The following is a 55,803-nucleotide window of genomic DNA, read 5'->3' as shown; positions in this document are numbered from 1 at the left end:
GTGGCCGTCCACCTGCTGAGCGCCGCGGCGGTCAACCTGGGCCTGGACAAGCCGGACTCCGAGCACAAGGACCTCGACGAGGCCCGCAAGCTGATCACCGCCCTGGCCGGCCTGGTCACCGCCAGCGCCACCGAGGTCAGCTCCTTCCACGCGGCCCCGCTGCGCGACGGCCTGAAGTCGCTCCAGCTGGCCTTCCGCGAGGCCTCCCTCGTCCCGGACGAGCCGGGCCAGGGCCCGGGCGAGAAGTTCACGGGCCCCGTCTACGCCTGATCCCGTCCCCCCGGATTCCGTTTCGTACGCCGAAGGGCCGCCCGCGAGCTGTCGCGGGCGGCCCTTCGGCGTGCGTACGGGCTCCTCAGCGGGAGAAGAGCGGCTCGCCCGGCGGGACCGGGGCGTCGGCCGGCAGGAGCGCCAGGTCCAGGCCGCGCACGAGGCGCCCGCGCAGGGTCTCGTCCGCCGCGAGGGCCTCGGCCACCCGGCGGGCGGCGGGGCCGACGGGCGCCCCGTCGGACAGCACGATGGCGAGGGTGCCGTCGGCGGCGGCCCCGCCCGGCCCCAGGTGGGCGCGGAGCACGGCCGGCTCGGCGGCCACCGCGGCCCGCACCGCCCCGCGCACGGCGGGGTCGGCCAGCGGGTCGGCGTCCGTGCGCCCCTCGGCCAGTGCGAGCAGCGCGGGGCCGGTCAGCTGGTACGGGACGGGGCCGGCCAGGTCGAGGACGATCGTGTCGGCCTTCTCGTGCGCGGCGGCGGCCAGGGCCTGGTGCAGCGGGACCGCCACCGGGCGGGCCGCCGGGTCCCACAGCGCCAGCGAGGCGATGGAGGTGAAGGCGGGCAGCGCCCGGCGGTTCCCCGCGGTCAGGGTGGGGACGGCCATGTCGCTGGTCTTCTCGCGCTTCAGGCCGGTCTCGGGGTCCGTCTCGACCTCGCCGAGCACCGCCACGACGGGCACCAGCAGGCGGGCGTCCTTCAGGGCCGCCAGCAGCTGCGGCTCGTTGGCCCGGTCCTCGGCCCAAGCGGCCAGGGCCGCGCTCAGCCGGGGGTCGGCGGTGCCGTCGTCGTCGGAGAATCCGGGGTCTGGAATGTTCTTGGTCGCCACAATGGACCGACCCTATCCCGCCGGGGGGAAGGACGGTTCCCCGGCGTCCCGCCGTGCGGCACGCGGCCGCCGGGCCAGTACGGCGGCCAGCACCAGCAGCGCCGCTCCCCCGGCGGCGGCGGCCGGGGCGGTCGCCCGGGAGGGCCTGCCAGCCGCGTGGACCGGGTCGGGGCCGGGACCGAAGAAGCGCCGGCCGGCCGGGACGGCGGCGGGGGCCGGGGCCTCGGGGCGCAGCGCGCCGGCGGCCTGGAGGGCTGCGACGGGGTCCACGGTGCCGTGGCCCCGGGCGTCGTCGCGGCCGCCGGCCGGGCGGGCGTCGGCGGTGTCCTCCAGCAGCTTCTTGACCTGCGCCGGGGACAGGCCGGGGTGGGCGGCCTCGACCAGGGCCACGACCCCGGAGACGAAGGCGGCGGCGGCGCTGGTGCCCCAGCCCTCGTAGTAGGCGCGGTCCGGGTCGGCGATGACCACGTCGACGCCGGGGGCGCTGACGGTGGCGTACCAGTGGCGGGTGGAGAAGGGGGCCTTGCGGCCCTGGCGGTCGACGGCGGCGACCGCGATGACCCCGGGGTAGGCGGCGGGGTAGGAGGTGTGGTCGCCGCGCTCCCCGCCGTTGCCCGCGGAGGCGACGACGACCACGCCCTTGCCGAGGGCGTACTGGACGGCCTCGTCCTCGGCGGGTTCGTGGTGGGCGGAGTCGCTGTCGTCGCCGAGCGACAGGTTGATCACGTCGGCGCCGTGGTCGGCGGCCCAGCGGATGCCTTCGGCGAGGGCCCCGGACTTGCTGTCGCGGGCTTTGGCGCGCCCCGGGTCGCCCTCTTCGAGGATCACCCGGACCGGGAGGATCCGGGCGCGCGGGGCGATGCCGAGGACGCCCTGGCCGCGGTCGGGGCCGTGTCCGTGGCCCGCGATGATGCTCGCCATCGCCGTGCCGTGGCGGGCCCAGGCGCGGTCGCCGCGGCCGGCGCCCATGCCGACGAGGTCGGTGCCCTCCAGGACCTGGCCGTCGAGGTCGGGGTGGGTGGGGTCGACGCCGGTGTCGAGGACGGCGACGGTGATCCCGTCGCCCTGGGTGATGCCCCAGGCCTCCTCGGCGCGCAGGGCCAGCAGGCCCCACTGCCGGTCGCGGATGGTGTCGGCGGCGGCGGGCGGCACGGCGGCGGCCACGAACAGCGCGGCCAGCGCCGCGACGGCCCCGGCGGCCCGGAGGGGCCTGCGCGGGGCGGACGCCGGCTCCGGTGCGGCGGGCGGGGCCGGGCGGGGGGTGGGGTTCATCCGAGGGGCTCCTGGCGCGGCTGCCGTGCGGCGGCCCGTGCGGTGGGGTCGGTGCCGGAGGGTGCGGCGAGGGCGCCGAGGGCGCGTTCGACGCGGACCGCGAGGGCCTTGGCCTCGTGGCCCAGGCCCGCTTCGGCGACGGTGCCGGTGGCTCCGGGGCGGGCCGCTTCCTCCGCCGGGACGGGGGCGTCCATGGCGCGGCCGTCGGCGAAGGCGGAGACGGCGTAGACGACGGCGGGGGCCTCGGCGACGACGCCGGCCGTCCAGGCGGCGCGCCGGGAGTCGGCGTACTCGTAGGCGGGCGGGGCGGGGAGGCGGCCGCGCAGGCCGTCCATGGCCCGGGCGTCGGCCGGGGTGAAGACCAGGCCGACGGTGATCAGGGTGCTGCGGGTGGAGTCCGTGTAGGTGGCGCGCAGCACGCGGGTGCAGCCGGTGGCGGTGAGCGCGGCGCGCCAGTCGGCGGGGAGGGCGGCGGCGCAGTCGGCGTCGGGGGCGAGGGCGATCCGGGTCCAGGTGCGGCTCGCGCCGCCGGGGCCGGCCTCGCGGTCCTCGACCACCGGCGGCAGGAGGCCGTCCACGGGGGCGGTGTGCCAGAGGGACGCGGCCTGGCGGTAGGCGGCGTCGGGCGGCAGCGGGCGGTGGTCGGCGCGGTACCGGCTCCAGGTGGTGGCGGTGCCCCCGGCGAGGAGGGCGGAGCCGAGCAGGGCGCAGGTGACGGCGGCGACGACCCGGCCGGGGTGGCGGCGCGGGGGCGGGGGCTGCCCGGGGTCGCCCAGGACCTCGGTCCGTGGTGTGGTCGTGGTCATCCGGCGGCTCCGCCCCCCGTTCCGTACGGCTGCCTGCCCGTACTCTACGGGGCCGTCGCCGTCGCCCCGGCCGCGCGGTGGCCGGGCCCGGGGCCCCGCGGCCCCGCCGTCGTCCGGGCCGCGGGGTCCGGGAGGCACCCCGGGGGTGCCGCCCGGCGGCGGAGGGCCGGGTGGGGGGCGGAGCCCCCCGGGGTTGCCCCCGGCGCCGGCCGGAGGGCCGGGTCCGGGGCGGAGCCCCCGGCGTGCCACCGGCGCCGGCCCGAGGGCGGCGCCGGGCGGAGCCCCCGGGGGTGCCCCCGGCCCCAGCCGGAGGCGCCGGGGCGCGGCGGCGCCCCCGGGGCCGGCCGGAGGGCGGGGCGGGGAGAGGGCCCCGCGCGGCGGCGCGGGGCGGCCGGCGGCCGGAGTGGGGCTGCGCGCGGCGGGGCGGTCCGGGGTCGGCAGCCCCGGCTGTGCGGGGGCTACCCGGCGGTACGCCGGTCTGGCAAGCTGCCGCCCATGACTTCGGACCGGGCCCGGTACGACCGGGCGACCGCGCACCTCGACGCGCCCCTGGCCATCGTGGATCTGGACGCCTTCGACGCGAACGCCGCCGATCTGGTGCGGAGGGCCGGCGGGAAGCCGGTCCGGGTCGCCAGCAAGTCCGTGCGGTGCCGGGCGCTCCTCGAACGGGTGTTGGCCCGGCCGGGGTTCGCGGGGATCATGTCGTACACGCTGGCCGAGTCGCTGTGGCTCGCGCGGTCCGGTTTCGAGGACGTGCTGCTGGCCTATCCGTCCGCGGACCGGGCGGGGTTCGGGGAGCTGGCGGGTGACGCGAAGCTCGCCGCGGCCGTGACCGTGATGGTCGACGATCCCGCGCAGTTGGACGTCATCGAGCGCTCGCGGGCCGGCGGGGCCGAGGAGATCCGGGTCTGTCTGGAACTCGACACCTCCCTGCGGCTGTTGGGCGGCCGGGTCCGGATCGGGGCGCGGCGCTCGCCCCTGCGGGAGCCGGGGCAGCTGGCGGAGCTGGCGCGGGCGGTGGCCTCGCGGCCGGGGTTCCGGGTGGTGGGGCTGATGGCGTACGAGGGGCACGTGGCCGGGGTCGGGGACGCGGTGGCCGGGCGGCCGGTGCGCTCGCGGATGATCCGGCTGATGCAGGGCGCGGCCCGCAGGGAGCTGGCGGCGCGGCGGGCCGAGGTGGTGCGGGCCGTGCGGTCGGTGGTGCCGGACCTGGAGTTCGTCAACGGCGGCGGTACGGGGAGCGTGGCGGAGACGGCCGCCGAGGAGGCGGTGACGGAGATCGCGGCCGGCTCGGGGCTGTACGTGCCGCGGCTGTTCGACAACTACACCTCGTTCCGGGGGCGTCCGGCCGCGCTGTTCGCGCAGCCGGTGGTGCGTCGGCCCGGGGTGGGGGTGGTGACCGTGCTGGGCGGCGGCTATCCGGCCTCGGGGGCGGCGGGGGCGGACCGGCTCCCGGTGCCCTACCTGCCCGCGGGCCTGCGCTACGACCCGCAGGAGGGGGCGGGGGAGGTGCAGACCCCGCTGCTGGGCGGCCCGGCCGACGACCTGCTGATCGGCGACCGGGTCTGGTTCCGGCACGCGAAGGCCGGGGAGCTGTGCGAGCGGTTCGAGACCCTCCACCTGGTGGAGGGCGACCGGGTCACGGCGTCCGTCCCGACCTATCGGGGCGAGGGGCGGGCCTTCCTCTAGAACACGGTGTCCGTCTGGTCGGGGATGACGCTCGTGTCGCCCCGGCGGACGGGGGCCGGCGTGCCGTCGTGGTCGGTGTACGCGGTGGTGGAGCAGGGGTACGGGCCGGTCTTCTGCTTCTTGGGCTCGATGAACATGGGGTTCACGATCCACTTGCCGTCGCTGTTGTCGTAGGCGCGGCACATGAGTTCGTTCTTGTTGCGGTTGACCACCAGGCGCAGGGCGGTGGCGTCGCGCAGGAAGGTGACGTCGGTGTCGGAGTCGCCGGCCGCGAAGACCTGGCGCCGGGCGGCGGGCTGGACCTTCTCGGCGGCCGCGCCGCGGACGCCGAAGACCTCCTTGTTGATCCAGCAGCGCTTGCCGTCCACGTAGGTGATCATCGAGTCGGCGCCGTCGGCGACGGACCCGCAGCCCTGGAGGTGGGGGGTGAGCTTCCCGTCCCGGGTGGTGTTGCGGATGCCGATGACGTGGTCGGCCCCGATGCCGGTGCCCTGGGCCCAGACCTCGACGACGGGCTGCGGGGAGGCGGAGCTGATCCAGACGTCGAAGCCGGCGCGCTGGAGGCTCTTGACGAGGTCGCGCTGCTGGTCGTAGTAGCGGACCCAGCCGGTGGCGGTGCCGGTGCCGACCTGCTGCTTGGTGCCGACGGGCGCGGCGAGGTTCTCGGTGCGGGCGGCGGCGGCGAAGCCGCGGACCTGGTGGGCGGTCCAGCCCTGGAGGAGCTGGGGCAGCCAGGCGTAGGCGGGTTCGATGGTGCGGTGGTCCCAGCCGGCGAAGGCGGCGGCGCCGGTGCGGGTGGCGGAGGTGCCGTAGACGGCGTTGATCTCGTCGGCGCAGGCCGCGCCCGCGGGGGTGCCGGTGGGCAGGGGGGCTCCGGGGCGGGCGAGGGGGCCGCAGGCGGTGGTGAGGGCCTGGGCGGCGGCGGGGGTGAGGTAGCGGCTGGTGCCCTTCCAGTCGGCGGGCTGGCGGACCTTCCCGTTGCGCAGGAGCCAGAACATGGTGGCGTCGCCGACGTCGTTCTTGACGACGGTGTTGTCCCAGTCGAAGACGGCGACGGGCTTGGTGCGGCCGGGGCGGTACGGGTTGCAGCTGCCGTACTGGTCGATGAGCTGCTGGAGCCGGGCCTGGTTGTCCCCGTACCAGCCCGCGGCGAGCTTCGGGGTGGTGCAGGCGGCGGGTGCGGCCTGGGCGGGGGCGGCCGCGGTGAGGGCTGCGGCGGCCATCGCGAGGGCGGCGCCGGCCGCCTGGATCCGGCGGCGGGTGCGGGGTCGGGTCACGGGGGTGGGCGCTCCTGGTTCTCGTACGAGATCGTCGGGGACGGTAGGGCACGACAGCCGGGCGTCGTGTGACACCCGGCTGTCGTGGGGGTGGTGCCGAGGTGAACGTTGGGTGTTCACCGGGCCCATGGGCGGAGTCGGCCTACAGGGGGGTGACGTACGCGCCGGAGATGCCGCCGTCGACCAGGAAGTCGGTGGCGTTGATGAAGGAGGAGTCGTCGCTGGCGAGGAAGGCGACGGCGGCGGCGATCTCGGTGGGCTCGGCGAAGCGGCCGAGGGGGATGTGCACGAGGCGGCGGGCGGCCCGCTCGGGGTCCTTGGCGAACAGCTCCTGGAGCAGAGGGGTGTTGACGGGTCCCGGGCACAGGGCGTTGACGCGGATGCCCTCGCGGGCGAACTGGACGCCGAGTTCGCGGGACATGGCGAGGACGCCGCCCTTGGAGGCGGTGTAGGAGATCTGGGAGGTGGCGGCGCCCATGATGGCGACGAAGGAGGCGGTGTTGATGATGGAGCCGCGGCCCTGGCGCTGCATGTAGGGGAGGGCGGCCTTGCAGCAGAGGTAGACGGAGGTGAGGTTGACGTCCTGGACGCGGCGCCAGGCGTCGAGCTCGGTGGTGAGGATGGAGTCGTCGTCCGGGGGCGAGATGCCGGCGTTGTTGAAGGCGATGTCGACGGAGCCGTAGGTGTCGAAGGCCGTCTTGAAGAGGGCGTCGACCTGCTCCTTGTCGGTGACGTCGACCTGGACGAAGGTGCCGCCGACCTCCTCGGCGGCGGCCTTGCCGGCGAGGGGGTCGATGTCGGCGCAGACGACGTTGGCGCCCTCGGAGGCCAGGCGGCGGGCGGTGGCGAGGCCGATGCCGCTGCCGGCTCCGGTGATGACGGCGGTGCGGCCGACCAGGCGGCGGCAGACGATCTCTTCGTTGGTCTGGCTGGACATGGGTGCTCAGGCCTCCGTGCTGATGAAGACGTTCTTGGTCTCGGTGAATGCGGTGAGGGCGTCGGGTCCGAGCTCGCGGCCGAGCCCGGACTGCTTGTATCCGCCGAAGGGGGTCCAGTAGCGGACGCTGCTGTGGGAGTTGACGGAGAGGTTGCCGGCCTGGACGGCGCGGGAGACGCGCAGGGCGCGGCCGACGTCGCGGGTCCAGAGGGAGCCGGAGAGGCCGTACTCGGTGGCGTTGGCGAGGCGTACGGCGTCCTCCTCGTCCTCGAAGGGGAGGACGACGGCGACGGGTCCGAAGACCTCCTCGGCGGCCACGGGCGCGGCGGGGTCGACGTCGGTGATCAGGGTCGGCGGGTACCAGAACCCGGGGCCCTCGGGGGCGGTGCCCCGGACGGCCTTGAGGTCGTCGGTGACGTAGGCGCGGACGCGCTCCAGCTGGGCGGCCGAGATCAGCGGGCCCATCTGGGTCTTCTCGTCGAGCGGGTCGCCCACGACCACCGAGGTGAGGGCCGGGGTGACGAGGTCGAGGAAGCGGTCGTGGACGGAGCGCTGGACGAGGATCCGGGTGCGGGCGCAGCAGTCCTGGCCGGTGTTGTCGAGGTAGGCCATGGGGGCGGCGGCCGCCGCCGTTTCGAGGTCGGCGTCGGCGAAGACGATGTTGGGGCTCTTGCCGCCGAGTTCGAGGGTGACCCGCTTCACCCGGTCGGCGCACTTGGACATGATCTGCTTGCCGACCCGGGTGGAGCCGGTGAAGACGATCTTCGCGACTCCGGGGTGTTCTACGAGCGCGTCGCCGGTGACCGCCCCGTGGCCGGGGAGCACCTGGAAGAGGTGTTCGGGGATCCCGGCGTCGAGGGCGAGTTCGGCGAGGCGCAGCGCGGTGAGGGGGGTGGTCTCGGCGGGCTTGAGGATGACGGCGTTGCCCGCGGCGAGGGCGGGCGCCAGACCCCAGGCGGCGATCGGCATGGGGAAGTTCCAGGGCGCGATCACGCCGATGACGCCGAGGGGTTCGAGGAAGGTGACGTCGATGCCCCCCGCGACGGGGATCTGGCGTCCGGAGAGCCGTTCCACTCCCCCGGCGGCGAAGTCCAGCAGGTCGCGGACGTTGCCCGCTTCCCAGCGGGCGTTGCCGAGGGTGTGGCCGGCTTCCCGGACCTCCAGCCGGGCCAGTTCCTCGAGGTGTCCGTCGACGACCGCGGCGAAGCGGCGCAGGACGCGCGCCCGGTCGGCGGGGGCGGCCGCGGCCCAGCCGCGCTGGGCGGCCGTGGCGCGTGCGACGGCTCTGTCGACGTCGTCCCGTGTGGCGGCCGGGACGGTGGCGACGAGTTCCTCGGTGGCCGGGTTGAGCACCCTCAGGTGGGAGGGGTCCAGCGCTTCGGACACGTGGTGCCTTTCTGGGGTCGGTGCGGGGCGGGCCGGTGCGGGGCGGGCCGGTGCGGGCGCGGGGTTACAGGCGTTCGAAGGAGCGGCGCCGCTCCCAGTCGGTGACCGCGGAGTCGTAGGCGTCCAGTTCGACGCGGGCCATGTTGCGGTAGTGGGCGACGACCTCGGGGCCGAAGGCGGCCTTGGCGATCTCGCTGTTCTCCCAGAGTTCCGCCGCCTCGCGCAGGGTGGTGGGGACGTGGGCGAAGTCCGCGGTGTAGGCGTTGCCGGCGCAGGCCTCGGGGAGTTCGAGGCGGTTCTCCACGCCGTAGATGCCGGCCGCGACCAGGCCCGCGACGGCGAGGTAGGGGTTGACGTCGCCGCCGGGGAGGCGGTTCTCGAAGCGCATGGAGCGGCCGTGGCCGACCACTCGGAGGGCGCAGGTCCGGTTGTCGACGCCCCAGGCGACGGCGGTGGGGGCGAAGGAACCCGGGCGGAAACGCTTGTACGAGTTGATGTTGGGGGCGTAGAGAAGGGAGAAGTCGCGCAGCGCCGCCAGCTGGCCGGCCAGGAAGTGCCGCATCAGCGGTGACATGCCCCCTGGTCCGTCCCCGGCCATGGCGTTGCGTCCGTCGGCGTCGGTGAGCGAGAGGTGGATGTGACAGGAGTTGCCCTCGCGCTCGTCGAACTTGGCCATGAAGGTGAGCGAGACGCCTTCCTGGGAGGCGATCTCCTTGGCCCCGGTCTTGTAGACGGAGTGCTGGTCGCAGGTGGTGAGCGCCTCGTCGTAGCGGAAGGCGATCTCGTGCTGGCCGAGGTTGCACTCGCCCTTGGCGGACTCGACGACCAGGCCGGCGGCCTGCATCTCGTTGCGGATCCGGCGCAGCAGGGGTTCGATGCGGCCGGTGCCGAGGACGGAGTAGTCGATGTTGTACTGGTTGGCGGGGGTCAGGCCGCGGTAGTCGGCGTTCCAGGCCTTCTCGTAGGTGTCCTGGAAGACCATGAACTCCAGCTCGGTGCCGACCATGGCGGTGTAGCCGTGTCCGGCGAGGCGTTCGAGCTGGCGGCGCAGGATCTGGCGGGGCGCGGCGACGACGGGGGTGCCGTCGTGCCAGGCGAGGTCCGCGAGGACGAAGGCGCTGCCGGGGTTCCAGGGGATGCGGCGGAGGGTGGCGAGGTCGGGGTGCATGGCGAAGTCGCCGTAGCCCCGGTCCCAGGAGGACATCTCGTAGCCGTCGACGGTGTTCATGTCGGTGTCGACGGCGAGGAGGTAGTTGCAGCCCTCGGTGCCGTGGTCGAGGACCTCGTCCAGGAAGAACTGTGCGGCGAACCGCTTGCCCTGAAGACGTCCCTGCATGTCGGGGAAGGCCAGGACGACTGTGTCGATCTCACCGCTGGCGACGAGGGCACGGAGCTCCTCGGGCGCGAGCGGCGGCTTGCGGTCTACCACGGGGATCTCTCCTTCGGTGAGCCGAGGAGGCCTAAGGTATTGAACAGAACCATTGCTTGGGAAGAGGAGGAGCCGAGATGACCGGGACGGCGGGTGACGGGGGCGCGGTCGCGCGGCTCAATCCCGTGCTGCGGCAGGTGCGGGCGGGCAACGGTTTCGAGGAGGCGCTCGAACAGATCCTCCAGGTGGTCCGGCTGGGACTGGTGCCGGGCGGGGAACGACTGCCGCCGGAGCGGGAGTTGGCGGAGCGGATGGGGATCAGCCGGGTCACCCTGCGCGAGGTGCTGAAGGTCCTCCAGGACCAGGGCCTGGTGGAGGCCCGGCGCGGCCGGTACGGGGGCACCTTCGTGCTGGCCCGCCCCGACACCCCCGCCGGCGGCGCGGAGGAGGAGCTGCGGCGGCGCGTGGCGGGGGTGGACATCGAGGACGTGCTGCGCTTCCGCGAGGTCCTGGAGGTGGGCGCGGCGGGGCTGTGCGCCTCGCAGGGCCTCTCCGAGGAGGGCTCCGAGCGGCTGCTGGCCTCCCTCGCCGCCACCCACGACGCGCCGCTCGCCGAGTACCGCCGCCAGGACACGCTCTTCCACCTGGCGCTGTGCGAACTGGCCGGCTCGGCCAGCCTGACGGCCCAGTACGCGGCCGTCCGGGCCCGGGTCAACGACCTGCTGGACTGCATCCCGCTGCTGGTGCGCAACCTGGAGCACTCCCAGCAGCAGCACACCGCGCTGGTGGAGGCGGTGCTGGAGCGCGACGCGGAGGGGGCGCGGGCGGTGATGCGCGAGCACTGCTGCGGCACGGCGGCCCTGCTGCGCGGGTTCCTGGCCTGAGACGGACGGGATGGGACGGGATGGGACGGGAGAGGTTTTCGTAACCCCTGTTTAACGCAAGGGTCTTGCGCGCTCCACTCCCTTGACGCAAAGGTACGCCTCACAACCATTGCATGCCTCACCCCGTTCCCCCCGAGGCCCTAGGCAGGAGCGCACATGGCCGAAGAAACCGCACCCGCGCCGCCCCACTCCGCACCGGACGCCGCAGCCGGCGCGGACGCCGCCTACCTGGAGCGCCGGACCCTGCGCCGCGGCAGCGCGGGCTGGCTGCTGCTGACGGGACTGGGCGTCGCCTACGTCGTCTCCGGGGACTACTCCGGTTGGAACGTGGGCCTGTCCAAGGGCGGCTTCGGCGGCCTCGCCATCGCCACCGTGCTCATGGGCGCCATGTACGCCTGCCTGGTCTTCTCCCTCGCCGAGCTGTCCACGATCCTGCCGACGGCGGGCGGCGGCTACGGCTTCGCCCGCCGCGCGCTGGGCCCCTGGGGCGGCTTCCTCACCGGCACCGCCATCCTCATCGAGTACGTCCTGGCCCCGGCGGCGATCGTCATCTTCATCGGCGACTACGTGGAATCCCTGGGCCTGTTCGGGCTGACCTCCGGCTGGCCGGTCTACCTCGGGTGCTTCGTCGTCTTCATCGGCGTCCACCTGTGGGGCGTGGGCGAGGCCCTGCGGTTCAGCCTGATCGTCACCGCCGTCGCCGTCGCCGCCCTGCTGGTCTTCGCCTTCGGGGCGCTCACGGACTTCGACGCGGGCTCCCTCGACGACATCCCCGTCGACCCCGGCGCCTTCGGGTCCGGCTCCTGGCTGCCCTTCGGCGTCCTCGGCATCTGGGCCGCGTTCCCCTTCGGCATGTGGTTCTTCCTCGGCGTCGAGGGCGTGCCGCTCGCCGCCGAGGAGGCCAAGGACCCGGTCCGCTCCATGCCGAAGGCGCTGGCCATCTCCATGGGCGTCCTCGCCCTCCTGGCCCTGGTCACCTTCTTCGCGGCCACCGGCGCCCACGGCGCCGACGCCGTCAAGTCCGCCGGGAACCCCCTGGTCGTGGCCCTGGAAGGGGACGGCGGCCCGACCGCCCTGAGCCGCTTCGTCAACTACGCGGGCCTGGCGGGCCTCGTCGCCTCCTTCTTCTCCCTCATCTACGCCGGCTCCCGCCAGCTGTTCGCCCTCTCCCGCGCCGGCTACCTGCCGCGCTTCCTGTCCCTCACCTCGCGGCGCAAGGCCCCCTACCTCGGACTGGTGATCCCCGGCGCCCTCGGCTTCGCCCTCGCGGCGGCCACCGGCAACGGGGCGCGGATGCTGAACATCGCGGTGTTCGGGGCGACCATCTCCTACGCCCTGATGGCCCTCTCCCACATCGTGCTGCGCCGCCGCGAGCCCGGCCTGGAGCGTCCGTACCGCACCCCAGGAGGGGTGCTGACCTCGTCCGCCGCCTTCGTCCTCGCCCTGTCGGCGCTGGTGGCCACCTTCCTGGTGGACGTCGAGGCGGCGCTCATCGCCCTCGCCGTGTACGCCGTCGCCCTCGCCTACTTCGCCTTCTACAGCCGCCACCGCCTCGTCGCCTCGGCCCCCGAGGAGGAGTTCGCCGCGCTTGCGGAAGCCGAGGCGGAGTTGACCCGCGACTGAAATCCTGGCCCCGCACCCCCCGCTCCGCTGTCCGGCACCACCCTGGAGGTAACACCGTGCCCAGGCCGCTCATCGGCATCACCACCTACGTGGAGGCGTCCACCCGCTACGGGGTGTGGGACCTCCCCACCTCCCTCGTCCCGTCCGGCTACTACGAACTGGTCCAGGCGGCGGGCGGCGCGGCCGTCCTGCTGCCGCCGGACGAGCCGGAGCGGGCGGCGGAGGTGCTGGGACGGCTGGACGGCCTCGTCGTCTCCGGCGGCCCGGACGTCGACCCCGTCCGGTACGGGGCCCCGCGCGACCCCCGTACGGGCGCACCCGCGACCGTCCGCGACGAGTGGGAACTGGCCCTGCTCCGCGCCGCCCTGGCCGACGGGGTCCCGGTGCTGGGCATCTGCCGGGGCATGCAGGCCCTGAACGTGGCGCTGGGCGGCACGCTGGTCCAGCACATCGACGGCCACGTCCACACCCCGGGCGTCACGTCCTGGCACCCCGTCACCCCCGTGCCGGGCACCCGGTACGCGGAGCTGGTCCCCGAGGTCGCGGACGTCCCCACGTACCACCACCAGGCGGTGGAGCGGCTCGGCCAGGGGCTGGTCGTCTCGGCGTACGCCGAGGACGGCACGGTCGAGGCCATCGAACTCCCCGACCGGGAGCAGTGGGTGGTGGGCGTGCAGTGGCACCCCGAACGGGACAAGGACACCCGGGTGATGGACTCCCTCGTCGAGGCGGCCGGCGCCCGCCGGGCGGTGCCGGTGTCCTGACGGCGTCCGCGGGCCGCGCGGCGGGGTGGCCGTCCGCGCGGCCCGCGGCCACGAATGGCCTTCCGGGCGGAGGGCGTGCACGCTGGAGGGATGCGGACGCAAGCCCACGGCAAGGCGGCCGGCCGGGTCTCGGACATCCTGGAGAACCCGGTCGTCGGCATGTCCCCCTGGATCGTCTTCTCCCTGCTGGTCGGCCCCGGACGGTTCGAGATCGCGGTCGGGATCGCCCTGGGGATCTCCCTCGTCCTGGTCGTGGTGGGCCGGGTGGTGCACCGGGGCAGCTCGTGGAAGCTGCTGGAGCTGGCGGACGTGGTGTTCTTCGCCGCGCTGGCCGTCGTCGGCGCCCTGGCGGGCGACGGCACGCTGCGCTGGCTGGAGACGTACGCGGGCGAGGTCGCGAGCCTCACCCTGACGGCGATCGCCTTCGGCTCGATGGCGGTGGGCATGCCGTTCACCCTCCAGTACGCCCGGGAGCAGACCGACCCCTCCCAGTGGAACTCGCCCGTCTTCCTCCGCACCAACTACATGATCACCGGGGCGTGGGGGCTGGCCTTCCTGGTCTCGGCCCTGGCGGGCGGGTTCGGGGACCTGGTGCTGCACGACCCCGACAACATCTGGACGGCCTGGATCGTCCCGATCCTGGCCATCGTCGCCGCCCTGCGGTTCACCGTCTGGTACCCGGAGGTCGTCCGCGCCCGCGCCCGGGGCGAGGCCGGCCCGGGTCGGGCGTCCCTGCTGCTGCCGTTGGCGGGGCTGCTGGTGCCGATCGGCATCGCGGTGCTGGTCTTCGACGGCGGGGTGTGGTGGCTGGGCGCGGCCCTGATCGTGGCGGGCGTCCTCCTGACGAAGACGCTCCGGCGGTCGGACGACGCGGGCGCCGCCGGGGGCCCGCAGGGGTCCTGACCGGCTGCCGCCGGACCCGGCCGGGTCCGGCGGGCACTCCCCTCGCGGGTCAGTTGCTGAAGACGACCGACCGGAACTTCAGCCGCTCCGAGCCGCGGCCCGTCAGCGGGCGCAGCGAGAAGTAGTCGCCCTCGCAGTCCGGTTCGGTGAACACCGTGGCTGTCGCGGTGGTGCGGTTGCGCGGCGAGAACGCCGGCTCGCTGGCCGCGGGGTCGGCCACCTCGGGGAGCGTGTGGCACTCCGCGCCCGCCGGGTCCAGCAGGAACGTGATGTGCGGCTTGCCGTCCAGGCCGACGTACGTGTACTGGAATTCGCCCACGGCCGCCGAGGCGGACGTCGGGATGGTCAGGAGGAGGGTCAGCGCGCCGAAGGCGGCGCCGGCGGCATGGCGAAGACGCATGGGGCGATTCCCTTTCAGGGGGTGGGCAACGCGCATCACCTTCCCGTCGCGGCCGCCCCGGGTCACCGTCCGCCCCTCGGCGAAACGATCCGCCCTCGCCCGTCCGGCCTACGCGTGCCGCCGGGTCAGCGACAGCAGGTCGCGCGCCGGACCCGCCGGACGGGAGCCCGTCGGCCAGACGGCGCGCAGGGCGCGGGCCAGGGCCGCGCCCGGGACGGGCACCTCCACCAGCCGGCGGGCCGACAGCTCGTCGTCCAGCGCCAGCTCCGACAGGACGCACGGCCCGGCCCCGCTGAGCGCCGCCGCCTTGACGGCGGTGGTCGAGGCCAGCTCCAGCAGCGGCCGGGCCAGCCCGCCGGACGGGGCCAGCGCGGCGTCGAGCACCTGCCGGGTCCCCGAGCCCCGCTCGCGCAGGATCAGCGGCGCCCCGGCCAGCTCGACCGGGTCCACCCCCTTCGAGCGCCGCGCCCAGGGGTGGTGCGGGGCCACCGCCACCACCAGGCGGTCCTGCGCGATGACGGCCGAGTCCAGCCCGTCGGGAACGCTCAGGCCCTCCACGAAGCCGAGGTCCGCCTCGTGCGCGAGCACCCGCTGGGCCACGTCCGCCGAGTTCCCGGCGTGCAGGGAGACCGCCGTGTCGGGCCGCTCCCCGCGCAGGGCGATCAGCCAGCCGGGCAGCAGGTACTCGGCGATGGTCATGCTGGCCGCGACCCGCAGCCGCGAGTCCCGCCGCCCGCGCAGCGCCTGCGCGCCCGCGTCGAAGGCCTCGGCCGCCTCCACCACCCGCCGGGCCCAGTCGGTGACCAGCGCGCCCTCCGCCGTCAGCGTCGAGCCGCGCGGGGAGCGGTCCACCAGGGCGACGCCGAGGCGGGTCTCCATGGCACGGATCCGGCTGCTCGCCGCCGGCTGCGTGATGCCGAGCCGGCGGGCCGCGCCGCTCAGGCTGCCGACCCGCGCCACGGTGAGCAGCAGCTCCAGCGCGCCCAGGTCCGGCACGCGGTGTGCGAGCGGAACCGTCTCCTCGTTACCCATAACGTCAGTTTATGGCCTTATAGACAGGCGGCCTCTGCCGTACGGCCGCGGCCGACGGGACGCTGGACCCATGGCCACCACCGCCGTGCGACCCCGCACCGTCATAGAACTCGCGCCCCGGACCCACAAGGTCCCCGCGCTGCGCCACCTCGGCCCCAACTGGTACGCCTCCGTCATGGGTACGGCGATCATCGCGAACGCCGGGGCCACCCTGCCCTACCAGCTCCCGGGCCAGCGCGTGGCCTGCCAGCTCGTCTGGGCGCTGTCCGCCGTGGCCCTCGCCGTCCTGCTGGCCGCCCGCGCCGGGCACTGGCGCCACCACCGCGACCAGGCCCGCGCCCACCTCCTCGACCCGGCCGTGGCCCCCTTCTACGGGTGCCTGGCGATGGCCCTGCTGGCCGTCGGCGCCGGCACGCTCCTCGTCGGCAAGGACCTGATCGGGACCGGCGCCGCCGTCGCCGCGGACACCGTGCTGTTCACCGCCGGCACCCTGGTCGGCCTGGTCATGGCCGTCGCGGTGCCCTACCTGATGGTGGTCCGGCACAAGGTCGAGGCCTCGCAGGCCAGCCCCGTCTGGCTGCTGCCCGTGGTCTCCCCCATGGTCTCCGCCGCCGTCGGCCCCCTGCTGGTCCCCCACGTGCCCGCCGGGCAGCCCCGCGAGGCCCTGCTGCTGGCCTGCTACGCGATGTTCGGCGTCAGCCTGCTGGCCGTCCTGCTGCTGCTCCCCCTGGTCTTCGGCCGGCTGATCACCCACGGCCCCCTGCCCCTGGCACTGACCCCGGCGCTGTTCCTGGTCCTGGGCCCCCTCGGCCAGTCCACCACCGCCGTCAACCAGCTCGCCGACGTGGCGCCCGGCGCCATCGACGCCCCCTACGCCGGAGCGCTCGGCGCCTTCGCGGTCGTCTACGGGGTCCCCGTCATGGGCTTCGCCCTGCTGTGGCTGGCCCTCGCCGCCGCGATGCTGGTGCGGGCCGCCCGGGACGGCATGGGCTTCGCGATGACCTGGTGGGCGCTGACCTTCCCCGTCGGCACCTGTGTGACCGGCGCCGCGGGGCTGGCCCGCCACACCGGGCTGGACGCCTTCGCCTGGCTGGCCGCGGCCCTGTTCCTGGGCCTGGTCACGGCCTGGGTACTGGCAGCCGTCCACACCCTGCGCGGCCTGTTCGCCGGACGGCTGCTCCCCGCCGCCGGATAGTCCCCCACCCCACGGGTCACCCCCAGCGCGCCGCCCGCACGGCCGCCGCCAGCACCCGCGGGGCTTCCACCAGGGAAGGCCCGTACCAGGTCAGGTGGCGGCCGCTGACGAGCGCCGCGGGCAGCCCGGGGAAGGCCTCCGGGCCGTCGTCCGCCGTGAAGCGGTACGGCTCGTCGGGGAGCACCACCAGGTCGCAGCCGCTCCCGGCGAGCTCCTCCACCGGCACCCTCGGGTACCGCTCCGCATGGCCCGCGTAGGCGTTGCGCACGCCCAGGCGGGCGAGGAGGTCGCCCGCGAAGGTCTCCCGGCCCAGCACCATCCAGGGCCTGCGCCAGATCGGCACGAAGGCGGTGAGGTCTCCGACGGGCTCCGCCTGCGCCCAGGCCTCCTCGGCCCGGTCCAGCCACTCGGGCCGCGCCAGCCCCAGCGCCCCCACCAGAACCCGGTCCAGCTCGGAGAACGCCTGGGGCAGGTCCCGGATCTCGGTGACCAGCACCTCCAGCCCGGCCGCGCGCAGCGCGGCCAGGTCGGGGGCGCGGTTCTCCTCCTCGTTGGCGATCACCAGGTCCGGGCGCAGCCGCACGATCGCCGCTGCGTCGGGGTTCTTCGTACCCCCGACGCGCACCGCGCCGCCCAGGCCCGCCGGGTGCGTGCACCAGTCCGTGACCCCGACGAGCCGCCCGGGCGCCGACACCGCCACCGCCTCGGTCAGCGAGGGGACGAGCGAGACGAGGCGCACCGGCTCAGTGCTCCGGGGAGGGCGGCTCGGAGGTGGCGTGGATGTGGTCGCCGACGGCCACGACGAGGAGCCTGGTGTCCTCGCTCGTGGCCCGCCAGCGGTGGCGGACCCCGCCGGAGAGGAACAGCGCGTCCCCTTCCTCCAGCCGGTACGCCCGCCCCTCCGCCTCCACCTGGCAGGCTCCGGCGACCACGTACATCAGCTCGTCGTTGCGGTGCTGGTACTCGCGGCCGGCGTCCTGGTCCCCGTTGAACTCCAGGGCGTGCAGCTGGTGGTGGCCCCGCACCAGGGGGCGCACTCCGTTGACGGGCGCGAGCCCGGAGTCGTCCCCGGCCCGTACCAGGTCCACCGTGCGGGCCGTGTCGGACGCGGCGAGCAGGTCGACCGCCGTGGTCTCCAGGGCGTCGGCCACCCGCTCCAGCGAGCGCATGCTGGGGCGGGCGCGCTCGTTCTCTATCTGGCTGAGGAAGGGCACGGAGAGGCCGCTGCGCGCCGACACGGCGGCCAGCGTCAGGTGGAGCGCCCGGCGCCGTTTGCGTACGGCCACGCCCACCCGCAGCGGCTCCTTGGAGTCCTTCTCCTTGTCCTTGAAAGGGTCGGCCGCGTCCGGCGCGCCCGCCCGGGCGAAGCCGTATTCCGTGCCGTCCGTGGCGTCCTCGATGTTTCCGTCTTCCTTGCCGTTCATGTCGGGGCTGCCCTCCCCTACCCGTCATCGCACATCGGTGTGCTGTATGAACCTTACGCAGCAACCGACCCCGGATTCGCGCGCAAGGGCCCACCCGGCCCCTTCCCGGACCGATTCCCGTAGGTCGCCGGTCACCCTGCGTGGCCGTGGCCGGCCCGCCACAGCACGCGGTCGCCGTCGAGGATCACCGCGTCACCGGACGGGCGGACCAGCAGCCGGGCGCCGGGGTGGCCGGCGGTGCCGCTGCTCCAGGCCGTCGCGCCGTCGGCGGTGCGCACGGTGAGTTCGCCGTCGCGGGAGAAGACGGCCTCGCCGCCCCTGCCGGCGGTGCCGGCGCTCCAGCGGTGGGCGCCGGCGGGGGCGAGGAGGACGAGGTCCCCGTCGGCGCCGAGGGTCAGCCGGGCGGCGCCGGCGTCGAGGACGTCCCCCACGCGCAGGACCGTGCCGGGGTGGACCTCCACGGAGACGTCGAGCCTGCCTTCGGCCAGCTCCCGCAGGGCGGGGATCGAGGGGGTGAAGGCGTAGAGGGCTCCCTCGGTGCGGATGAACCGGCCGAAGCGCAGGGTGGTGGCGCGGCTGCCGCTCCCGGACTCGCTCTCGAAGGCGACGGGTGAACCGGGGCCGAGGACGGGGTCGGCGCCGGTGCGCGGGTTGCGGCCGGCCGGGAAGTCGGGCTCGTTGATCCACTGCTTGGCCACGAACTCGAACTGCTGGACCAGGTCGGCCTGGTAGCCGATGAACACCAGGCCGCGCGAGGCCCCGTTCGCCCCCCGGCCGGGCTCCTGGTCCGGGTCGTACGCGGGCCCGTACGGGATGCCGCGCCGGATGATGCGGTGGCCGTCGGTCACGGCGGGGTCCAGCGGGGGGCGGCCGGGGGCGGGGACGAGGCCGTCGCGGGGGTTGCCCTTGCGGATGTGCGCGAACAGCGGGGTGTGCCAGCCCTGCGGGTCCTCGCGGTACGAGAGGGCGGCCGGGCCGGTGCCGGCGGGGCAGGGCTGTTCGGCGAGCGGGCAGCCGGCGACGGCCGTGCCGCCGGGCCAGCGGCCCACCAGCCGGGCCGCGAGCCAGGTGTCGGTCGCGTCGGCTGGCGCGGCCCCGGCCCGCTTGAGGTCGGCCAGCCGCTCGCGGGCCTGCGCCCACCAGCCGGGGACGTCCTGGGCGAGCCGGCGGACCACCTGGAAGGAGCCCCCGGTGGCCCAGGCGGGCAGCCCGGCGGGCCGCTTGCCGGCCTTCTCCTGTCCCACGATGAACTCCCCGGCCGGGACCAGCCGGGCTCCGGGCTTGCCCTGGACGGTGGTGCCGGTGGCCGGGTCGGGGGCGTGGAAGCCGCGGACGCCGGGCTGGCTGATGCCGTCGGTGAAGCCGAAGTGCTCGTGTCCGCGCAGGGCGCCGGACAGGGTGGCGCCGTCCTGCCGGAAGACGAGCACGCCCTGGGCGGGCCCCAGGGCGGCCTGGTGGCGGTCGACGGCGGCGGCGAGCTTCTCGGGGTCGTCCGCCGACAGGTTGAGGACCGCGTGCACGGCGCGGTGCGGCCCCTCCCCGCCGAACAGCCAGGACTCCGGGGAGCTGTCGCCGGTGTCCCCGAGCGCCTCGGCCCGCAGGGCGGGGCCCTGGGCGAAGGCCTCGGCGGTGCTGCCGGGCGGCAGGGCGGGGAAGGGGTCGCGCCCGGCGAGGAAGCGCAGGCCGGCGTGGGTGAGGGAGAGCCCGGTCCACTGGGCCGACAGGGAGGCCGGGTCGAGGCCGCCCGCCTTGACCCGGGCGGCGCTGAACGCGGCGTTGAACCGGGCCATCTCCTCGGTGGTGGAGATCTCGGGCAGCAGCCGGCGCAGCCAGCGGCGGGCCAGGACCGGGTCGCGGAAGCGCAGCAGGAGCAGGCAGGCGTGGTCCTTGCGGGAGCCGGCCAGGATGTCGCCCTGGCTGCTGCGGTCGGAGCGCAGGGGCAGGTCGGCGGTGTCGGCCGCGGCGGGCGCGGCCGGCAGCGGTGCGGCCGCCGGCGGGACCGTCGCCGCCTCGGCCGCAGTGCGGGGGCACACGGCCAGCGCGGCGGCGGCCACCGCCCCGGCCCTGATCACGGTCCTGCGGGCGGGTGCGGCGGACTGGGCGGCATCCATCGGGGCCTCCTGGTGGGGGCTGGGGCGGGGCCGCGCCGCACCGGCGCCACCGCGCCGACGGCGCGTGCGGGCAGGGGCGTACGGAGCTCCTCGCACGGGGACCGGGCGCGGCCGAGCGGCCCGCCTGTGATCCACACCCTCGTGGAGGGAGCGCGGGCGCGCGCGCCGGAGGAACTGTTCGAGTGATCGTTCGCCCACCAGGGGTGACGGCCTTCGGCCGGGCGGGGTTGCGGCATCATCGCCTCCATGACCACGACACGACGGCTGATGCTCCTGGACACCGCGTCCCTCTACTACCGCGCCTACTTCGGCGTCCCGGACTCCGTGAAGGCACCGGACGGCACCCCGGTCAACGCGGTGCGCGGGCTCCTCGACTTCATCGGGCGGCTGGTGCAGGACCACCGCCCGGACGACCTGGTGGCCTGCATGGACGCCGACTGGCGGCCGCACTGGCGGGTGGAGCTGATCCCCTCGTACAAGGCGCACCGGGTCGCGGAGGCGTCGGAGTCCGGGCCGGACCTGGAGGAGACCCCGGACACCCTCGCCCCGCAGGTCCCGATCATCGAGGCGGCGCTGGACGCGTTCGGCATCGCCCGGGTGGGGGTCGCCGGCTACGAGGCGGACGACGTGATCGGCACCCTGACCGCCCGCGCCACGGGCCCGGTGGACATCGTCACCGGCGACCGGGACCTCTACCAGCTGGTGGACGACGCCCGGGCGCGCCGGGTCCTGTACCCGCTCAAGGGCGTGGGCACCCTCCAGGTCACGGACGAGGCCTGGCTGCGCGGGAAGTACGGGGTGGACGGCCCCGGCTACGCGGACCTGGCCCTGCTGCGCGGCGATCCGAGCGACGGCCTGCCGGGCGTTCCCGGCATCGGCGAGAAGACCGCCGCCAAGCTGCTGGACGCCTACGGGGACCTGGCCGGAATCATCGCGGCGGTCGGCGACCCCGCGTCGAAGCTGACCCCCGCCCAGCGCAGGCGCCTGGACGAATCCCGCCCCTATCTGGCGGTGGCCCCGAAGGTCGTCCAGGTGGCCTCGGACGTCCCCCTTCCCCCCTTCGACCCGGCCCTCCCACGGGTCCCCGCCCGGCCCGAGGCGGTCGACGCCCTCGCCCATCGGTGGGGTCTGGGAGGAGCAATGTCACGCCTGAGCAGCGCACTGCGGCCATGAGGTGCTAACTTAGGTAATCCTAAGCTTCGTAAGTACCAGGGGAGACACCGTGGCAGAAGGACGCGCCCGTACCGTCGGCACCGCAGTCGTCGTACGCACCGAACGGCTGACGCCGCACATGGTCCGCCTCGTGCTGGGCGGAGACGGGCTGGCCGGATTCGGCGCGGGCGCGTACACCGACCACTACGTCAAGCTCCTGTTCGAGCCGGAGGGCGTGCGGTACCCGGAGCCCTGGGACCTGGACGTGATCCGCGCCACGCACCGCCGGGAGGCCTGGCCCCGCCAGCGCGCGTACACGGTCCGCGCCTGGGACCCGGAGCGGCTGGAGCTGACCCTGGACTTCGTGGTCCACGGCGACGAGGGCCTCGCGGGCCCGTGGGCGGCCCGCGTCCAGCCCGGCGAGCCGGTCCACTTCCTCGGCCCGGGCGGCGGCTACGCCCCGGACCCGGTGGCCGACTGGCACCTCCTCGCGGGTGACGAGAGCGCGCTGCCGGCGATCGCGGCGTCGATGGAGCGCATGCCGCGGGGCGCGCGGGTGCACGCCTTCGTGGAGATCGACGGCCCGGCCGACGAGCAGGACATCGCCACCCCGGACGGCATCACCCCGGTCTGGCTCCACCGCGGCGACCGCCCGGTGGGCGCGGCCCTGCTGGAGGCCGTCACCGCCCTGGACTTCCCGTCGGCCGACGTCCACGCCTTCATCCACGGCGAAGCGGGCTTCGTGAAGGAGCTCCGCCGCCACCTGCGCCTGGAGCGGGGGGTCCCGCGCGAGCGGCTGTCCATCTCCGGCTACTGGCGCCACGGCGAGACGGACGAGGGCTGGCGCGCGATCAAGCGCGACTGGAACGCCACGGTGGAAGCCGAACAGGACGTCCCGGCCCGCGCCGCCGCCTAGGCCGTGCCGGGCGGCGGCCGGTCCCGCCGCGCGGAGCCCCTCCCCTCCCCTCCCCGCCCCGCCCTTCCACCGTTCCCAGGGGCTCCGCCCCCGACCCCGCTCCGTGCGCCGCGCGCCCGGTGCGCCCCATCGCCGTGCGGGCTGGAACCTCGCTGCGCGAAATCCAGCCGCGGGCGATGCCGCCGGCGACGGACCGGCCACGCCGAAATCCGGCCCCGTCGGCGGTCGAGGCGCGGGGTACGGGGGCGGAGCCCCCTGGGGCCACCTCCCAGCGGTGGCTGCGGGAGGGAGCGGCGGCGGGTAGGGCACGCCCTCCCGCGCCGCGCGCCGCGCAGCGGAGGCGCACAATGGCGACATGCGCCCACACCGCGCCGCCGCCCTCGCCGGGGCGGCGATCCTGCTGACGGCCGGGACGGTCGCGGCGGAGCCCGAACCGCCCCCGCCCCCCGAGCCCCGGATCAGCGACGCCGCCGTCGCCACGGCGGTGGCCCGTCTCGACGCCACCGTCGAGGACGTCATGCGCCGCACCGGCATCCCCGGAGTCTCCGTGGCCGTCGTCCACCGCGACAAGGTGCTCTACCTCAAGGGCTTCGGCCTCCGCCGCACCGGCGAGTCCGCGAAGGTGGACCCGGACACCGTCTTCCAGCTGGCCTCCGTCTCGAAGCCGGTCTCCTCCACCGTCGTCGCCGGCGCCCTCCCCGACCCCGGTGCCTGGGACGAGCCCCTCGGCTCCTCCCTGCCCGGGTTCGCCCTCAAGGACCCCTGGGTGACCTCGCACGTCACCCCCGCCGACCTGTTCTCCCACCGCACCGGCCTCCCCGACCACGCCGGCGACCTCCTCGAAGACCTCGGCTACGACCAGGCGTACATCCTCGGCCACCTGCGCGAGGAACCCCTCACCCCCTTCCGCGCGAGCTACGCCTACACCAACTTCGGCCTCACCGCCGCCGCCGAGGCCGTCGCCCGCGACCACGGCACCACCTGGCAGAAGCTCAGCGCCGACACCCTCTTCAAGCCCGCCGGGATGACGCGCACCAGCACCGAGTTCTCCGCCTACGCACACGCCCCCGACCGCGCCTACGGCCACGTGAAGACGGGCACCGCGCAGAACGGCACCGCCACCTGGAGCTCCCGCCACGTCCGCGACGCCGACGCCCAGGCCCCGGCCGGCGGCGTCAGCTCCACCGCCCGCGACATGGCCCGCTGGCTGCGGCTCCAGCTCGGCGACGGCGTCCTCGACGGGAAGCGGATCATCCCCGCCGCCGCCCTGGACCGCACCCGCCTGCCGGAGATCGTCTCGCAGGCCGCCACCCCGCGCGGGGTCCCCCAGTTCTACGGGCTCGGCTGGAACGTCAGCTACGACGAGGCCGGCCGGCTGCGCCTGGGCCACTCCGGCGGCTTCGAACTCGGCGCCAACACCAACGTCACCCTGCTCCCGCTCGAACAGCTCGGCATCGTCGTCCTGACCAACGCCGCCCCGGTCGGCCAGGCGGACGCGATCGCCCTGGACTTCTTCGACACCGCCGAGCACGGCCGGCCGACCGCCGACTGGCTGGGCCTGACCGCCCGGCTGTACGCGCAGCAGCTGAACGAAGGCCACCGCTCCGCCACCGACTACGCGCACCCGCCGGCCGGTGCCGCCCCGGCCCGCGCGGACAGCGCCTACACCGGTACGTACGACAACCCCTACTACGGCCCGCTCACGGTCACCTCCGACGGCGGGGGCGCCCTGACCCTCTCCCTCGGCCCCAAGCCCCTGCGCTACCCCCTCACCCACTACGCCGGCGACACCTTCAGCTTCGAGACCAGCGGCGAGAACGCCGTCGGCCGCACCGGGGTGACCTTCTCGAACGGCACGGTCCGCATCGAGTACCTGGACGCCGAGCACCTGGGCACCTTCACCCGGAGGTAGCCGCCTACCCTGGTCCCGATGAGCCGCAGATCCCACATCCCGCCCGCGCCCCTCCCCCAGCAGGACGGCATCGACCCGGTCCGGATGCGCCTGCCCCCCGACCCCGAGGGGCGCTGGCCGCAGCTGGGCGACTACCTGACCGAGCGCTACGCGGGCACGCGCGGCGCCGCCTCCATGGCCCGGCTGCTCGCGGACGGCCGGGTCCTCGGCGAGGGCGGGCGGGTGCTGCGGCCGCAGGACCCGTACGAGCCCGGCGGCTGGCTCTGGTTCCACCGGGACATGCCGGCCGAGCCGCCCGTGCCCTTCCCGATCCGCGTCGTCCACCGCGACCGGCACCTCCTCGTCGTGGACAAGCCGCACTTCCTGGCGACCACCCCGCGCGGCAGCCACGTCACGCAGACCGCCCTGGCCCGGCTGCGCCGGGAGCTGGACCTGCCCGCGCTCAGCCCGGCGCACCGCCTCGACCGGATGACGGCCGGACTGGTGATGTTCAGCATCCGCCCCGAGGACCGCGGCGCCTACCAGCTCCTCTTCCAGCAGCGGCGGGTCCGCAAGGAGTACGAGGCCCTCGCGCCCCACGACCCGTCCGTCGGCCTGCCCCGGACGGTGCGCAGCCACATCGAGAAGCTCCGCGGGGTGATGGCGGCGGTCGAGCTCCCCGGCGCCGAGCCCAACGCCGAGAGCCTGGTCGAACTCGTCGAGGTGCGGGGCGCCCTGGGCCGCTACCGGCTGACCCCGCACACCGGCCGCACCCACCAGCTGCGGGTGCACATGAACAGCCTGGGCCTGCCCATCCTGGGCGACCCGGTGTACCCGGTGGTCGCCGAACCGGCCGATCCGGCGGACTACCGGCGCCCGCTCCAGCTGCTGGCCAGGAGCCTGTCCTTCACCGACCCGGTCACGGGCCTCGCCCACCGCCTGGAGACGGGCCTGAGCCTCCAGGCCTGGGACGACCCGCGGGGCTGGGAAGCCGGCCCCGGGAGCGGGCCGGGGGAAACCGCCTAGCGGGCCGCAGGAGGGGACCTAGCGGGCCGGGGCCACGCCCGCGATCCGCAGCGCCGCGTCCGCGGCGGCCTCCGCGAAGGCCGCCACCGGGCGGGCGGGATCGGAGCGGCGGATCAGCATGACCCCTTCGACCAGGCCGAAGACCAGGTCGCCCCGCAGGGCCAGCCCGGCCTTGTCCCCGGCCAGTTCGGCTCCGACCGGAGTGGCGTCGAGCAACGCCCGGTAGTTCTCGCGCAGTTCGTCGCGCATCCCCCGGAACCGCCCCAGCTTCGGCCGGTGCAGTTCGGGCAGCAGGTAGAGGGCGCCCAGGTTGAACGGCCCCCCGCACAACAGCAGTACGTCCGAGCGGCACAGCTCCCACAGCCGGCGCGCGGCGGGCCGGCCGGTCTCGGCCAGCAGCCGGCGGGAGAGCGCGAGCGAGGGGGCCACCGTGGACTCCAGGAGTTCGGCGAGGAGTTCCTCCTTGCCGCCGAAGTAGTGGTACATCGTGGCCTGGCGCATTCCGGCCCGTTCGGCCACCGCCCGCGTGGTGGTGGCCGCGTACCCCCGTACCGTGAACAGCTCGGCCGCCGCGCGGAGGAGTTCCTCGCGCGGCGGCCGGCCGCTCGGCTGCCTCAGCCGGTCGGCACGCGGCCGGCCGACGCGTCTCGGCCCGTCATCCGTTCCCCCGCTCATGCTCCGATCGTCGCACAGGACACGGAGAAGCGATCATGGCAAGAGATGAGATCCGGCCGTCCGCCACTTCGGAGGAAGCGACGAAAGGCGCTACCCGACCGAGCTGTAGGCCACGACACCCCGCAGCAGGGCGTCGACGGCCTTCCGCGCGTTCTTCGCCACCGTGCTCCCGCCCGCCGAGGACGGCGGGGCGGTGGAGGCCGGCGCCGCCGCCGCGATCTGGCCGAGGACGTCGATGACCTGCTTGCACCAGCGCACGAAGTCGCCGGCCGGCATCTCCGCCTCGCGCAGCACCTCGTCCAGGCTCTTGTCGGAGGCCCACTGGTAGGCCGCCCACGCGAAGCCGAGGTCCGGCTCGCGCTGGCCCACGCCCTCCGCCTGGTTGATGCGGTGCTCCTCCTCCAGGGCGTCGAGCCGGCCCCAGATGCGGACCATCTCGCCGAGCGCCGCCTTCGCCGGGCCGCCCGGCACCTTCGGCGGGGCCGCGTCGTCGGACTGGCGGGCCTCGAAGACCAGCGCCGAGACGCAGGCGGCCAGTTCGGCCGGGTTCAGCCCCTCCCAGACCCCCTCGCGCAGGCACTCGGAGGCCAGCAGGTCCAGCTCGCCGTAGAGCCGGGCCAGCCGCTTGCCGTGCACGGTGACCTCGTCCTCGCGCAGGTAGTCCAGCTCGGTGAGCAGGGCGTGGATCCGGTCGAAGGTCCGGGCGATGGTGTTCGTCCGGCCCTCGATGCGGCGCTCCAGCTGCTGGGTGTCCCGCTTGAGCCGGTGGTAGCGCTCCGCCCAACGGGCGTGGTCCTCGCGCTCGTCGCAGCCGTGGCAGGGGTGCGCCCGCAGCTCGGCGCGCAGCCGGGCGATCTCGCGGTCGTCGGCGGCCGCGGCCCGGCCGGGCCGGTGCCGCTCGGGCCGGACGTTGCCGGCCTTGTTGCGCAGGGCGGTCGCCAGGTCCCGGCGGGACTGCGGTGAGCGCGGGTTGAAGGTCTTCGGGATCCGCATCCGGTCGATGGCCTCGACCGGCACCGGGAAGTCGATCGCGGCGAGCCGCTTGACCTGCCGCTCGGCGGTGAGCACCAGCGGGCGGGGGCCCTCGGCGTACTCGTAGCCGCGGTGCCCGTGGACCCGCCCGGCCGGCACGCCCGGGTCGAGGACCAGGGCGAGCCCGGCGAACTTGCCCGTGGGGACGTGGATGATGTCGCCGGGCTTGAGCCGCTCCAGCGAGCCGGCCGCCTGGGCGCGGCGCTGCGCCGCCCCCTGCTTGGCCAGTTCGGTCTCGCGGTCCTTGAGGTCGCGGCGCAGCCGCGCGTACTCCTCGAAGTCGCCGAGGTGGCAGGTCATGCCCTCGCGGTAGCCCTCCAGGCCCTCCTCGTTGCGCTGGACCTGGCGGGAGATCCCGACGACCGAGCGGTCGGCCTGGAACTGCGCGAAGGAGGTCTCCAGGAGCTCGCGGGAGCGGTGCCGCCCGAACTGGGAGACCAGGTTGACGGCCATGTTGTACGAGGGCTTGAAGCTGGAGCGCAGCGGATAGGTGCGGGTGCCCGCGAGGCCGGCGAGCTGGACCGGGTCCATGCCGCGCTGCCACAGCACGACGGCGTGGCCCTCGACGTCGATGCCGCGGCGGCCGGCCCGGCCGGTGAGCTGGGTGTACTCGCCGGGGGTGATGTCGGCGTGCTGCTCGCCGTTCCACTTGACGAGCTTCTCCAGGATGACCGTGCGCGCGGGCATGTTGATGCCCAGGGCGAGGGTCTCCGTGGCGAAGACGGCCTTGACCAGGCCGCGGACGAACAGCTCCTCCACGACCTCCTTGAAGGTGGGGAGCATGCCCGCGTGGTGGGCGGCGATGCCGCGCTCCAGGCCTTCGAGCCACTCGTAGTAGCCCAGGACGTGGAGGTCCTCGGCGGGGATGGAGGCGGTGCGCTCCTCGACGATCTCACGGACCCTCAGCCGCGCGCTGTCGTCGTTGAGCCGCAGGCCCGCGTAGAGGCACTGCTGGACGGCGGCCTCGCAGCCGGCGCGGCTGAAGATGAAGTTGATGGCCGGGAGCAGGTCGTCGTTGTCCAGGCGGGCGATGACCTCGGGGCGGCCGGGGGTCCAGATCCGGCTGCGGGAGCGGCGTTCGCGCTCGCGGTCCGCCTCGCGGACCATCTTGCCGCGCCGCCGGTCCTTGGGGCTGTAGCTGCGGGTGTTCTCCTCGCGGGCCATGCGCAGCAGGTCGGGGTTGACCTCGCGGCGGGCGGAGCCGCGGCCCCCGTGGTCGGACTCCTCCTCGAAGAGGTCGTAGATCCGCCGTCCGGCCATGACGTGCTGCCACAGCGGTACGGGCCGCTCCTCGGAGACGATCACCTCGGTGTCGCCGCGCACGGTGTCGAGCCAGTCGCCGAACTCCTCGGCGTTGGAGACGGTGGCGGAGAGCGAGACGAGGGTCACCGAGTCGGGGAGGTGGATGATCACCTCCTCCCAGACGGCGCCGCGGAAGCGGTCGGAGAGGTAGTGCACCTCGTCCATCACGACGTAGCCGAGGCCGCCGAGCGCCTGGGAGCCGGCGTACAGCATGTTGCGGAGCACCTCGGTGGTCATCACGACCACGGGGGCGTCGCCGTTGACGCTGTTGTCGCCGGTCAGCAGGCCGACCTTGTCGGCGCCGTAGCGCTTGACGAGGTCGGCGAACTTCTGGTTCGACAGGGCTTTGATGGGCGTCGTGTAGAAGCACTTGCGGCCCTGCTGGAGGGCGAGGTGCACGGCGAACTCGCCCACGATGGTCTTGCCCGAGCCGGTCGGGGCGGCCACCAGCACGCCCTTGCCGGCCTCCAGGGCCTTGCAGGCCTCCACCTGGTAGGGGTCCAGGTCGAATGCGTACATCTCGCGGAAGGGGGCCAGGGCGGAGGCCTCTTCGGCGGCGCGGATCCGGGCAGCGGCGTACCGCTCGGCGGGTGAGAGTTCTTCGGTCATCTTGCTGTCGAGCCTACCCGTCGCCTCTGACAACAGTCTCGACCATTTATGTGATCAGCCGGAGGGCGCCGGGAACGCACTCCGCGGCCAGCGGGAGCGGGCCGAGCGGCTCGCCGTCCGCGTAGGCGGTCAGGTCCGGGGCCTCCAGGGCGACCTTCGCGGCCCGGTGCACGGTGACCGCGGGGTGCGACAGGTGCGTCCCCTTGTAGACCTGCGGGAACACCTTCAGCAGGGTGGCGCGGCTGCAGTCGCCGACGACGGTGACGTCGAAGAGCCCGTCGTCGGGCTCGGCGTCCGCGCAGATGCGCATCCCGCCGCCGTACGAGGAGCCGTTGCCGACGGCCACCAGCGTGGCCTCGGTCTCGATGACGGGCCCGTCGTCGAGGGTGATCCGGTAGGGCAGGGGCCGGAAGGCGGCGAGCTCGGCGAGGACGGCCAGGTCGTACTTGAAGCGGCCCAGCGGCAGCCGCATCCGGTTGCCGCGGTCGTTGACGCGCGAGTCGAAGCCGGAGCACAGCACGGTCCCGTACCAGGTGTCGCCGACCCGGCCGAGGTCGATCTCCCGGATCCGGCCCTCTTTGAGGCCCTCCGCGGCCAGCCGGCCCGCGCGGGCCGGCTCCCGCACGGGCAGCCCGAGGGAGCGCGCGAAGTCGTTGCCGGTGCCGGCCGCGACCACGCCGAGCGGTACGAGGCTCCCGGCCAGGGCCTGGAGGGCCAGGGAGACCAGCCCGTCGCCGCCGACCGCGATCACCGCTCCGGTGCCCTCGCGGACGGCGGCGCGCAGCCGGGCCAGGGCGTCGGCGCCGTCGGTGCCGACGACGGTCCGGACCGAGAAGCCGGCGTCCCGGAGCGCGGAAGCGGCCGGCTGCGCGGCGTGCGCGCCCCGGCCGCGTCCTGCGGTGGGATTGACGAAGAGGGTGATCTCTGCGCTCATCCGCGGAAATCTACCGGTCAGGTGGCGTCGTCGTAACCGTTGATCTGGCGGCGTCCGCCGTCGGCCTGCTCGGGCAGTACGGAGGGGGTCGGGGCCGTGTCCGCCGCGCCGATGGACGACGGGGACAGGTCCAGGTCCGAGGCCTCGTCGTCGTCGAGGTCGGCGTCCGGGTTGGCGCGCCGGCGGCGGCGGTCGTTGAGGAGGCAGATCCCGAGGGCGAGGAAGTACAGGGCCACGATCGGGGAGGCGAGGGTCAGCATGGTGACCGGGTCGCCGGTGGGCGTGGCGAAGGCCGCGAAGATCGTGATGCCCAGGACCATGCCCCGCCACCAGCTGCCGAGGCGCTTGGCGCTGAGGATCCCGGTGAAGTTCAGGAGCACCAGGATCAGCGGGAGCTCGAAGGCCAGGCCGAAGACCACGACCATGCGCGTGACCAGGTCGAGGTAGTCGTCGACCGGGAGCAGGTTCTTGACGTGGTCGGGGGTGAAGCCGAGGAGGATCTCCGCGGTCTGCGGGAGGATCTTGTACGCGAGGATCGCACCGGCCAGGAAGAGCGGGGCTCCGACGGCCACGAAGCTGAGCGTGTAGCGCTTCTCGTTCTTGTGCAGGCCGGGGGCGGCGAACGCCCACAGCTGGTAGAGCCAGACCGGGGCGGACAGCACCATGCCGGCGGAGAGGCCGACCTTCAACGCGATGGAGAAGGGCCCGGTCAGACCGTTGGCCGTCATCTCGGCGCAGGGGGCGCCGTTGCGCTGGTGGGTGGCTCCGTTGACACAGCCGACGGAGGAGAGCATCGGCTCCAGCAGGAAGTCGATGATCGGCCGGAAGAAGTAGGCGCAGACGGCCGTGATCACGGCGATCGCCAAGACCGACTTCAGCAGGCGGTTTCGCAGCTCACGCAGGTGCTCGACGAGTGGCATGCGCCCTTCGGCGTCCTTCGGAAGCCGATCTCGTTTCTCCTGCTTGCGGGCAGACTTGAGCAACCCACGTCCCTTGTCTCGTTGCAAATGACCGGCGTGCTGGGGGTGACCCCCGGGCGTCAGCCCTGGGTGGTACGGCCCGGCTCGCCGACCGGACGGGAGCTGGTGACGTCACCGGGCGCGGCCTGGATGGTGCGCGGGGCGACGGGCTGCTGGGTGTCGGCGGCCGGGGCGGCGGCGGGCGCGTCGTCGGCCTCGCCGTCCTTCTTCATGGCCTTGGCCTCGCTCTTGAGGATCCGGGCCGACTTGCCGAGCGAGCGGGCCATCTCGGGGAGCTTCTTGGCACCGAACAGCAGCACGATGACAGCGATGATCAGAAGGATCTCGAGGGGCTTCAGATTGCCGATCATGTGTGTCTTCCTTACTCACCGAAACGGCTGGTTGGTGGTGGCCTCGCGATACCGGACAGACGACCTCCGGCACCTCTCTGACATGGATCGTAACCCCCGGGGGTTAACGCCCGGCAATCCCCCGGGGGGTGTCCGGGGCCGCCCGCGGCTCCGACGGTACGGGTCGGGCCGCGCGGTTTCCATAAGGAGGACGCGCCGACCTGCCCCGGCCCGCTAGGTCCGCAGCGCGCCCTCGCGCCGGGCGGCACCGGCCAGGTCGGTCGCGGCGCGCTCCAGGTCCCCGGAGGCCTCGGTGATCCGGCGGCTGGCCACGGCGACCTGCCGCGACAGCCGCCGGACCTCCAGGAAGACCCGCAGGGCCAGCACGGACAGGACGGCGATCCCGAGGAACCCCAGGGCAATCGCGAGCATCGGCCACAGCATGGGACGAGCCTAGCGCGCCGCCCGGCGCGCCCGTCTCAGAGGCTGCGCAGGGTGCTCACTCCCCCGCCGGTCAGCAGCTCCACGATGCGCTCCCCGGCGGGTTTGCGGACCTGGGCGGCGCACTCGGGGCAGGTGAAGGAGTAGAACGTCGTCCGCCGGCTCCCGCCGATCGCCAGCCGCAGGGCGTCCGCGGCGAGCTCGAAGCGCGCCCGGCACTCGGGGCAGGCGGCCTTGAAGGTGACCGGTTCCGCACCGGAAGATGGCGACATCTCTCCGTTCTCCCTCTAGACCTGTTCCCCGTACCCCGCGAGTGCTTCTGTGGCGGCCTTGCGGGCGCTGTGCGCCAGCTCCGGCGGCGAGACGATCCGGCCGTCGCGGCCCAGGCGCAGCGCGAGCCGGCGCAGGGAGGCCGGGTCGGGGCTGCGCAGGGCGATCCGCAGGCCCCCGCCGGGCAGCTCCTCGGCGCTGTCGTGCGGGTAGTACTCGGCGACCCAGCGCCCGCCCGGGCCCACCTCGACGACCACCTCCGGATCCTCCGCGGCCGGCTGGACCAGGCCCTCGGAGAGGTCGCGGGGCTCGATGGCCGGCGGTTCGGCGCGCTCGTCGAGGAGGCGGATCTCCGCGACCCGGTCGAGGCGGAAGGTGCGCCGGGCCTCGGAGAGGTGGCACCACCCCTCCAGGTAGGTGTGCCCCACCGCGAAGAGCCGGATCGGGTCGACGGTGCGCTCGGTGAGCTCGTCGCGGGCGGGCGAGTAGTAGCGCAGCCACAGCCGGCGCCGCTCGGAGATGGCCCGGTCGACGTCGGCGAAGACCCCGCCCTCGGACTCGAAGGTCACCGACAGCCGGGAGCTGGCCCCGGCCGCCTCGCCGGCGGCCGCCTCCAGCTTGGCGGTGGCCCGCAGCAGCGCGTCCCGGTCGCTCTCGCGCAGCCCCGGCAGGGTCGCGACCGCGCGGGCGGCGACCAGCAGGGAGGTGGCCTCGTCCGCGGCCAGGCGCAGCGGCTCGGCGGTGGACTCCCCCGAGGCGTCGGCGTTGTGCCACCAGATGCGGTCGCCGTCGGTGTCGATGTCGAGCAGGTCCCCGCCGCGGAAGCTGGTGCCGCACATGGGCAGCACGTCGAGGTCCGAGATCAGCTCGTCCTCGGTGATCCCGAAGGCGCGGGCGACGTCCGCGACGTGCGCTCCGGGGCGCTCGCGCAGGTAGGTCACCAGGGACAGCATCCGGCGGGTCTGGTCGATGGCGTTCGCGGCCATGCTGGTACGTCTCCCCCTCAGGGCGTTGCTAGTGAAGTTGCCGTCAGCCCTGGGCGACGGCGCGCAGCCGGTCGACCACGTCGGACCGCAGGTCCGCGGGCTCGACCACCACGACGTCGGGGCCGAACTCCACGAGCCAGGCGTCGAGCCCGTGCCCGTAGGGGATCTCCAGCTCGTCCCAGCCGTCGGCGCCCTCGCGCACCGCGGTGGCCTTGGCCCGCAGCGGGTAGCCGGAGCCGGCGCGCAGCCGGATCAGCGCCGAGCGCTGGGCGCCCTCGCCGGCCCAGGCGGCCACGGTCTCCCGCACGGTCACCACGTCCGGCACCTCGGCGGTGTACTTCCCGGCGCGCGAGCGGACCTTGCCGGTGATCCGGGAGAGCCGGAACACGCGCTCCGCCCCGCGGTCGCGGTCGTGGCCGGCCAGGTACCAGTGGCCGCGCCAGCACTCCAGGGCCCACGGCTCGACCTGGCGGGGCTCGGGCCGGGCGGCGTTGGACTTGCGGTAGTCGAAGACCACCGGACGGCGGTCCCGGCAGGCCAGCATCAGGGGCTCGAAGGCCGCCTCGTGGACCGGGATGCGCGGCTCGATCGCGCTGTGCTGGCCCTCGTACGGGTCGCCGGCCTCCGGCATCCCGCCGGCGCGCAGCTTCTGCAGGGCGCCGCTGGCCGCGCCCGCGAGGCGGGCCTGCTGCCAGACCTTGGCGGCCAGCCCGAGGGCGGCGGCCTCCTCCGCGTCCAGGGAGACGGGCGGCAGCCGGTTGCTGTCGCGGCGGGCCAGGTAGCCGGTCTCGCCCTCCAGGTTCTCCACCGTCTCGATGACCAGGCCCAGTTCGCGCAGGTCGTCCTTGTCCCGCTCGAACATGCGGTTGAAGGAGTCGTCGTTCCCGGCTTCGAGGTAGGCCTCGATCGACCCGCGCAGCTCGCGCTTGCTGAGGGGACGTCGGGTCCCCAGCAGACACAGCGCCAGATTCATCAGCCGCTCGGCCTTGGCGATCGCCATCGACGCCCTTCCCCCGCTCCTCGACACACACACTCGTGACCGTTGACCGTACCGCCAAGGCGGTCCCGGACAAAAGCGAGGGCCCCCGCCTCACGGCGGGGGCCCTCGCGGTGACTGCCCGTGGATCAGGCGGCCATCAGGTCGCAGACGAAGATCAGCGTCTCGCCCGGCTTGATGGCGCCGCCGGCGCCGCGGTCGCCGTAGGCGAGGTGCGCCGGGATGACCAGCTTGCGGCGGCCGCCGACCTTCATGCCCTGGACGCCCTTGTCCCAGCCGGCGATGACCTGGCCGACACCCAGCTTGAACTGCAGCGCGGAGCCGCGGTTCCAGGAGGCGTCGAACTCCTCGCCGGTGGAGTAGGCCACGCCCACGTAGTGGACGGAGACCATGGAGCCGGCCTTGGCCTCGGCGCCGTCACCCTCCCAGATGTCCTCGATGACCAGGTCGGCCGGGACCGGGAAATCGGGGAAGTCGATCTCGGGCTTCTCGAGCTTGTCGCTCACGGAACTGCTCCTCATACGTACCGAAAGGGGGCCCCTCGCCCGCGGAGGCGGAAAGGGGCAACCTCACCAGTCTTACACTGCTCCGACGATGTCCACGACGAAGACGAGGGTGGAGTTGGCCGGCAGGTCCTCACCCTTGGCCTGGTCCTTGTACGCCTGCTCCGGCGGGATCACCAGCAGCACGCGGCTGCCGACCTTCTTGCCCACGAGGCCCTTGTCCCAGCCCTCGATGACCTGGCCCTCGCCGATCTTCGTCGAGAACGGGGCGCCGGTCTTCCAGGAGGTGTCGAAGAGCTTGGCGGCGTCCTTGCCCTGGTTCGGGGCCCAGGCCGCACCGCTGTACTGCATGTAGACGGTCTGGCCCTTCTGGACCTCCGGGCCCTTGCCCTCGATCAGGACCTTGTCGACCAGCTCCTTCGGCGGGTCGTTCTTCGGGACCGTGATCGTGGCCTCCTTGTCCTCGTCGGCCTTGACCTGCGGCAGGTCCGACGGGATCGGGGCCTGGGTGCCCTCGGCCTTCTTCGGCATGACCTGGTCGAGGTCCATCACGAAGACCAGGTTGTCCTTCGGGCCCACGCCCAGCTGCGGCTGGCCCTGCTCGCCGAAGGCGGCGGCCGGCGGGGCCACGACCAGCAGACGGCTGCCGACCTTCTTGCCGAGCACCGAGTCGCTGAACAGCGGCAGGATCGTCTGCGAGCCGGCCGGGACGACGACCGGCTGGCCGTCCTTGTCGTAGGAGCCCTGGAGCTCCTTGCCGCTCTTCCAGACCTTGCCCGTGTACTTGGTGACCACGAGATCGTCCTTCTTGATCTCCGGCCCGGTGCCCTCCTTGAGGACGTTCACCACGAACTTGCCGCTCGGCTCGCCCTTGGGGACGGTGATCTCGGCCTTCTTGCCCGCCTCACCGGCCACGGTCGGCATCGGGTCCGCGGACGCGACCGGCTTCGGCACTTCGGCGGGCTTGGAGGCGGAGGCCGACGGAGAGGAGTCCTTCTTCCCGGAGTCGTCGCCCCCTCCGCAGGCCGCGGTGAGCATCAGAGCCGGCACGATGAGCGCGGCAGCAAGTCGGCGTCGCACAGTGGTCCTCAGGGTCGCTGGAATGGTCCGTCGTAGCGGCCCACTCTACGGGCTGGCCCCTGCGCCACAAGGCTCTGGCATGCGAGGACCCCGCACGCGGACGCGTACGGGGCCCCCGGCCGCACCGGTCACATGCCGGCGATCAGCTTCTCCACCCGGTCGTCCACCGACCGGAACGGGTCCTTGCACAGCACGGTGCGCTGCGCCTGGTCGTTGAGCTTGAGGTGGACCCAGTCGACGGTGAAGTCCCGCCGCTGCTCCTGGGCCCGGCGGATGAAGTCCCCGCGCAGCCTCGCCCTGGTGGTCTGCGGGGGCACCGACTTGCCCTCGAAGATCTTCAGGTCGTTGCAGACCCGCTCGGCCTGCCCCTTGCGCTCCAGCAGGTAGTACAGGCCCCGCCTGCGGTGGATGTCGTGGTACGCGAGGTCTATCTGGGCGACCCGCGGGTTGGACATGGTCATGTTGTGCTTGGCCCGGTAGCGCTCGATCAGCTGGTACTTCATGACCCAGTCGATCTCGCGGCCGATCCGGTCCAGGTCCTCGGCCTCGATGGCGTCCAGGGTGCGGCCCCACAGCTCCAGCACCCGGTCCACGACCCCGGTGCGGATCCCCCGCCGCTCGGCGAAGTCCAGGGCCTTCTCGTAGTACTCGCGCTGGATCTCCAGGGCGGAGGCCTCGCGGCCGCTGGCCAGGCGGACCTTGCGCTGGCCGGTGATGTCGTGGCTGACCTCGCGGATGGCCCGGATCGGGTTCTCCAGCGTCAGGTCCCGCATCACCGTGCCCGCCTCGATCATGCGCAGCACGAGGTCGGTGGCGCCGACCTTGAGCAGCATGGTCGTCTCGGACATGTTGGAGTCCCCGACGATCACGTGCAGGCGGCGGTAGCGCTCCGCGTCCGCGTGCGGCTCGTCGCGGGTGTTGATGATCGGCCGGGAACGGGTGGTGGCGGAGCTGACGCCCTCCCAGATGTGCTCGGCCCGCTGGCTGACGCAGTAGACCGCGCCCCGGGGGGTCTGCAGCACCTTGCCCGCGCCGCAGATCAGCTGGCGCGTGACGAGGAAGGGAATGAGGATGTCCGCCAGACGGGAGAATTCACCGTGCCGGGCCACGAGGTAGTTCTCGTGGCAACCGTACGAATTGCCCGCCGAGTCGGTGTTGTTCTTGAAGAGGTAGACGTCGCCGGCGATTCCCTCCTCGTGCAGCCGGCGTTCGGCGTCGACGAGCAGGCCTTCGAGAATGCGCTCGCCCGCCTTGTCGTGGGTGACCAGTTCGGTCAGGCTGTCGCATTCGGGTGTTGCATATTCCGGATGCGATCCCACGTCGAGGTACAGGCGGGCGCCGTTCCGCAGGAACACATTGCTGCTGCGGCCCCATGACACGACACGGCGGAAGAGGTAGCGCGCCACTTCGTCAGGAGACAGTCGGCGCTGTCCCCTGAACGTGCACGTGACGCCGTACTCGTTCTCCAGCCCGAAAATGCGGCGGTCCATGACTGAACATTACGCCTTCTGCCCTCTTCTGAAACCGGGTTCGAGAGGGGCGTTCCGATCAGTTTTTGATCAACTGCTCCGAGGACGCCCCCGCGGAACCCGCCACGGCCCGGCTGCGACCGCCGCGGGACAGGACCGACTGAGTGGCCGTCAGGACCAGCAGGGCCGCCACGCCCGCGCCGCCGGCCACCGCGAAACCGGCCGTCGTCCCGCCCAGTTCCACCGCCGGACCGGCCGCCGCCGTGCCGAGGGCCGCGCCCACGCCGAAGAAGGTCACCAGCCAGGAGAAGGCCTCGGTCACCGTGCCCGCCGGGGCGTGCCGGTCCACCACGATGAACGCGCAGGCCAGCGAGGGGGCCAGGAACACGCCCGACAGCGCGGCCAGCGCCGTCATCGCCACCGGGCCGACGCTCAGCATCAGCGGCAGGTAGCCCACGGCCAGCAGGCCCACCAGCAGCCGCAGCCGCCGCTCCGGGGCCCCCGCCCACTGCCGGGCGCCGTAGACCACGCCGCCCACCAGCGCGCCCAGGCCCAGCGCCGCCATCAGCCAGCCGTACACCGCCTGGCCGCCGTGCCCGTCGGCGTACGCCACGGCCGCGACCGCGATCGAGCCCAGCGCCATGCCCACGAAGAAGAACGCGCCCAGCAGCGCCAGCAGCCCCCGCGAGCGCAGCGCGCCCAGCCAGTGGGCCTCGCGCGGCGCCGAGCGCCAGGTGCGGGAGGGCTCGGAGAGCACCACCATCAGCACGCCGACCAGCCCCACGCCGTTGAGCACCAGCAGCGCCGCCGCCGGGGACCACAGCGCGACGCACAGCGTCACCAGCAGCGGGCCGACCGTGTACATGACCTCCTGGGCCACCGCGTCCATGGCGTACGCGGCGTGCACGCGCTCCTCCCGGCCGCCGAGCACCGACGGCCACAGGGCCCGCAGGCCCCCCTCCAGGGGCGGCGTGAACAGACCGGAGACCAGCACCGCGGCGTACGCGGCGGCCATCGAGCCCGTACCGGCGAGGGCCAGCCACACCATGCCCAGCGCGGAGACCACGGCCGCCGGCAGCTGCACCCGCGGCTGCCCGTAGAGGTCCACCGCCCGGCCGAGCAGCGGCTGCCCCACGGCGTTGGCCAGACCGTACGCGGCCGCCAGCGCGCCCGCGAGGCTGTAGCTGCCCCCCTCGGAGCGGATGAAGAGGACGATGGCGATGGCGGCGGTGCCGTTCGGCAGCCGCCCCAGCAGCGTGCCCGCCAGCAGCCTCGCGGCGTGCCGGGTCCTGAGCAGCTCCGCGTAACCCGCGGCCATGAATGCCCCCTTCTGCCCGGACTCTCCGCCGGGGTAATACGTATAACTCGACCCGTCATACGTACCATGGCGGCAGACCCGGGGTCCACCCGGCGGACCGCCCGCACCCGCCCCACCTGGCACTTCAGGAGCCTCCTGTGACGAGACCCACCAGCCGCGACGTCGCCACCGCCGCCGGGGTCTCCCAGGCCACCGTCTCCCTCGTCCTCGGCGACAAGTGGCGCGGCCGCGTCTCCGAGCGCACCGCCGCCCTGGTCCGCGAGGCCGCCTCCACCCTCGGCTACCGGCCCAACCTCGCCGCCCGCAACCTCCGCCTCGGCAGCACCCGCACCGCCCTCCTCGTCGTCCCCGCCCTCACCAACGAGTTCTTCGCCCGCGTCTACACCGGCGCCGCCCGCGTCGCCGCCGCCCACGGCTTCGGCGTCGTCCTCTACCCCTCCCCCGACGGCACCGGCCCCGCCCGCGACCCCTTCGCCTCCGCCCGCGCCGCCCTCGACGGGGTGATCGCCTCCTCCATGGCCGCCGGAGCCCTCGACGCCATCGGCGGCGACGACCTCCCCCTCGTGATGCTCGACAGCGACCCCGGCTCCGGACGAGCCGCCGCCCACGTCAACCTCGCCATGGCCGACGGCGTCCGCCAGGCCGCCGAGCACCTCCTCGCCCACGGCCACCGCCGCTTCCTCCACCTCGCCGCCGACGTCGACACCTGGACCTTCCACATCCGCGCCCGCGCCCTCGCCGCCCTCCTGGGGCCCGGCACCCAGCTGCGCACCGTACGGGCGGGCCTGAGCGTCGACGCCGCCCGCACGGCCATGGAGACGGCCCTCGCGGACCCCGGGGACCGGCCCACCGCCGTCCTCTGCGACGACGACGTCCTGGCCGCCGGCGCCTGCAAGGCCGCCCGCCGCCTGGGCCTGCGCGTCCCCGAGGACCTCTCCGTCACCGGCATCGACGACCTGGGCCTGGCCACCGCCGTGGAACCCGAGCTCACCACCGTCCGGCTCCCCGCCGAGCAGGTCGGCGAACAGGGCATGAACGCCCTCCTCGCCGTCCTCGAGGGCACCCCCTGGACCGCCCCCGACATCCCCGTCGAACTGGTCGTCCGCGACTCCACCGGCCCCGCACCGGCCGGCCCCTGACGCACGAGGGCCCCGGCCCGCCCCCGAGGGGAGCGGACCGGGGCCCCGCGCCGGACCGGGACTACTCGGCGTCGTCCTCCGGCGCCTCGTCGTTCGACACGGCGTCCACCTGGGCCGCCGCCGGCACCTCCGCCTCCAGCAGCCGCGCCAGCTGCCGGCCCCGGATCCGCTTGAACTTGCGCTGCTGGGCCCGCGTACGGTCCAGCACCGCGACCTCCAGCCGCTCGGCCGGGATGGTCTTCTCGGCCCCGTTGGCCTGGCTGGACAGCGCCTGCACCGCCAGCTTCAGCGCCTCGGACAGGTTCATCCCGTCCCGGTGCCGCTGGTCGAGGTAGCTGCTGATCTGCTCGGCGTTGCCGCCGACCGCCACCGAGCCGTGCTCGTCGACGATCGAGCCGTCGTGCGGCAGCCGGTAGATCTGGTCCCCGGCGGCCGTCGCGCCGACCTCCGCCACCACCAGCTCCACCTCGTACGGCTTCTCGCCGGCCGAGGAGAAGATGGTGCCGAGGGTCTGCGCGTAGACGTTGGCCAGCCCACGGGCCGTCACGTCGTCGCGGTCGTAGGTGTATCCGCGCAGGTCGGCGTAGCGCACGCCGCCGATGCGCAGGTTCTCGTACTCGTTGTACTTGCCGGCGGCCGCGAAGCCGATCCGGTCGTAGATCTCGCTGAACTTGTGCAGCGCGCGGGACGGGTTCTCGCCGACGAACACGATGCCGTCGGCGTACTGCAGCACGACGAGGCTGCGTCCGCGGGCGATGCCCTTCCGGGCGTATTCCGCCCGGTCGGCCATGGCCTGCTGGGGTGACACATAGAACGGAGTCGACACCGGTGGTCCGTCCCTTTCTTCTGGGCGACGAGAGGACTGGTCAGAGCAGGGCGGCGCGCGGACCGTCGGGCTCCTGGAGCCGGCGGTCCGTCACCTTGCGGGCGAGCGCCTGCGACTCGTCCTCGTCCAGCCTGCGGAAGCCCTCGTCGGTGATGACGGTGACGATGGGGTAGATGTGGCGGTACAGGTCCGGCCCGCCGGTCGCCGAGTCGTCGTCGGCGGCGTCGTACAGCGCCTGCACGACCAGCGTGGTGGCCTGCTCCTCCGTCAGGTCGGGGCGGTAGAGCTTCTTCATGGAGCCCCGGGCGAAGATGGAGCCGGAACCGGTGGCGGCGTAGCCGTGCTCCTCGGAGCGGCCGCCCGTCACGTCGTAGGAGAAGATCCGGCCCTTCTCCTTGCCCTCGTCGTACCCGGCGAACAGGGGGACGACGGCCAGGCCCTGCATGGCCATGCCCAGATTGCTCCGGATCATGGTCGAGAGCCGGTTCGCCTTGCCCTCCAGCGAAAGGGTCGCCCCCTCCACCTTCTCGAAGTGCTCCAGCTCCAGCTGGAACAGCTTGACCATCTCGACGGCGAGGCCGGCCGTGCCGGCGATGCCCACCGCGGAGTACTCGTCGGCCGGGAACACCTTCTCGATGTCCCGCTGCGCGATCATGTTCCCCATGGTCGCCCGCCGGTCGCCGGCGAGGACGACCCCGCCGGGGAAGGTGGCGGCGACGATGGTCGTCCCGTGCGGGGCCTCGACGATCCCCTCGGGGAGCTTCCGGTTGCCCGGCAGCATCTCGGGCGCGTGCGCGCCCAGGAAGTCCATGAAGGACGACGACCCCGGCGTCAGGAAGGCTGCCGGTAGACGCCCTGTGCCACGAGTGTTGGGTTCCACAGGTTTCCTTCCACGTAAACGGCTGCACGCCCTGTGACGTCCGGCCGATCTTGAACTACGCCCCGGACCCTACCCGTCCGATGATCGTGACCAACCAAGCCGCCCGACGGCGCCGGCGGCCCTCGCCGCCGTACGCCGCCACGCGGTCACGCCATCCGGACCGGGGCCCGCTTCGGGGTAGGTCCCGGCCACCCCCACGACACCGGTCGGTTCTCGTGGATACGCCCCCACCCCAGCAGATGACCTTTGATTCGAAGGTCAATAGACCTTACTGGCCACCCTTTTGCACGAAGGAGCGCACGAAATCCTCGGCGTTCTCCTCTAGCACATCATCGATTTCGTCGAGGACCGAGTCGACGTCGTCGGAGAGCTTCTCCTGCCGCTCCTTGAGGTCGGACTGCGCTTCCGCGGCCTGCTCCTCGACCTCCTCGGTCGAGCGAGTGGCCTTCTGCTGTCCGCCGCCGGTGTCCTTGGTCGCCATGTCTACCTCACCCCGCTCGGTTCGCGCGCTCACACGGAGAGACCCCGGGATTCGGGACCTCTCAAGATCAGACCCTATGCCGGACCCTACAAGGAGGGTCCGACATTCGTCCCCGTACTTCCACAACGTCCGTCTGACTTCATGATTCCCTGACGGGCGGCCTTTCAGGCCCGCTCACTGCCCCGAAAGCACCCGCACCAGGTCCTCCGCCGTACGGCAGCGGTCCAGGAGCTCCTTGACGTGCTTGCGGGTGCCCCGGAGGGGTTCCAGGGTCGGGACCCGCTGGAGGGAGTCGCGGCCCGGGAGGTCGAAGATCACCGAGTCCCAGGAGGCCGCCGCCACGTCGTCCGCGTACTGCTCCAGACAGCGGCCCCGGAAGTACGCCCGGGTGTCCTCCGGGGGCTTGCTCTCGGCCCGCTCGACGTCCGCCTCGTCCAGCAGCCGCCGCATCTTCCCGCGGGCCGCGAGGCGGTTGTACAGCCCCTTCTCGGGCCGCACGTCCGAGTACTGGAGGTCGACCAGGTGCAGCCGCGCCGCGTCCCAGCCGAGTCCGTCGCGCCTGCGGTAGCCCTCCAGGATCTCCCGCTTGGCGATCCAGTCCAGCTCCCCCGCCAGGCTCATCGGGTCGGTCTCCAGCCGGCCCAGCACGTCCTCCCAGCGGCCCAGGACGTCCTTGGTCTGCTCGTCGGCGTCGCTCCCGAACCGCTCGTCCACGTACTTCCTGGCCAGCTCGAAGTACTCCATCTGGAGTTGTACGGCGGTCAGGGTGCGCCCGCTGCGCAGCGTGATCAGGTGCTGGAGGTCCGGGTCGTGGGAGACCTGGTGCAGGGTGCGCACGGGCTGGTCCACGGCCAGGTCCACGCCGATGAACCCGTCTTCGATCATGGCCAGGACCAGCGAGGTCGTGCCCAGCTTGAGGTACGTGGAGATCTCGGAGAGGTTCGCGTCGCCGATGATCACGTGGAGCCGGCGGTACTTCTCCGCGTCCGAGTGGGGCTCGTCGCGGGTGTTGATGATGGGGCGCTTGAGGGTGGTCTCCAGCCCGACCTCGACCTCGAAGTAGTCCGCGCGCTGGCTGATCTGGAAGCCGTGCTCGCGCCCGTCCTGCCCGATGCCGACCCGGCCGGCGCCGGTGACGACCTGGCGGGAGACGAAGAAGGGCGTCAGGTGGCGCACGATGTCCGAGAAGGGGGTCTCCCGCTTCATCAGGTAGTTCTCGTGCGTGCCGTAGGAGGCGCCCTTGTTGTCGGTGTTGTTCTTGTAGAGGTGGATGGGCTGCGCGCCGGGCAGCTGGGCGGCCCGCTCGGCGGCCTCGGCCATGATGCGCTCGCCGGCCTTGTCCCAGAGCACCGCGTCGAGGGGGTTGGTGACCTCCGGCGAGCTGTACTCGGGGTGCGCGTGGTCGACGTAGAGCCGCGCGCCGTTGGTGAGGATGACGTTGGCGAGGCCGATGTCCTCGTCGGTGAGCTGGCTGCTGTCGGCGGCCTCGCGGGCGAGGTCGAAGCCGCGGGCGTCCCGCAGCGGGTTCTCCTCCTCGAAGTCCCAGCGGGCGCGTCGCGCCCGGTGCATCGCCGCCGCGTAGGCGTTGACGATCTGGGACGAGGTGAGCATGGCATTGGCGTTCGGGTGCCCCGGGACGGAGATCCCGTACTCCGTCTCGATCCCCATTACTCGCCGTACGGTCATGCGGCCCTCCTTGCCCGGCGGCGCTCCCGTTCGGGGGCGGCGCTCAAGTACCGCTGGTGCTCCGGTGCGTCATGTGCGGTGCCCGTCCCGCACTGCGCGACCGGCGGTACGGAAGAGCCTAGAACCACTCCGCGCTGGCGGGGAGATCATTTCAGTCATTGACTTCGCCTTGTCACGGCCGGAAAAGGCGGGCGGTAAAACAGGCGGCCGCGAATGCCCCGTGAGGCACCCGCAGCCGCCTCGGACCGTCAGAGGTACTGACCGGTATTCGCCACCGTGTCGATGGAGCGTCCGGTGTCGGCGCCCTGCTTTCCGGTGACGAGGGTGCGGATGAATACGATCCGCTCGCCCTTCTTTCCGGAGATCCGGGCCCAGTCGTCCGGGTTGGTGGTGTTCGGCAGGTCCTCGTTCTCCTTGAACTCGTCCACGCAGGCCTGGAGGAGGTGGGAGACCCGAAGGCCCTTCTGGTTGTGTTCGAGGAAGGCCTTGATGGCCATCTTCTTCGCCCGGTCGACGATGTTCTGGATCATCGCTCCGGAGTTGAAGTCCTTGAAGTAGAGGACTTCCTTGTCGCCGTTGGCGTACGTGACCTCGAGGAAGCGGTTTTCCTCGCTTTCCGCGTACATCTGCTCGACGACGGTCTGGATCATGCTGTGGACGGCCACGTCGGGCGAGCCCGAGTGCTCGCTCAGGTCGTCCGTGTGCAGCGGCAGCGAGGCCTTGAGGTACTTCGCGAAGATGTCCTTCGCGGCCTCGGCGTCCGGGCGCTCGATCTTGATCTTCACGTCGAGGCGGCCGGGCCGCAGGATCGCCGGGTCGATCATGTCCTCGCGGTTCGAGGCGCCGATGACGATGACGTTCTCCAGGCCCTCCACACCGTCGATCTCGGCGAGCAGCTGCGGGACGATGGTGTTCTCCACGTCCGAGCTGACGCCGGACCCGCGGGTGCGGAAGAGGGACTCCATCTCGTCGAAGAAGACGATGACGGGGGTGCCCTCGCTGGCCTTCTCACGAGCGCGCTGGAAGACGAGGCGGATGTGCCGCTCGGTCTCGCCGACGTACTTGTTGAGGAGCTCGGGGCCCTTGATGTTCAGGAAGTAGGACTTGCCCGCCGCCTGTCCGGTGACCTCCGCGACCTTCTTGGCAAGGGAGTTGGCGACGGCCTTGGCGATGAGCGTCTTGCCGCATCCGGGCGGGCCGTAGAGCAGGATGCCCTTCGGGGGCCGCAGTTCGTGCTCCTTGAAGAGGTCCGGGTAGAGGTAGGGGAGCTCGACCGCGTCGCGGATCAGCTCGATCTGGTCGCCCAGGCCGCCGATCTTGTCGTAGTCGATGTCCGGGACCTCTTCGAGGACGAGGTCCTCGACCTCGCTCTTGGGGACCACCTCGTACACGTAGCCGGAGCGCGGTTCGAGCAGGAGGGCGTCGCCGGGGCGGATGGTGATGTCCAGGAGCGGCTCGGCGAGCCTCACCACCCTCTCCTCGTCGGTGTGCCCGACCACCAGGGCGCGCTCGCCGTCCTCGAGGATCTCCTTGAGGGTGACGATGTCCCCGGCCCGCTCGAATTCCATGGCCTCGACCACGTTGAGCGCCTCGTTGAGCATGACCTCCTGGCCGCGCCGGAGCTCCTCCGGGTCGACGCTGGGGCTGACGTTCACGCGGAGCTTGCGGCCGCCGGTGAAGATGTCGACGGTGCCGTCCTCGTTCGCCTGAAGGAAGACACCGAAGCCGGCCGGCGGCTGCGCGAGCCGGTCGACTTCCTCTTTGAGGGCCACGATCTGGTCCCGGGCCTCACGGAGGGTGTTCGCCAGTCGTTCGTTCTGGGCGGAGACGCCTGCCAGATTCGTCTGGAGCTCGACGATCCGCTCTTCGAGAATCCTCGTGTGACGCGGAGAGTCGGCGAGCTTGCGGCGCAGGACGGCGATTTCCTGCTCGAGATAGGCAACCTGGCCAGCGGGGTCCTCAGACCCTCGCCCGGGCCGGATGCCGCGGTTGATGTCGTCGTCGTGGGCTGCCACGGTCCTCACCTCCTCCAAGGGGAGCTGGACGCTTCCTGACCCTACCTGGGCTGGTGGTGATTGAAACCCCTAGATCACAAAGACGGTAGGGGTGTGTCCGATCTTCACCCTTGCGTACTCCCTCACGCCAGGGAAATACCCACCCTTCAACATCGGAAAGCAGCCGGTTGTAAGGTCGAAGCGTTCAACACCCGTCCGGGCCCGCGCGACTTGCCGAGAGCCGCCTCCGGTACGGATCGATCAGAGCAGGGAACGGCAGGAGATATGACCGTGCAGCAGGAGGCCCCGACGGGCGGCGCCGGCGGGACCGGAGAGCCGCTGGAGGTCTGGATCGACCAGGACCTCTGCACCGGGGACGGGATCTGCGTCCAGTACGCCCCGGAGGTGTTCGAGCTGGACATCGACGGTCTGGCGTACGTGAAGAGCCCCGAGGACGAGCTCCTCGTGGAGGCGGGAGCGACGACTCCGGTTCCCCTGCCGCTGCTCCAGGACGTGGTCGACTCGGCCCGTGAGTGCCCGGGCGACTGCATCCACGTAAGGCGCGTTTCGGACGGGGTCGAGGTGTACGGCCCCGACGCCGAGTGACGGTTCAAACACGCCCGGCGGTCGAGTCCGTAAGCTCCTGGCGGAATTTCCCGCCGGTCCAGCGCCACTTGGCGAACTGCTTGACGTCGGGGCTGTAGCGGGGCACGGACGGCGAGGAGTAGCCCAGCAGGCTCGCCGTGACGACCCGGTCGCGCACGGTCAGGTCGGTGGCCGTACGGCGCTGGGCGGGGTCGAGCAGGGTGGCCACGACGCGGGGCGGGGCCCCGGGTGCGGCCTCCCGCGTCAGGACGTAGATCGCGTGGGGCGGGGTGCCGGAGCCGGCGTCGCAGCGTACGGCCGCCACCGTCTCGGGGCGGTCGTCTCCGTCGAGGTCGCCCTCCGCGGTGGCGGTGACGAGGTGCGGGGCGCCCTTGCAGTCGAGGGGGTACGCGGCCGCGTGGGCGTCGGGTGCGGCGGCCCGCGGGCCCTTGGCGGGCTCGGGGGCGGGGGTGGCCCCGGTGGCCCGGTCGGGCTGGAGCAGGCCCGCGCCGGCTATGACGGCCGCCATGGCGGTGGCCGTCGCGACCCAGTGGACGGGCTTGGCGCGGCGGTGCGCGAGACCCTCGGGCGACAGGTCTTCCAACGACGGGGCGTGGCCGGTGGGGCTGTGCGTCACGCGGGCTGTCTCCTGTACGAAGGGTGACGGTGAGCCAGCATCGTGCCACACCTCACACCGCGGTGGAACGGCCGGGTCCGCACCGGTCGGCGCGGGCAACGAAAAGGCGCTGTGGCGCAGTTCCGGGAGCTCTTCCGGGAACTGCGCCACAGCGCTTTCGTGTTGGGTCCGCCGCCCCGGGCCGGGGCGGCGGGGAGGGGCTAGGCGGAGCGGTCGCTGCCGGGGCCCTCGTAGTCCTCGCCGTAGGCGCCCTTGGCGGGGCGGCGGCGGCGCATGGGGGGCTCGACGCCGTCCGCGAGGCGGCGGGCGGTGACGAGGAAGCCGGTGTGGCCGATCATCCGGTGGTCCGGGCGGACGGCGAGGCCTTCCACGTGCCAGTTGCGGATCATCGATTCCCAGGGCTGCGGCTCGGCGAAGCAGCCGATCTCGCGGATGGACTCGACGGTCTTGGACAGCTGGGTGGTGGTGGCCACGTAGCAGCAGAGGATGCCGCCGGGGACGAGGGCCTTCTTGACCGCCTCCAGGCACTCCCAGGGGGCGAGCATGTCGAGGATGACGCGGTCGACGTCGGTCTCGTCCAGGTTGTCCTGGAGGTCGCCCACGGTCAGCTTCCACGCCGGGTGGGGGCCGCCGAAGTAGCGTTCGACGTTGGCGGTGGCGATCTCGGCGAAGTCCGCGCGGCGCTCGTAGCTGTGGAGCATGCCCTGGTCGCCGATGGCGCGCAGCAGGAAGCTGCTCAGGGAGCCGGAGCCCACTCCCGCCTCCACGACGCGGGCGCCGGGGAAGATGTCGGCGAAGGCCAGGATCTGGCCCGCGTCCTTGGGGTAGACCACGGCGGCGCCGCGGGGCATGGACAGGACATAGTCGGGGAGCAGGGGGCGCAGCGCGAGGTAGGCGACGTTGCCGGTGGTGCGGACAACGCTGCCCTCGGGAGCGCCGATCAGCTCGTCGTGCGGGAAGGAACCCTTGTGGGTGTGGAAGTTCTTCCCGGCTTCGAGCGTGAACGTGTAGTGGCGGCCCTTGGGGTCGGTCAGCTGTACCTGGTCCCCGACCTCGAAGGGCCCGCGTCGGCGGGCGGCACCGGTCGGTTCGGACATGTGACCAGTGTATTGGCTTCAGGACTGGGGCCGCGCCATGGCCTTCACGAAGGCCTTCTCGACGTCGAGGGTGGACAGGACGCCGTAGATCTGGCCGCTCTTCTCGACGACGAGGTACTCGGTGGCGGGGGTGGTGCGGAGGTGGTCGAGGAGTTCCTCGCCGGTGAGCTCCGCCGAAACCTTCATCCCGTCGGTGAGGTCCTGGGCGAGGGTGCTGACGGCGACCCACGGCCGGCGGTGTTCGGGGACGGAGGCGATGGCGGTCTCGCGGACGATGGCGGTGGGGTCGCCCTGGCCGTCGACGACGACGAGGGCGCGGGCTCCGGCTTCGTTGGCGCGGCGCAGGGCCTCGGAGAGGGGGGTGGCGCTCTGGACGGGGATGGCGCGCCGGGTGAGGGTGCGGGCCCGCAGCTCGGGAAGGTGTTCGCGCAGGCGGGCCATGCGCAGGCTGTTGCCGGCGCCGGTCCAGATGATCGCGGCGAGGATGGCGGCGAGCAGGGCGTCCATGACGGTGTCCATGCCGCCGATGTCCTGGGGCGGGTTGCCGAGGACGCCGGTCTGGGTGATCAGGGGCAGGCCGAGCAGGACGGTGACGGCGAGGGCGCGGCCGACCCAGGCGGCGGCGACGGTGCCGGTCATGGGTTTGCCGGTGAGGCCCCAGATGAGGGCGCGGAGCATGCGGCCGCCGTCGAGGGGGAGGCCGGGGAGCAGGTTGAAGGCGGCGACGAGCAGGTTGGAGACCATCAGGCCGGCGAGGAGGACGCCGGGGACGCTGGCGGGGTCGACGGCCTTCATGCCGAGGTAGAAGATCCCGGCGAGGACGAGCGAGAGGAGGGGGCCGACGAAGGCGAGGACGAATTCGCGGCCGGGGGTCTCGGACTCCTTCTCGATCTCGGAGACACCGCCGAAGAACTGCAGCTGGATGCGGCGCACGGGGAGCCTGAAGCGGAGTGCGGCGACCGTGTGGGCGAGTTCGTGGACGAGGACGGAGGCGTAGAACGCGACGGCGAAGAAGAGGGAGACGAGGTAGCGGGCCGGGCCGAGGTCGGGCAGGATCCGGTCGAGCTGGTCGCCGAAGACCCAGGTGATGAGGGCGGCGACGAGGAACCAGCTGGGCGAGACGTAGACGGGTACGCCGAAGGGGCGGCCCATGAGGATGCCGCCGCCCGGGTCGGAGCGCTTGGCGGGGCGCTCGCCGGATTCGTCGGTGTCTGCCACGGCTGTCCTTCGTTCGGTGCGTGTGCTTCCAGTGTGGTCCACGTCGTGGGGGTGGCGGCGTGGGGCTGTCGCGCGGTGTGATGCTCCGATCATGCAGGGCGATGGGCCCGGAGTCGATGGTATGCGCGTGCTGTCGGTCCCGGGTCGTAGGGTTTTACGCATGACGACGATCCCCGGCGCCGGTTCCGCCGACGCTTCCCCGGGTGCCGCCCGGCCCGCCTCGCTGTCGCCTTCGCGGGCGGGCGACTTCATGCAGTGCCCGCTGCTCTACCGGTTCCGGGTGATCGACCGGCTGCCGGAGAAGCCGAGTGCGGCGGCGACGCGGGGGACGCTGGTGCACGCGGTGCTTGAGCGCCTGTTCGACCATCCGGCGGCGGAGCGGACGGCACCGCGGGCGAAGGCGCTGCTGCCGGGGCAGTGGGAGAGGCTGCTGGAGGCGAAGCCGGAGCTGGCGGAGCTGTTCCCGGCGGAGGACGGGGGCGCGGGGCTGGCGGCCTGGCTGTCCGGGGCCGAGGCGCTGGTGGAGCGCTGGTTCACGCTGGAGGACCCGACGCGGCTGGAGCCGGTGGAGCGGGAGTTCTTCGTGGAGACGGAGCTGGAGTCGGGGCTGCGGCTGCGCGGGATCATCGACCGGGTGGACGTGGCGCCGACGGGCGAGGTGCGGATCGTCGACTACAAGACGGGCAAGGCGCCGCGGCCGGAGTACGCCGAGGGCGCGCTGTTCCAGATGAAGTTCTACGCGCTGGTGGTGTGGCGGCTGAAGGGCGTGGTGCCGCGGCGGCTCCAGCTGGTGTACCTGGGCAGCGGGGACGTGCTGACGTACGACCCGGTGGTGGCGGACCTGGAGCGGGTGGAGCGCAAGCTGCACGCGCTGTGGGAGGCGATCTCGGAGGCGACGGAGACGGGCGACTGGCGGCCCCGGCCGACGAAGCTGTGCGGCTGGTGCGACCACCAGGCGGTGTGTCCGGAGTTCGGCGGCACTCCCCCGGTGTATCCGCTGGAGGTCGTCCCGCGGCCCGGCCGCCCGGAGGGTTCCTGACCTCGCGGTCAGGGCAGAATGGGCGGCGCCGAAGCCGTCCGACGAATACGAGGTAGTTCCCGTGGCGATCCGCGTCCTGCTGGTCGACGACCAGCCACTGCTGCGCACCGGCTTCCGGATGATCCTGGAGGCGGAGCAGGACCTGGTGGTGGTGGGTGAGGCCGGGGACGGTCTGCAGGCGCTGGAGCAGGTGCGGGCGCTGCAGCCGGACGTGGTGCTGATGGACATCCGGATGCCGCGGATGGACGGGGTCGAGGCGACCCGGCAGATCACGGGTCCGGAGCGGAACGGTCCGGCGAAGGTGCTGGTGCTGACCACCTTCGACCTGGACGAGTACGTGGTGGAGGCGCTGCGGGCGGGGGCGAGCGGCTTCCTGCTGAAGGACGCCCCGGCCCATGAGCTGGTGCAGGCGATCCGGGTGGTGGCGGCGGGCGAGGCGATGCTGGCGCCGAGCATCACGCGCCGGCTGCTGGACAAGTACGCGGGCCATCTGCCGTCGGGCGAGGAGACCGTCCCGGACGTGCTGGGGACGCTGACCGAGCGCGAGGTCGAGGTGCTGAAGCTGGTGGCCCGGGGGCTGTCGAACGCGGAGATCGCGGCGGACCTGTTCGTGAGCGAGACGACGGTGAAGACGCACGTGGGCCACGTGCTGACGAAGCTGGGCCTGCGCGACCGGGTGCAGGCGGCGGTGTACGCGTACGAGAGCGGCCTGGTGCGGCCGGGCGCGCAGTAGGCGCCGCGTCCGGATACGGGTCCGCCCCGGCACCCTCGCGGGTGCCGGGGCGGAGCCGTATGCGCCGTGCCGGGGGCGGTCTCAGCCCTTGCTGATCTCCCAGAAGCGGAAGACCGTGGAGGCGTCCAGGGACCACTGGAGGCCGGTGACGTTCTGGCGGGCGACGGCGTACTGCTTGCTCTGCCAGAGCGGGAGGAGCGGGAGCTCGTCCGCGACGATGTCCTGGAGACGGGTGTAGTCCGTGTTGGCCGCGGTGCGGTCGGACTTGGTGTTGGTCGTCGGGATGATGGTCCCGCTGATCTCCTTGTTGTCGTAGTTGTTCTGCAGGACGTTGTCCGGCCCGAAGAACGGCTGCGTGAAGTTGTCGGCGTCCGGGTAGTCGGGGACCCAGCCCTTGACGTAGACGCCGTACTTGCCGGCCTTGATGTCCTTCTCGTACTGCTCGAACTCGACGGACTTCACGTCGGCGTCGAACAGGCCGCTCTCGTTGAGCTGCTTGGCGATGACCTGGAACTGCTGGTCGGTGGAGGGGCCGTAACGGGTCGGCGTGCTGTACAGCGTCAGCTTGATCTTGCCGCTGATGTTGGCGGCCTTGAGGACGGCCTTGGCCTTCTCCAGCTGGGGGCTGCCGCCGTAGCGGTCGAAGAAGGGGGTGGTGTGTCCGGCGATGCCCGCCGGGACGATCGAGTACAGCGGGACGGCGGTGCCGGAGTACACGTCCTTGACGAGGGCCTCGCGGTCGATGAGGTACGCGATGGCCTTGCGGACGGGGAGCTTGCCGACGACCGGGTCGCTGACGTTGAAGACCATGTGCTGGACTTCGGCGCCGGTGCCCTGGACGACGTCGACCTTGTTGTCACCGGTCTTGGTCGCGGCGAGGCCGGCGATGTCCTTGGCGGCGAGGCCGCGGAAGGCGAAGTCGACGTCCCCGCTCTCCAGGACGGTCTTGAGGCCGGCCTGGTCGCCGTTGAAGAACTTCAGCGTGACGCCGGTGTTCTTGGCCTTGGCCTTGCCGCTGTAGGACTCGTTGACCGAGAAGTTGGCGCTCTTCTCGCTGAAGGCGTCCAGCTTGTAGACGCCGGAGCCGATCGCCTTGTTGTCGGAGCGCAGCTTGTCGGCCGGGTATTCGGCGTGGTCGACGATGGCGCCCGCGCCCGACGCGATCTTGCTGGGGAAGGTCGCGTCGGGCGTCTTCAGCTTGAAGACGACGGTCTTCTCGTCGGGGGCGTCGATGCTCGCGATGGAGGCGAGCATGACGGCCGGGCCGTTGGGGTCGTTGATCTTCAGCGTGCGCTCGAAGGAGAACTTGACGTCCTTCGAGGTGAGGCTGTGGCCGTTGCTGAACTTCAGGCCGGAGCGCAGGGTGCACTTGTACACCTTGCTGTCACCGCCCTCGAAGTTGCAGGCCTGCGCGGCGTCGGGCTCGGGCGTGGTGCCGCCCTTGGGGAAGCTCAGCAGCGACTGGAAGACGTTGTTGAAGAGCAGCCAGGAGCCCGGGTCGTAGCCGGAGGCCGGGTCGGTGGACTTCACCTTGTCGGATATGCCCATGACCACGCCCTTGCCGTCGCCGGCGGCCGAGCCGTCCTGCGAACCGCAGCCGCTGAGCAGGGCGGCGGCGGTCGCCGCCCCGAGCGGGGCCACCAGCCACTGGTTACGTCTCTTCACGCGATGTCCTTCACAGTTCTTGTCTGATCGTTGCGCCGGCCTGCGACGTCCGCCGCCGGTTGCTGCCGGTCTCAGCCGCTGACACCCCGGCCGAGCTCCCACAGCTGGAGGTCGGAGATGGCGTTGACCGACCATTCCACTCCGGTGATCCCGTCGCGTGCGGCGACGTACTGCTTGCCCTGCCACAGGGGCAGGACGGGCACGTCCTCGGCGACGATGTCCTGCATCTCCGTGATCGCGGGGACGGCGACGCTGCGGTCGGCGGCCTTGCGGGACTCGGGGATGAGCTTGGTGCGCACCGTGTTGTTGGCGTACGGCGTGCCCAGGAAGTTGTCCTGCTCCAGGAACGGGGCGAGGAAGTTGTCGGCGTCCGGGAAGTCGGGGAACCAGCCGAGCCCGTAGGCGGCGTAGTCGCCCTTCTTCTGCGCCGGGCGGAAGTCGCCCCACTCGTTGCCCTGGACGCTGACGTCGAAGAGCTGGGTGGAGTTCAGCTGGGCCTTGAGGGCCGCGAACTCGGCCGCGGTGCCGTCGCCGTAGTGGTCGCTGGTGTAGTTCAGCGTCAGCTTGACGGGCGTCTTGATCCCGGCGGCCTTCAGCAGGTCGGCGGCCTTGGCGGTGTTGGCCTCGCCGTACTTGTTGAAGAAGGAGTTGACGTGCCCGGTGACGGTGGTGGGGACCAGCGAGTACAGGGGCTGCGCGGACTTCCCGTAGACCTTGGAGATGACGTTGTTGCGGTCGACGGCGGCGGCGAGGGCCTGGCGGACGGCCTTCTCCTTGGTGACCGGGGCGTCGGTGTTGAAGCCGATGTAGCGGATCTCCAGGCCCGGCATGGGGACGAGCTTGACGCCCTTGGGGGGCTTGGCCGAGAGCTCGGTGATCTGGGCCGGGGAGAGCGTGCGGGAGACCATGCTGATGGAGCCGTCGGAGAGCGCCTTGGTGGCGGCCGCCGAGTCGGCGAAGGTGCGCAGTTCGACCTTGTCGTTCTGCAGCTTGATGTCGCCCTTGTAGTTCGGGTTCTTGCTGAAGACGGCCCGGACGAGGTGGTTGTCCTTGACCTCGGCCTTCATCGTGTACGGGCCGGAGCCGTCGACGGCGAAGCCGGTGCGCAGCTTCTTGGCCTCGTAGTTCTTCTCGCTGACGATGCCGGCGGCGGGGGTGGAGAGCTTGTACGGGAAGGTCGCGTCGGGGGTCTTCAGGTGGAAGACGACGGTGTCGGCGCCCTTGACCTCGACGGTGTCGAGGGTGGAGAGGAGGGCGGAGGGGCCGTTCTCGTCCTTGATGGCCCGGACCCGGTCGATGGAGAACTTGACGTCCTTCGCGGTGAGCGGGTCGCCGTTGGCGAACTTCAGGCCCGGCCGCAGGGTGCAGCGGTAGCTCTCGTCGTCGTTGTCGGTGAAGCGGCAGTCGGAGGCCGCTTCGGGGACGGGCTGGCCGCCGCCGCGCGGGGTGTGCATCAGCGTCTGGACGGTCTGGCGCAGGACGTTCCAGGTGGTGGCGTCGTACGCGTAGGCGGGGTCGAACGGGGCGGGGGCGTAGTCGGCTGCCTCGAACCGGTCGGTGGTGCCGACGACGATCGCTCCGGACCCTGCTCCGTTTCCACTCGCGCTGCCGCAAGCGGACAGCGCGGGGGTGAGCAGGCCGATCGCGGCCGTCAGCACCATGGTCTTGCGGTTCATGCTGGAAGTACTCCCTCACCCGGCACTTGTTAAGCGGCGTAGAGGGCACTTCGCGGCGGTCGCCCGTTCAGGGCGGAACGATCGGGCCGGTGTTTGACGATCGGTCCACGCGCGTGCCGGTGCAAGGGTGTGCGGCCGGTACGGCAGAGGTGCGTGCGGAGTGCCCGCGTCGACATTAGTGGCCCGGGACGGGGTGGCTGGAACCAGTGGCGGAGGGGGCGTAATCGCACTGTGATGGGTGCGGACTGACCGCTTACGCCGGAGTCTTCGCAGATGGTGTCAGGAGATGATCAATCCGGACACATGGGAAGCCCCTGGAGGCTCGGGGCAGGTCCGGCGAAGGCTGCGCGGGTGACCAAAGTCACCCGCTCCCGCCCACATCATCGGGATGGAATTTCGGCCTCCGGGGGCGTGCACGGAAGATCCTTCCGCGAGACCGGGGACTGGCCCCGGTTCCGTTCGGCACTGAGGGTGTGCTCTCAGTTCATCGGAGTGATGAGGGAGCGCAGGAAGGCAAGGTCCACGTCCTCCAGCGAGCGCACGACGGTCCGGCCGGGGGCGGGCTCGATCAGGCCGACGGAGGGCACGGCCACGACCTGGCAGCCGGCCGCCTCGGCGGCGGCCACTCCGGTGGCGGTGTCCTCGATGACGGCGCACCGCGAGGGGTGTGCGCCCAGGCTGCTCGCGGCGAACAGGTACGGGTCCGGGTGGGGCTTCGTCCGGGGGACCTCGTCGCCGGCGACCGTCAGGTGGAAGCGGTCGCGGCCCAGGGTGAGCAGGACCTGGTCGATGACCCGGCGGTGCGAGGCGGAGACGAGGGCGGTGGGCACGTTGTGCCGGGCCAGCTCGCTCAGGAGCCGCTCGGCGCCGGGCATGAGGGGGACCTGTTCGGCGATGCGGGCCTCGAAGCGCTCGTTGAGCAGGACGCTCAGCTCGGCGAGGCCGATGTCGGCGCCGGTCGCCTCGATCAGGAAGGCCGCGCTGCGGCTCATGGGGCCGCCGACGACGATGTCGCGCCAGGCCTCGTCGAGGGGGTGGCCGAGCTCGTGGAAGATCTGGGCCTCGATCTCCCACCAGAAGCCCTCGGTGTCGACGAGGGTGCCGTCCATGTCGAGCAGCACCGCCTGGAGGGCGTGCCCGTCGGCCGTGCGGACGACGGGGGCGGGAACGGTGCTGGTCATGCGTACGCCTCTCTCCGGGGACGACGAGGCCGGTCACCTCGTGCCCGCGCGGGGCATCCCCTCGGGGACAGGTGACCGGCCTGTTTGGGACCGACCAGTGTACGCCGGTACGTGTCAGCGTGCGTTGAAATACTTCGCTTCGGGGTGGTGGATGACCAGAGCGTCGGTGGACTGCTCGGGGTGGAGCTGGAACTCCTCGGAGAGGTGGACGCCGATCCGCTCCGGCTGGAGGAGGTCGGCGATCTTCGCTCGGTCCTCCAGGTCGGGGCAGGCGCCGTAGCCCAGGGAGAAGCGGGCGCCCCGGTACTTGAGGTCGAACATGTCCTCGATGGCCGCCGGATCCTCGGCGCCGAAGCCGAGCTCGGCGCGGACCCGGGCGTGCCAGTACTCGGCGAGGGCCTCGGCCAGCTGGACGGACAGCCCGTGCAGCTCCAGGTACTCGCGGTAGGAGTCGGACTCGAAGAGCTTGGCCGTGGCCTCGCCGATCTTCGAACCGACGGTGACCACCTGGAGGCCGATGACGTCGGTCTCGCCGGACTCCTCCGGGCGGAAGAAGTCCGCGAGGCACAGGCGGCGGCCCCGGCGCTGGCGCGGGAAGGTGAACCGGGTCCGCTCGTGGCCCTGGTCGTCCAGGATGATCAGGTCGTCGCCCTTGGAGACGCAGGGGAAGTAGCCGTAGACCACGGCCGCCTCCAGGAGGTTCTCGGTGTGCAGCTTCTCCAGCAGGCCGCGCAGGCGCGGACGGCCCTCACTCTCGACGAGCTCCTCGTAGGTGGCCCCGCCGGCGCGGGCCTGCTTGAGGCCCCACTGGCCCTTGAACAGCGCGCCCTCGTCCAGCCAGGAGGCGTAGTCCTTGAGCGGGATGCCCTTGACGACCCGGGTCCCCCA

The 55,803-nt window shown here is 72.9% G+C and carries 52 protein-coding genes (1 of these 52 only partly in view); 15 read left to right on the top strand and 37 right to left on the bottom strand.

What is annotated here, in order from left to right; genetic code table 11:
* Positions 1-270, top strand: partial view of a DUF1844 domain-containing protein gene (locus tag ACIRBY_RS34505; RefSeq protein ID WP_403908211.1) — the 3' portion only. Its footprint begins 96 nt before the window's first position; 270 of the gene's 366 nt are visible here — the last part of the coding sequence; the start codon falls outside the window, past its left edge; it ends in the stop codon at positions 268-270.
* 85 nt (positions 271-355) lie between these two features.
* On the opposite strand, the gene ACIRBY_RS34500 is transcribed toward ACIRBY_RS34505, so the two are convergent.
* The 3 genes from ACIRBY_RS34500 to ACIRBY_RS34490 are packed head-to-tail and all read right to left on the bottom strand — an operon-like array spanning position 356 to position 3,174.
* Positions 356-1,096 (bottom strand): SseB family protein, encoded by a 741-nt coding sequence (locus ACIRBY_RS34500; RefSeq protein WP_403908209.1) that lies wholly within the window; start codon positions 1,094-1,096, stop codon positions 356-358.
* A gap of 12 nt (positions 1,097-1,108) precedes the next feature.
* Entirely contained in the window at positions 1,109-2,368 is a 1,260-nt protein-coding gene (mycP, locus tag ACIRBY_RS34495; RefSeq protein WP_403908207.1) for a type VII secretion-associated serine protease mycosin, read from the bottom strand.
* A complete protein-coding gene (locus tag ACIRBY_RS34490; RefSeq protein WP_403908205.1) occupies positions 2,365-3,174 on the bottom strand; it encodes a hypothetical protein in 810 nt (269 codons plus the stop codon). The genes mycP and ACIRBY_RS34490 overlap by 4 nt, the downstream gene beginning before the upstream one ends.
* A 495-nt stretch (positions 3,175-3,669) precedes the next feature.
* On the opposite strand from ACIRBY_RS34490, the gene ACIRBY_RS34485 reads away from it, so the two are divergent.
* Positions 3,670-4,863, top strand: a complete 1,194-nt coding sequence (locus tag ACIRBY_RS34485; RefSeq protein ID WP_403908203.1) for an amino acid deaminase/aldolase — start codon at positions 3,670-3,672, stop codon at positions 4,861-4,863.
* On the opposite strand, the gene ACIRBY_RS34480 is transcribed toward ACIRBY_RS34485, so the two are convergent.
* The 4 genes from ACIRBY_RS34480 to ACIRBY_RS34465 all read right to left on the bottom strand — a co-directional run bounded on the left by ACIRBY_RS34480 (position 4,860) and on the right by ACIRBY_RS34465 (position 9,892).
* The gene (locus tag ACIRBY_RS34480) at positions 4,860-6,140 is read right to left on the bottom strand and encodes a haloacid dehalogenase-like hydrolase (protein WP_403908201.1); all 1,281 of its coding nucleotides are present in this window, start codon (positions 6,138-6,140) and stop codon (positions 4,860-4,862) included. The genes ACIRBY_RS34485 and ACIRBY_RS34480 overlap by 4 nt on opposite strands.
* 142 nt (positions 6,141-6,282) lie before the next feature.
* Complete coding sequence (locus ACIRBY_RS34475; RefSeq protein ID WP_042812402.1) at positions 6,283-7,077, bottom strand: 3-oxoacyl-ACP reductase; 795 nt, start codon at positions 7,075-7,077, stop codon at positions 6,283-6,285.
* Positions 7,078-7,083: 6 nt separating this feature from the next.
* Positions 7,084-8,463 (bottom strand): aldehyde dehydrogenase family protein, encoded by a 1,380-nt coding sequence (locus tag ACIRBY_RS34470; RefSeq protein ID WP_403908199.1) that lies wholly within the window; start codon positions 8,461-8,463, stop codon positions 7,084-7,086.
* 64 nt (positions 8,464-8,527) lie between these two features.
* Positions 8,528-9,892, bottom strand: a complete 1,365-nt coding sequence (locus ACIRBY_RS34465) for a glutamine synthetase family protein (protein ID WP_403908197.1) — start codon at positions 9,890-9,892, stop codon at positions 8,528-8,530.
* Between the two features lie 77 nt (positions 9,893-9,969).
* Between ACIRBY_RS34465 and ACIRBY_RS34460 the strand changes: the two genes are divergently transcribed.
* The 4 genes from ACIRBY_RS34460 (at position 9,970) to ACIRBY_RS34445 (ending at position 14,006) form a co-directional block, all read left to right on the top strand.
* Complete coding sequence (locus ACIRBY_RS34460) at positions 9,970-10,716, top strand: FadR/GntR family transcriptional regulator (RefSeq protein WP_403908195.1); 747 nt, start codon at positions 9,970-9,972, stop codon at positions 10,714-10,716.
* Positions 10,717-10,872: 156 nt separating this feature from the next.
* Complete coding sequence (gene eat / locus ACIRBY_RS34455; protein WP_403908193.1) at positions 10,873-12,339, top strand: ethanolamine permease; 1,467 nt, start codon at positions 10,873-10,875, stop codon at positions 12,337-12,339.
* A gap of 56 nt (positions 12,340-12,395) precedes the next feature.
* Positions 12,396-13,103 carry a gamma-glutamyl-gamma-aminobutyrate hydrolase family protein gene (locus tag ACIRBY_RS34450; protein WP_403908191.1) on the top strand — a complete coding sequence of 236 codons (708 nt, stop codon included), beginning with the start codon at positions 12,396-12,398 and terminating at the stop codon, positions 13,101-13,103.
* 90 nt (positions 13,104-13,193) lie between these two features.
* Entirely contained in the window at positions 13,194-14,006 is an 813-nt protein-coding gene (locus tag ACIRBY_RS34445; protein WP_403908189.1) for a hypothetical protein, read from the top strand.
* 49 nt (positions 14,007-14,055) lie between these two features.
* Here ACIRBY_RS34445 and ACIRBY_RS34440 read toward each other — a convergent pair whose 3' ends face one another.
* Together ACIRBY_RS34440 and ACIRBY_RS34435 are read right to left on the bottom strand one after the other, a co-directional pair.
* The gene (locus ACIRBY_RS34440; protein ID WP_403908187.1) at positions 14,056-14,406 is read right to left on the bottom strand and encodes a hypothetical protein; all 351 of its coding nucleotides are present in this window, start codon (positions 14,404-14,406) and stop codon (positions 14,056-14,058) included.
* 108 nt (positions 14,407-14,514) lie between these two features.
* On the bottom strand, positions 14,515-15,438 hold the full coding sequence (locus ACIRBY_RS34435) for a LysR family transcriptional regulator (RefSeq protein WP_403908185.1): 924 nt from the start codon (positions 15,436-15,438) through the stop codon (positions 14,515-14,517).
* Positions 15,439-15,508: 70 nt separating this feature from the next.
* On the opposite strand from ACIRBY_RS34435, the gene ACIRBY_RS34430 reads away from it, so the two are divergent.
* Positions 15,509-16,633 carry a TDT family transporter gene (locus ACIRBY_RS34430; protein ID WP_403908183.1) on the top strand — a complete coding sequence of 375 codons (1,125 nt, stop codon included), beginning with the start codon at positions 15,509-15,511 and terminating at the stop codon, positions 16,631-16,633.
* 16 nt (positions 16,634-16,649) lie between these two features.
* On the opposite strand, the gene ACIRBY_RS34425 is transcribed toward ACIRBY_RS34430, so the two are convergent.
* From ACIRBY_RS34425 to ACIRBY_RS34415, 3 genes are all read right to left on the bottom strand, one after another.
* Positions 16,650-17,372 carry a helical backbone metal receptor gene (locus tag ACIRBY_RS34425; protein WP_403908181.1) on the bottom strand — a complete coding sequence of 241 codons (723 nt, stop codon included), beginning with the start codon at positions 17,370-17,372 and terminating at the stop codon, positions 16,650-16,652.
* Between the two features lie 4 nt (positions 17,373-17,376).
* A complete protein-coding gene (locus ACIRBY_RS34420; protein WP_403908282.1) occupies positions 17,377-17,925 on the bottom strand; it encodes a helix-turn-helix domain-containing protein in 549 nt (182 codons plus the stop codon).
* Positions 17,926-18,188: 263 nt separating this feature from the next.
* Complete coding sequence (locus ACIRBY_RS34415; RefSeq protein WP_403908179.1) at positions 18,189-20,168, bottom strand: Dyp-type peroxidase; 1,980 nt, start codon at positions 20,166-20,168, stop codon at positions 18,189-18,191.
* A 267-nt stretch (positions 20,169-20,435) separates the two neighbouring features.
* Here ACIRBY_RS34415 and ACIRBY_RS34410 point away from each other — a divergent pair, with 267 nt between their 5' ends.
* The 4 genes from ACIRBY_RS34410 (at position 20,436) to ACIRBY_RS34395 (ending at position 25,153) form a co-directional block, all read left to right on the top strand.
* The gene (locus ACIRBY_RS34410) at positions 20,436-21,341 is read left to right on the top strand and encodes a 5'-3' exonuclease H3TH domain-containing protein (RefSeq protein WP_403908280.1); all 906 of its coding nucleotides are present in this window, start codon (positions 20,436-20,438) and stop codon (positions 21,339-21,341) included.
* Between the two features lie 49 nt (positions 21,342-21,390).
* On the top strand, positions 21,391-22,236 hold the full coding sequence (locus ACIRBY_RS34405; protein ID WP_403908177.1) for a siderophore-interacting protein: 846 nt from the start codon (positions 21,391-21,393) through the stop codon (positions 22,234-22,236).
* 355 nt (positions 22,237-22,591) lie between these two features.
* Positions 22,592-24,148 (top strand): serine hydrolase, encoded by a 1,557-nt coding sequence (locus tag ACIRBY_RS34400; protein WP_403908175.1) that lies wholly within the window; start codon positions 22,592-22,594, stop codon positions 24,146-24,148.
* An 18-nt stretch (positions 24,149-24,166) separates the two neighbouring features.
* Positions 24,167-25,153, top strand: coding sequence for a pseudouridine synthase (locus tag ACIRBY_RS34395; RefSeq protein ID WP_403908173.1), 987 nt, complete (start codon positions 24,167-24,169; stop codon positions 25,151-25,153).
* Positions 25,154-25,171: 18 nt separating this feature from the next.
* Here the strand turns inward: ACIRBY_RS34395 and ACIRBY_RS34390 are convergent, their stop codons facing one another.
* The 13 genes from ACIRBY_RS34390 to ACIRBY_RS34330 form a co-directional block, all read right to left on the bottom strand.
* Positions 25,172-25,828, bottom strand: coding sequence for a helix-turn-helix domain-containing protein (locus tag ACIRBY_RS34390; protein WP_403908171.1), 657 nt, complete (start codon positions 25,826-25,828; stop codon positions 25,172-25,174).
* Between the two features lie 90 nt (positions 25,829-25,918).
* A complete protein-coding gene (locus tag ACIRBY_RS34385; protein WP_403908169.1) occupies positions 25,919-28,771 on the bottom strand; it encodes a DEAD/DEAH box helicase in 2,853 nt (950 codons plus the stop codon).
* 46 nt (positions 28,772-28,817) lie between these two features.
* Complete coding sequence (locus ACIRBY_RS34380) at positions 28,818-29,705, bottom strand: diacylglycerol kinase (RefSeq protein ID WP_403908167.1); 888 nt, start codon at positions 29,703-29,705, stop codon at positions 28,818-28,820.
* Between the two features lie 17 nt (positions 29,706-29,722).
* Complete coding sequence (tatC, locus tag ACIRBY_RS34375; protein ID WP_403908165.1) at positions 29,723-30,688, bottom strand: twin-arginine translocase subunit TatC; 966 nt, start codon at positions 30,686-30,688, stop codon at positions 29,723-29,725.
* A gap of 56 nt (positions 30,689-30,744) precedes the next feature.
* Positions 30,745-31,035: a Sec-independent protein translocase subunit TatA gene (tatA, locus tag ACIRBY_RS34370; RefSeq protein ID WP_403908163.1), complete on the bottom strand. Its 291-nt coding sequence runs from the start codon at positions 31,033-31,035 to the stop codon at positions 30,745-30,747.
* 213 nt (positions 31,036-31,248) lie between these two features.
* Complete coding sequence (locus ACIRBY_RS34365; RefSeq protein ID WP_403908161.1) at positions 31,249-31,458, bottom strand: hypothetical protein; 210 nt, start codon at positions 31,456-31,458, stop codon at positions 31,249-31,251.
* Positions 31,459-31,493: 35 nt separating this feature from the next.
* The gene (locus ACIRBY_RS34360; protein WP_403908159.1) at positions 31,494-31,727 is read right to left on the bottom strand and encodes a hypothetical protein; all 234 of its coding nucleotides are present in this window, start codon (positions 31,725-31,727) and stop codon (positions 31,494-31,496) included.
* 15 nt (positions 31,728-31,742) lie between these two features.
* Complete coding sequence (locus ACIRBY_RS34355) at positions 31,743-32,711, bottom strand: helix-turn-helix transcriptional regulator (protein ID WP_403908157.1); 969 nt, start codon at positions 32,709-32,711, stop codon at positions 31,743-31,745.
* 43 nt (positions 32,712-32,754) lie between these two features.
* Entirely contained in the window at positions 32,755-33,711 is a 957-nt protein-coding gene (locus ACIRBY_RS34350) for a WYL domain-containing protein (RefSeq protein WP_366454378.1), read from the bottom strand.
* A 125-nt stretch (positions 33,712-33,836) separates the two neighbouring features.
* On the bottom strand, positions 33,837-34,229 hold the full coding sequence (locus ACIRBY_RS34345) for an FKBP-type peptidyl-prolyl cis-trans isomerase (RefSeq protein WP_403908155.1): 393 nt from the start codon (positions 34,227-34,229) through the stop codon (positions 33,837-33,839).
* Positions 34,230-34,286: 57 nt separating this feature from the next.
* Complete coding sequence (locus ACIRBY_RS34340; RefSeq protein ID WP_403908153.1) at positions 34,287-35,291, bottom strand: FKBP-type peptidyl-prolyl cis-trans isomerase; 1,005 nt, start codon at positions 35,289-35,291, stop codon at positions 34,287-34,289.
* A gap of 128 nt (positions 35,292-35,419) precedes the next feature.
* Positions 35,420-36,781: a Pup--protein ligase gene (gene pafA, locus ACIRBY_RS34335; protein WP_403908151.1), complete on the bottom strand. Its 1,362-nt coding sequence runs from the start codon at positions 36,779-36,781 to the stop codon at positions 35,420-35,422.
* Positions 36,782-36,839: 58 nt separating this feature from the next.
* Entirely contained in the window at positions 36,840-38,078 is a 1,239-nt protein-coding gene (locus tag ACIRBY_RS34330) for an MFS transporter (RefSeq protein WP_403908149.1), read from the bottom strand.
* A gap of 137 nt (positions 38,079-38,215) precedes the next feature.
* On the opposite strand from ACIRBY_RS34330, the gene ACIRBY_RS34325 reads away from it, so the two are divergent.
* Positions 38,216-39,217: a LacI family DNA-binding transcriptional regulator gene (locus ACIRBY_RS34325; RefSeq protein WP_403908147.1), complete on the top strand. Its 1,002-nt coding sequence runs from the start codon at positions 38,216-38,218 to the stop codon at positions 39,215-39,217.
* Between the two features lie 61 nt (positions 39,218-39,278).
* Here the strand turns inward: ACIRBY_RS34325 and prcA are convergent, their stop codons facing one another.
* The 5 genes from prcA to arc all read right to left on the bottom strand — a co-directional run bounded on the left by prcA (position 39,279) and on the right by arc (position 45,105).
* The gene (gene prcA / locus ACIRBY_RS34320) at positions 39,279-40,043 is read right to left on the bottom strand and encodes a proteasome subunit alpha (protein WP_390689306.1); all 765 of its coding nucleotides are present in this window, start codon (positions 40,041-40,043) and stop codon (positions 39,279-39,281) included.
* Between the two features lie 40 nt (positions 40,044-40,083).
* Positions 40,084-40,923 carry a proteasome subunit beta gene (prcB, locus tag ACIRBY_RS34315; RefSeq protein ID WP_403908145.1) on the bottom strand — a complete coding sequence of 280 codons (840 nt, stop codon included), beginning with the start codon at positions 40,921-40,923 and terminating at the stop codon, positions 40,084-40,086.
* Between the two features lie 268 nt (positions 40,924-41,191).
* Complete coding sequence (locus ACIRBY_RS34310) at positions 41,192-41,404, bottom strand: ubiquitin-like protein Pup (RefSeq protein ID WP_042803062.1); 213 nt, start codon at positions 41,402-41,404, stop codon at positions 41,192-41,194.
* A gap of 174 nt (positions 41,405-41,578) precedes the next feature.
* Complete coding sequence (gene dop, locus ACIRBY_RS34305; RefSeq protein ID WP_403908143.1) at positions 41,579-43,090, bottom strand: depupylase/deamidase Dop; 1,512 nt, start codon at positions 43,088-43,090, stop codon at positions 41,579-41,581.
* A gap of 248 nt (positions 43,091-43,338) precedes the next feature.
* Positions 43,339-45,105: a proteasome ATPase gene (gene arc / locus ACIRBY_RS34300; RefSeq protein WP_042814564.1), complete on the bottom strand. Its 1,767-nt coding sequence runs from the start codon at positions 45,103-45,105 to the stop codon at positions 43,339-43,341.
* Positions 45,106-45,369: 264 nt separating this feature from the next.
* On the opposite strand from arc, the gene ACIRBY_RS34295 reads away from it, so the two are divergent.
* Positions 45,370-45,690: a ferredoxin gene (locus tag ACIRBY_RS34295; RefSeq protein WP_403908140.1), complete on the top strand. Its 321-nt coding sequence runs from the start codon at positions 45,370-45,372 to the stop codon at positions 45,688-45,690.
* 4 nt (positions 45,691-45,694) lie between these two features.
* Here the strand turns inward: ACIRBY_RS34295 and ACIRBY_RS34290 are convergent, their stop codons facing one another.
* The 3 genes from ACIRBY_RS34290 to ACIRBY_RS34280 form a co-directional block, all read right to left on the bottom strand.
* Entirely contained in the window at positions 45,695-46,198 is a 504-nt protein-coding gene (locus ACIRBY_RS34290; protein WP_403908278.1) for a hypothetical protein, read from the bottom strand.
* A gap of 308 nt (positions 46,199-46,506) precedes the next feature.
* Positions 46,507-47,403 carry a tRNA (adenine-N1)-methyltransferase gene (locus ACIRBY_RS34285; protein WP_042814566.1) on the bottom strand — a complete coding sequence of 299 codons (897 nt, stop codon included), beginning with the start codon at positions 47,401-47,403 and terminating at the stop codon, positions 46,507-46,509.
* 18 nt (positions 47,404-47,421) lie between these two features.
* Complete coding sequence (locus ACIRBY_RS34280) at positions 47,422-48,555, bottom strand: site-2 protease family protein (RefSeq protein ID WP_403908276.1); 1,134 nt, start codon at positions 48,553-48,555, stop codon at positions 47,422-47,424.
* A gap of 226 nt (positions 48,556-48,781) precedes the next feature.
* Here ACIRBY_RS34280 and ACIRBY_RS34275 point away from each other — a divergent pair, with 226 nt between their 5' ends.
* The gene (locus ACIRBY_RS34275; RefSeq protein WP_403908138.1) at positions 48,782-49,660 is read left to right on the top strand and encodes a RecB family exonuclease; all 879 of its coding nucleotides are present in this window, start codon (positions 48,782-48,784) and stop codon (positions 49,658-49,660) included.
* A gap of 61 nt (positions 49,661-49,721) precedes the next feature.
* The gene (locus ACIRBY_RS34270; protein ID WP_403908136.1) at positions 49,722-50,393 is read left to right on the top strand and encodes a response regulator; all 672 of its coding nucleotides are present in this window, start codon (positions 49,722-49,724) and stop codon (positions 50,391-50,393) included.
* A gap of 81 nt (positions 50,394-50,474) precedes the next feature.
* On the opposite strand, the gene ACIRBY_RS34265 is transcribed toward ACIRBY_RS34270, so the two are convergent.
* The 4 genes from ACIRBY_RS34265 to ACIRBY_RS34250 all read right to left on the bottom strand — a co-directional run.
* Entirely contained in the window at positions 50,475-52,058 is a 1,584-nt protein-coding gene (locus tag ACIRBY_RS34265; protein ID WP_403908134.1) for an ABC transporter substrate-binding protein, read from the bottom strand.
* Between the two features lie 71 nt (positions 52,059-52,129).
* Positions 52,130-53,734 (bottom strand): ABC transporter substrate-binding protein, encoded by a 1,605-nt coding sequence (locus ACIRBY_RS34260; RefSeq protein ID WP_403908132.1) that lies wholly within the window; start codon positions 53,732-53,734, stop codon positions 52,130-52,132.
* Positions 53,735-54,213: 479 nt separating this feature from the next.
* On the bottom strand, positions 54,214-54,915 hold the full coding sequence (locus tag ACIRBY_RS34255) for an HAD family hydrolase (RefSeq protein WP_403908130.1): 702 nt from the start codon (positions 54,913-54,915) through the stop codon (positions 54,214-54,216).
* Positions 54,916-55,029: 114 nt separating this feature from the next.
* Positions 55,030-55,803, bottom strand: a 774-nt coding sequence (locus ACIRBY_RS34250; RefSeq protein ID WP_403908128.1) for a vitamin B12 dependent-methionine synthase activation domain-containing protein, incomplete at its 5' end; no start/stop codon positions are given.

This window comes from Streptomyces sp. NPDC096136 (assembly GCF_044763325.1).
GTDB lineage: Bacteria > Actinomycetota > Actinomycetes > Streptomycetales > Streptomycetaceae > Streptomyces.
Note: the sequence above shows the minus strand (reverse complement) of the source record. Positions and strands in the feature narration are given on the sequence as shown.

Bases quoted from the DNA above. Each gene is read 5' to 3' on its own strand.
- ACIRBY_RS34310 (WP_042803062.1), bottom strand. From the start codon at position 41,404: ATGGCGACCAAGGACACCGGCGGCGGACAGCAGAAGGCCACTCGCTCG.
- ACIRBY_RS34275 (WP_403908138.1), top strand. From the start codon at position 48,782: ATGACGACGATCCCCGGCGCCGGTTCCGCCGACGCTTCCCCGGGTGCC.
- ACIRBY_RS34255 (WP_403908130.1), bottom strand. From the start codon at position 54,915: ATGACCAGCACCGTTCCCGCCCCCGTCGTCCGCACGGCCGACGGGCAC.
- ACIRBY_RS34385 (WP_403908169.1), bottom strand. From the start codon at position 28,771: ATGACCGAAGAACTCTCACCCGCCGAGCGGTACGCCGCTGCCCGGATC.
- ACIRBY_RS34490 (WP_403908205.1), bottom strand. From the start codon at position 3,174: ATGACCACGACCACACCACGGACCGAGGTCCTGGGCGACCCCGGGCAG.
- ACIRBY_RS34330 (WP_403908149.1), bottom strand. From the start codon at position 38,078: ATGGCCGCGGGTTACGCGGAGCTGCTCAGGACCCGGCACGCCGCGAGG.
- ACIRBY_RS34285 (WP_042814566.1), bottom strand. From the start codon at position 47,403: ATGTCCGAACCGACCGGTGCCGCCCGCCGACGCGGGCCCTTCGAGGTC.
- ACIRBY_RS34460 (WP_403908195.1), top strand. From the start codon at position 9,970: ATGACCGGGACGGCGGGTGACGGGGGCGCGGTCGCGCGGCTCAATCCC.
- ACIRBY_RS34380 (WP_403908167.1), bottom strand. From the start codon at position 29,705: ATGAGCGCAGAGATCACCCTCTTCGTCAATCCCACCGCAGGACGCGGC.
- ACIRBY_RS34365 (WP_403908161.1), bottom strand. From the start codon at position 31,458: ATGCTGTGGCCGATGCTCGCGATTGCCCTGGGGTTCCTCGGGATCGCC.
- eat (WP_403908193.1), top strand. From the start codon at position 10,873: ATGGCCGAAGAAACCGCACCCGCGCCGCCCCACTCCGCACCGGACGCC.
- ACIRBY_RS34410 (WP_403908280.1), top strand. From the start codon at position 20,436: ATGCTCCTGGACACCGCGTCCCTCTACTACCGCGCCTACTTCGGCGTC.
- ACIRBY_RS34290 (WP_403908278.1), bottom strand. From the start codon at position 46,198: ATGGCGGCCGTCATAGCCGGCGCGGGCCTGCTCCAGCCCGACCGGGCC.
- ACIRBY_RS34345 (WP_403908155.1), bottom strand. From the start codon at position 34,229: ATGAGGAGCAGTTCCGTGAGCGACAAGCTCGAGAAGCCCGAGATCGAC.
- ACIRBY_RS34430 (WP_403908183.1), top strand. From the start codon at position 15,509: ATGGCCACCACCGCCGTGCGACCCCGCACCGTCATAGAACTCGCGCCC.
- ACIRBY_RS34355 (WP_403908157.1), bottom strand. From the start codon at position 32,711: ATGGCCGCGAACGCCATCGACCAGACCCGCCGGATGCTGTCCCTGGTG.
- ACIRBY_RS34440 (WP_403908187.1), bottom strand. From the start codon at position 14,406: ATGCGTCTTCGCCATGCCGCCGGCGCCGCCTTCGGCGCGCTGACCCTC.
- ACIRBY_RS34485 (WP_403908203.1), top strand. From the start codon at position 3,670: ATGACTTCGGACCGGGCCCGGTACGACCGGGCGACCGCGCACCTCGAC.
- ACIRBY_RS34475 (WP_042812402.1), bottom strand. From the start codon at position 7,077: ATGTCCAGCCAGACCAACGAAGAGATCGTCTGCCGCCGCCTGGTCGGC.
- pafA (WP_403908151.1), bottom strand. From the start codon at position 36,781: ATGGACCGCCGCATTTTCGGGCTGGAGAACGAGTACGGCGTCACGTGC.
- tatA (WP_403908163.1), bottom strand. From the start codon at position 31,035: ATGATCGGCAATCTGAAGCCCCTCGAGATCCTTCTGATCATCGCTGTC.
- ACIRBY_RS34415 (WP_403908179.1), bottom strand. From the start codon at position 20,168: ATGGATGCCGCCCAGTCCGCCGCACCCGCCCGCAGGACCGTGATCAGG.
- ACIRBY_RS34280 (WP_403908276.1), bottom strand. From the start codon at position 48,555: ATGGGCCGCCCCTTCGGCGTACCCGTCTACGTCTCGCCCAGCTGGTTC.
- ACIRBY_RS34435 (WP_403908185.1), bottom strand. From the start codon at position 15,438: ATGGGTAACGAGGAGACGGTTCCGCTCGCACACCGCGTGCCGGACCTG.
- ACIRBY_RS34260 (WP_403908132.1), bottom strand. From the start codon at position 53,734: ATGAACCGCAAGACCATGGTGCTGACGGCCGCGATCGGCCTGCTCACC.
- ACIRBY_RS34390 (WP_403908171.1), bottom strand. From the start codon at position 25,828: ATGAGCGGGGGAACGGATGACGGGCCGAGACGCGTCGGCCGGCCGCGT.
- ACIRBY_RS34445 (WP_403908189.1), top strand. From the start codon at position 13,194: ATGCGGACGCAAGCCCACGGCAAGGCGGCCGGCCGGGTCTCGGACATC.
- mycP (WP_403908207.1), bottom strand. From the start codon at position 2,368: ATGAACCCCACCCCCCGCCCGGCCCCGCCCGCCGCACCGGAGCCGGCG.
- ACIRBY_RS34350 (WP_366454378.1), bottom strand. From the start codon at position 33,711: ATGGCGATCGCCAAGGCCGAGCGGCTGATGAATCTGGCGCTGTGTCTG.
- ACIRBY_RS34295 (WP_403908140.1), top strand. From the start codon at position 45,370: ATGACCGTGCAGCAGGAGGCCCCGACGGGCGGCGCCGGCGGGACCGGA.
- dop (WP_403908143.1), bottom strand. From the start codon at position 43,090: ATGACCGTACGGCGAGTAATGGGGATCGAGACGGAGTACGGGATCTCC.
- ACIRBY_RS34400 (WP_403908175.1), top strand. From the start codon at position 22,592: ATGCGCCCACACCGCGCCGCCGCCCTCGCCGGGGCGGCGATCCTGCTG.
- ACIRBY_RS34395 (WP_403908173.1), top strand. From the start codon at position 24,167: ATGAGCCGCAGATCCCACATCCCGCCCGCGCCCCTCCCCCAGCAGGAC.
- ACIRBY_RS34360 (WP_403908159.1), bottom strand. From the start codon at position 31,727: ATGTCGCCATCTTCCGGTGCGGAACCGGTCACCTTCAAGGCCGCCTGC.